The sequence below is a fragment of the Bellilinea caldifistulae genome, from assembly GCF_001306055.1.
Lineage (GTDB): Bacteria > Chloroflexota > Anaerolineae > Anaerolineales > Anaerolineaceae > Bellilinea > Bellilinea caldifistulae.
Window position 1 is genome coordinate 1 of the sequence record NZ_LGHJ01000005.1, and the last position, 40,507, is coordinate 40,507.

The following is a 40,507-nucleotide window of genomic DNA, read 5'->3' on the forward strand; positions in this document are numbered from 1 at the left end:
AGCAGATAAGGTTGACCCATCACATAAGGTTTGAAGACAGGAGCGGCAGGTTTTCTTTTCATGCCCCCATTGAATCACGTTTCTCCTAAAAAGAAAAGGGCTGTCCCTTACTTTTTGGACAGCCCCTTGTGCGCTGGGTGGGAGTTGAACCCACACGCCTTTCGGCACATGGCCCTCAACCATGCCTGTCTGCCAATTCCAGCACCAGCGCAATCGGCTTCGATATTATAATCTGCTCTGGTAGTATGTCAAGAAATCTGCTTGCCGAGACCCACCCAATCGGAGGATGCCATGACAATCATTTTGGACGCAATGGGTTCTGATCAATATCCAGACCCCGAAATTCAGGCAGCCGTAATCGCGGCAAAAGAATTTTCAGAAGAGATCATACTTGTTGGTGATGAGAATTTAGTAAAGCCCAAATTGAAGGCGCTCGATTCCCAAAACCTTCCCATCCATATTGAACATGCACCTGATCTGGTTGAGATGGGAGAGAAACCGGTTGAAGCCGCCAAGCGTAAACCGCGTAACTCAATGGCTGTTGGGCTTAACCTTGTCAAAGAAGGTCGTGGAGATGCCTTTGTTACTGCCGGAAACACTGGAGCCGCGATGTTCAACGCCTTACGCATATTAGGACGAATTAAAGGTGTTGCCCGGCCCGCTTTAACTGCTCTCTTCCCTGTGAGGGGCGGGCATTGCGTTGTTCTCGACATCGGCGCCAATGCAGATTGTCGGCCTGAATTTCTTCTTCAATTTGCTGTTTTAGGCAGCATTTATGCCGAAAAAGTCCTTAACAGGAAAAATCCGCGGGTCGGATTGTTGTCGAATGGAGAAGAAGCCGGCAAGGGTAACCAATTAATCAAGGACACATTTCCTATCCTGGAAAAATCTGGATTGAACTTCATTGGCAATGTTGAAGGCAAAGAACTCTTTGGTGGTGCAGCCGATGTGGTCGTAACCGATGGATTCACCGGAAACATTCTCCTTAAATCCAGCGAGGCGGTTGCCAAGTTGCTGACAGACACTTTGAAAGAAGAATTGACCGCCTCCACAATCACCAAGATAGGTGCATTGCTCGCCAGGCCTGCCTTTAATAAACTGAAAGCCATGATGGACCCTGCCGAAGTAGGGGCTGCACCGCTTCTGGGAATTGACGGTTTGGTTTTTGTGGGTCATGGTCGTTCCGACAACCGCGCCATGTATAATGCGATTCGCATTGCCCGTCAAGCCGTCAAAGCCGACTTATTACCGGCCTTGCGCTCAGCCATCGAAGAGCGGCTTGAAATGGTTGAAAATATTGCAAAAACCACTTTGAATCAGTCCTGAATTGAGGTTTCATCCCATGAAGATTGTTTCCAACACCAAACTGATCAAGCGCAATAAAAAAATTGGTCAAACACTCACCATTGGCGCTCTCATCGTGCTTGCCATTGGCTTGTATTACTCTTTCACCCAACCGGAACAAATCACCATCACATTTGGTGCTTTATTGTTCGGCTTTCTGATGACTCAGATAGGTATCTACTTCGGCAACCGATGGGGAAGGTCTCCACGACCTGATGAACTGCTCACATCAGGATTAAAGGGATTGGAGGATAAATACACCCTTTATCATTATGTGACGGATGTTCCACATGCTCTTATCGGCCCTGCCGGCATCATTGCACTGGTTCCAATTTCAGTTGGCGGAACAATTATTTACGATGAGAACAAAAATCGCTTTCGTCAAAAAGGCGGTAATCTGTACTTGAAAATTTTTGGGCAGGAAGGATTGGGAAGACCGGAACTGGATGCACAGTACACCACCAATGATCTAGAAAAATTCCTGAAGAAAAAATTCCCTGATCTGGAAACACCCGAGGTTCAAGCCATTTTGGTTTTTACCAATCCAAAAGCCCGCCTGGAAACTAACGGCTCTCCCATTCCGGCCTTGTCGTTAGAAAAATTAAAAGACTTCATTCGCAAACGGGGAAAAGAAAAACCGGTTGCTCTATCTCTTATTCAAGAAATTCAAAAAGGTTTACCGGAGGAAGACCTTGTCTGACTCTTTTTTTCCCTGTTGATTGGCGAAGATTTTGGAGACCCCTCTCTGCTAGAGGGGTTACTTTTTTGCTTAACCACCTCGCTGAGTGCTTTCACCTCTGCAGGGTTCAGGTATCTCCATTCACCCGGTTTCAGGCTGCCTAATTTCAAATTTCCAATCCGCAGTCTGATGATTCGATTCACTGGCAGCCCGATTGTTTTTCCAATCTCGCGTATCTGTCTTTTCTTACCTTCGCGCATAACCACTCGAAGCCATACCCCCTTCCCGGCGCTTCCTTCCACGACAACTTGAGCGGGCGCTGTGCGAGTCCCGTCGGGAAGCACCACACCCCGCCTCCAAATTGCCAGTTGTTCTTCATCTGGTTTGGTAAACAACAAGACCCGGTACTCTTTTTCGTGTCCGTAACGCGGATGGGTAAGCCGATTGGCTAATTCTCCATCGTTGGTAAGAAGTATTAAACCCTCGCTATCATAATCCAATCTCCCAACGACGAATAAATGCTCCGGCAAAGGAACAAGGTCAAATACTGTTTTACGCTCAGTTCCCTTCACATCATCCGAAAGTACGCCGCGGGGTTTGTGCAAAGCAATATAAATTTTCTTCCCGCTCGGTTTAGGAATGGGTTGACCATCTACCGTGATCTCATCCTTTTCCACATCTGCTTTTGCACCGAGTGAAATCAATTCCCCATTGACTCGAACCCTGCCATCCGCAATTAACAGCTCACAGGCTCGTCTTGATCCAAAACCTGCCCTTGAAAGAATTTTTTGTACCCGTTCCTCTCCCATTGATCAATCCTTTAATAACTTCTGTTCTTCTGGGCTGACCCCTTCTTGTTCAAGCAACTCGAAGGGCGGTAAATCATCCAGCGAATTTAAACCAAAGTGCTGCAAGAAATCCATGGTTGTTCCATACAAAATAGGACGACCGGGGCCTTCCGCCCTGCCGACCTCTTGAACCAACCCTTTTGACAGCAGACTTTTTAAGACCCCATCGCTGTTCACCCCTCGAACCGCATCAATACCCGGCCGGGTGATCGGCTGGCGGTAGGCAATAATTGCTAGTGTTTCTAAAGCCGCCCGGCTAAGACGACTGGTTGCCTCAAGACCCAAAAATCGCTCAATCAACAAAGCCAATTCAGCTGGAGTGGTCAATTGATACTTGCCTTGAAAATACTGAATTCTCAGTCCTCGACCCTGTTGAAAGATCAGGGACAATCTTCTTAAACCTTGTTCAACTTCATCTGTGTGGACTCCTAGCGCCTCCGCCAGTTGATGCGCACTTACTGGCGAAGGAGCAACAAACAATAAGGATTCCAATTTGGACTCCAAGGAAAACTGATCCTCAGGTAGGTTCGCTTCACTCATGCTATAATATGCCTGTTCAATTAATCTTGGCTGATTATACTTGAATCAGATAAAAACGAATAAGATTGCTGGTCTTGTGATCAATACTGAACATAAAAAAGGGCTGTATTCTTCGAGTTTCCACTTGTTTAAAGTGGCTATTCTCCTTTTCTTATTGTCGGGGTGTAATTCTCCTCAAGCGAATTCGACTTCAGCTCTTCCTGTTACAGTGGTGGATTCCAACGGTCAAATCGAGGTATTTGCCCCTTTTGGATCGTCAGTTCTGGATGTTCTCCAAATGGGCAACATTGAACTGGGTTCCTTGGATCGCACCGAACCCCCTTCCTTTACCATCATCACCGAACCAACCACGATAAAAATTACCCGGGTTGAAGAAGAATTTGAACAAGAAGAAATTGTTATTCCATTTGAAAGACAAACCGTAAAAAACGAAAACCTCACCGAAGGCGAATCCTTACTGGTTCAACCCGGAGAAAATGGCATTCAACAAATCACCTATCGTCGTTTAATTGAAAACGGCGTTGAAACTTCACGATCGATTTTCAAAATCGAAGTCATAAAAGAAGCCAAACCCGAAATCTTGATGATTGGAATTCAATCTCCCTTTGTTCCACTGGAAATTCCAGGCAAACTCGCCTATCTAACCGCTGGCAATGCCTGGCTTATAGAACGAGACACCCGTCAGCGCAAGCCGATTGTTACGACTGGCGATTTAGATGGACGGATTTTTAGCCTTTCACCCAACGGGGAATGGCTACTTTTTACACGCAAATCCAACGCAGAGGGTGAAATCAACACCCTATGGGTGGTCAGCCTGGATCAGGAAAACGCGCAACCCATTAATCTCAACGTAAAAAATATCATTCACTTCGCCGAATGGCTACCTAATCGTACGGCAACAATCCTGTATTCCACCGTCGAACCTCGCCCAACAGCTCCCGGTTGGCAAGCCAATAATGATTTGAGGCGGCTTGTATTTAATTCGAACGGAAGAGTCGTTCGTGATGAAAGCATCATCGAAACCAATGCGGGAGGAATTTACGGCTGGTGGGGAACCTCCTACCACATATCACCCTCGACCAATTCCATCGCTTTTTCCCGCCCAGACGCGGTTGGTCTCGTCAACGAGGATGATGGAACCTTGAATCCTCTCATGAATCTGTTACCCTTCCAAACACGATCCGATTGGGCATGGGTTCCGGGTATTGAGTGGAGTTTGGACGGTAAAGTACTGTATGTGGTGAATCACGCCCCGATGGCGGGTGTTAGTGACCCGGAGTCATCCCCGCTTTTTGATTTGAATGCTTTTATCTTACCTTCAGGTCCGCTGGTAAAATTAATTTCACAAACCGGCATGTTTGCATATCCAAGCATTTCCAAGGGGAAAACGGAAACTCAGGCATGGCTTGCTTACCTTGAGGCTATCTTTCCAGAACAGAGTGAAAATAGCCGTTACCGTCTGGTCGTAATGCAACCAGATGGCTCCAATCGTAAAGTAATTTTTCCGACAGAAGGGGGTACTGGACTTGACCCGCAGAAAGTTGTCTGGTCACCCGCGCAAAACGATACTACTCACAATTACCTTGGTTTTATTTACCAGGGAAATGTCTGGCTCATTTCAACCCAAGATTGGCAGCCCAGGCAGGTGACTGGCGACAGCCTGATTACACGAATTGACTGGAAATAATCTTATTTCGAAAGGTTTAAATCCCAATGAGAATTTTAGTAACCGGTGCCGCAGGATTTTTAGGTTCACACCTTTGCGAACGCTTGTTGAATGAAGGCCATTCAGTCGTTGGTATGGATAATTTCATCACGGGCAGCCCGGAGAATCTTGCTCATCTTACCAACAATCCAAGATTCGAGTTCATCCGCCACGATGTAGCTAATTTTATTTTTGTGCCTGGTAAAATTGACGCTGTTTTGCATTTTGCGTCCCCCGCCAGCCCTAATCCATCTTCTCCCTATGGATACACCAATTTACCCATTCAAACCATGAAAGCCGGTGCATTGGGTACTCATAACACCCTTGGGGTCGCTCGCGCTCATAATGCCCGCTATCTGCTGGCGTCAACTAGCGAAATTTACGGTGATCCGTTGGAACACCCCCAAAAAGAGACTTACTGGGGTCATGTTGACCCAATTGGTATCCGATCCGTTTATGATGAAGCCAAGCGCTTCGCTGAAGCGCTGACGATGGCCTATCACCGCTACCACGGAATCGATACACGCATCGTTCGCATCTTCAATACCTATGGGCCAAGAATGCGATTAGACGATGGTCGGGTAGTCCCAAACTTTATTCAGCAGGCTTTGCGCGGAGAACCGCTCACCGTTTATGGAGATGGATTACAAACCCGCAGTTTTTGTTATGTAGATGATCTGATTGAGGGAATTTATCGGTTATTACTGTCCGACGAACATTTTCCAGTCAACATCGGTAATCCTGCAGAAATCACCATTTTGGAGTTTGCAGAAACCATTAACCGATTGGTCGGCAATAAAGCCGGTATTATCATGAAAGAATTATCACGGTTAGGCGATGATCCTCAACGACGCCGACCGGACATTACCCGAGCAAAGGAAATTTTGAAATGGCAGCCAACGATCTCCTTAGAAGAAGGCATCAAAAAGACCATACCCTACTTCAAAATGAAATTGGGATTGGAATGATTTTGACAAACTCCCGCGAACGAACCCGTTTTATCCGCTTTGCGATTGTTGGAGCAATTGGAGCAGCCATTGACTTCGGCGTGTTCAACCTTCTTACCCATTTCGTTCCTTATTTTCGGGAAAACGCAGTTTTTGCTCAGGCAATCTCCTTTACACTTGCCGTCTTCAGCAATTTCACCTGGAACCGCCTGTGGACTTATCCCGATTCCCGCAGCAAATCCATTATGCGCCAGTGGGTTCAATTTGCGGTTGTGAGTGTCATTGGATTGGCTATTCGTACTCCGATCTTCCTATGGTTGGAGGGTTTATTGATACGCACCTTCTCCAGTTGGTTTCCCAAAGGTGCTGCGACTCCAATTGTCATTGCCCACAATGCTGCTTTGGCAATTGTCATCGGAACAGTCATGATCTGGAACTTCATCGCCAACCGATACTGGACTTACAACGATGTCACTTCTTGAGTAAAGATGATTGAAATACCGGCTGAAGATTCCCCCCTTCCACCGTCCAACATTCGCTCCCTTCGGGAATTAATTGACCTTGTCTCTGGCAGGAGCATAAAAGACCAGATTCCTCAGGAAGATGCTGGTTACGCTGAAGTTTTGCCCTTTCCGTTTCTGGCGTTGGTCGGTCAGAAAGAAATGAAGATCGCTCTATGCCTGAGCCTGATTAATCCCGAAATTGGCGGAGTTCTCCTGATTGGTCCACGCGGAACCGGGAAAACCACTGCCGTACGTTCCCTGATTGACTTACTCCCGCCAGTGGAACGGAGTGCTTGTTTTTACGGCTGCCTGCCGGAGGATATTGAAGCGTTTGGTATGGATGGTGTTTGTCCCGATTGTGCTAAAAAGTTTGCCGAAGGAAAACCCCTCACTATTCAAGATCGGGTGAAATTGGTGGAACTTCCGCTCAACGCAAAACTGGAAGATGTAATTGGCGGCATTGATGAACGAGCAGTTGTTCATGACCGCTTGCGGTTAAAAAGGGGCGTACTCGCTCATGCAGATTTGAACATTCTGTATGTTGATGAAGTAAATCTGCTTGCTGACGAGATAATTGACGCCATCCTGGATGCTTCCGCAAGCGGAAGTTATACGGTCAGACGCGGCCCTATCACCGCCACATACCGGGCAAGATTCACGTTAATTGGTTCCATGAACCCTGAAGAAGGTAATTTGCGTCCCCAAATCATGGATCGGTTCGGCCTGCGTGTCATTGTCAAAGGGTTGGATGAGCCGCAGGAGAGACTTGAAGCCTACCACCGCACACACCTGTACCGTCAGAATCCACGTAAAATGATAGCCCTTTATCAGGCCGAATCAAACATGGCCGCAGAAGAAATTGCCCACGCGAAAAGCATTCTGCCCAGTGTAGTATTGCCAGAAGATGTCGCCAAACAAGGCATTCAACTTATTCAAAAGATGCAAATTGATTCCCTTCGTGCCGAAATCACATTATTTGAAGCATCTCGAGCCTTTGCAGCTGCTGATAATCGAACCATTGTGACAAGGGAAGATCTACGTCAGGTTGCCCCGATGGCACTTCGTCTTCGCCGTTCTCGTTTTATGACTGAATATTTTTCAGGGAGAAAAGCAGAAGAACAAGAAATTCAAAAGAAGATTGACGAGGTATTAAGGATAAACGGCGTAAAGGAAGGTTAAAATGAGCGAATTATCTCACCGAAAAAGAATGGAAATTTGCCTTGCCGGAGAAATTGCCGACCGTCCGCCAGTTGCTTTGTGGCGGCACTTTCCTGTAGATGATCAATCCCCGGATGGTCTGGCAGCTGCAATTTCCAATTTCCAGCGCACCTTTGACTTTGATTTTATCAAAGTCACGCCGGCATCCTCTTACTGCATTAAAGATTGGGGTGTAAGCGACGTTTGGCGAGGCAACCCGGAAGGCACGCGTGATTACGATGAAACATTAATCAAAGACTTTTCTGATTGGGAAAAATTGAAAGTTCTCCATCCCCGTAAAGGCCACCTGGGCCAGATGCTGGAGTGTCTTGAACTGATTGTGAAAGAATTTTCAATGACTACTCCTGTGATTCACACGATTTTCAGTCCTCTTTCTCAGGCTAAAAACTTGGTGGGTAAAGAAAATTTGTTGGTTCACATGCGTGCCTGCCCGGATGCATTCAAGACCGGTCTAGAAATAATTACTCAATCAACCCTCAATTTTATAGAAGAACTTAAAAAAACCGGCATTGATGGCATCTTTTACGCGGTTCAACACGCTCAATTCAGCCACCTATCTATCTCGGAATTTCAAACCTTTGGGCGGTTTTATGATCTTCAGATACTTGAAGCTGCCAAATCCTTCTGGTTGAATGTGGGACATATTCACGGCGATCACATCATGTTCGATCAGGTCTGTGATTATCCCGTTCAGGTATTGAACTGGCATGATCAACAAACCTCTCCCACATTGAGCGAAGCTCAAGAACAATTCAAGGGTGTTGTTTGTGGTGGTTTAAGGCAGTGGGAAACGATGGTAATGGGAACACCTCAAGCAGTTTATCAGGAAGCGCAAAAAGCTATTGACCAAACCGTAGGGAGCCGTTTCATCCTGGGTACAGGTTGCGTGATTCCCATTACAGCTCCTTATGGTAACATTCTTGCTGCCCGTCACGCAGTAGAATCGCAAAAAGAATGAGCAACCCACGAATCATTTCCGGCAAAGCCAAAGGAATACGATTACAAGGTGTACCCGGCAATATCACTCGCCCAATAACAGACCGGGTTAAAGAGGCTTTGTTTAATATTATTGGGTCGGACATTGAAAACGCATCTCTACTGGATTTGTTTGCGGGCACTGGTAGTGTTGGAATTGAGGCTCTGAGCAGGGGAGCATCTTTTGTCCACTTCAACGACATTCATCGGCTGGCAATCGCAGCTATCCGCGCAAATCTTGAACGTGCCCGTTTGAAGGATAACGCAAAAATTACCCAACAGGACGCTTTTCTCCTTCTATCCACTCCCCCTCATCAATCTTTTGACTACATTTTTATTGCCCCGCCTCAGTATAAAAATCTTTGGAAAGAAATCTTGACTAAGCTCGACCAAAATATAAACTGGCTGGCTGATGATGGTTGGGCAATCGTTCAAATAGACCCCCTCGAATACGAAAAGCTGACCCTTGATCATCTGATCGAGGTTGAACAGCGGCGTTATGGCAGTACATTACTTGTGTTTTTCGAGAAAAATCAAAAATAATTGTTAGTTCGAAAAGTCAATTCTAAGGTGATCGTTTTCATCGTACCAGTATCGGGCATAAAAAAGCTCACCATTTCTTTTTGCACTGAGCACCTTTGGCAACAAAACTGGTAAATCCTCTACAAGGGGATATTCTCGCAATTTCTCTAGAGCAATCCATTCCAACGACCCCTCCGCTGAATTTTCTACAGGTTGTTGATCAGTTTCTCCGCGAAAAACAAACAAACCGATTCCAGTTTCTTCTCCGGCATCAATCATCACAATTCCACATAACCAGAGGTGGTCAATTTCCAACCCCGTTTCTTCTTTCAGCTCACGCCGGGCTGCTGAAAGTACATCTTCACCCCGTTCGATATGTCCCCCAATTCCATTATACAAATTCGCCCATATTCTCTTCTGGGGGTGCCCCTTAATCAGCAACAATCGGTTTCCCTGCGTGATAAATATCAAAGTACGCGGGATAATTTGAAACCGATTGTTGCTGACACCCTGATCTTTTTTGGGCATAAAAGACTCAGCTCAAAAACATGGGCACACCCATGAAATCACGAATCTTGGGTTTGTAATTTTCAATGTCGTAATAAGCCGGTACATCCACTCGTTTTCGACCCGCCAGAACCATCTCAATCGGCACGGTGGTGTATTTTCCACCATGTAAAGCGACCATTTTACCGGTCTCATTTCGACGGATTAGCTGAACCGCCATTGTGCCAAATGACATCGCCACCATTCGATCTAACGAATCGGGAGCGCCAGATCGCATCAAGTACGCCAGCTGTTGATACATGGTATGTTGACCGGTCAAGCGCTTGATTTCCTCGCAAACAATCTGACCAATTCCACCCAATTTCCGGTGGCCAAAGGGATCCGCTTCTCCACTTTCCACCACTTCACCACCTTCCATCACAGCGCCTTCGGATATGGTCATAATTGCATAGTTTGAGGGATTGCGGCGTTTATCTGCCATCAAAAAGTCAGCCAGTTTCTGCATATTGAACGGTACTTCGGAAATGATAGCCCGATCAACATAAGCCAGGTAAGCCGTGATCAGACTGGTTTCTCCAGAATTTCTTCCAAATAATTCAACCACCCCAATCCGTTCATGAGAACCAACGGAAGTGCGCATATTGGTGATAAACTCAACACTTCGGGTGACTGCCGTGGAAAAACCGATACAATAATCCGTACCAAAGATGTCATTGTCCATAGTTTTCGGACAGGCTACAATCGGGAATCCCTCTTTATGCAGTCTAACGGCGAAGGATAGTGTATCGTCCCCACCGATAGGTACCAATACATCAATACCTAAATTGGCTAAAACCTCAAGAACATAATCGGTGTAATCAATCTTTTCCTCACCGGCTACTTTCTTCCCATAATTGGAATTTTTTAGAAAATCTGGAGCATCTTTCAGTGATACCCGTTGAGGATTGGTTCGTGATGTATGTAGAACGGTTCCCCCTGTGCGGTCAATCGTACGAACATCTTCTTCGTGCAATTCACGAACATAGTAATCACGCGTAGATGGCTCATTCTGATTGTAATGCAATAAACCTGCCCAACCCCGACGTATACCGATGACCCGATACCCCTGCTCTAAAGCATTCATCACAACTGCCTTGATGCAGGGGTTCAATCCCGGTACATCTCCACCCCCGGTTAAAATACCGATTGTTTTTGTCATATTTACCTCCACCTTGAATAAAAGTTATGATGTCTCAGGTTGTTTCTTCATGTGAATAAGGAATTTGAAATGACACTACAGTTCCACTGCCACCGATGCGAGAATCGATGTTGAAGTAGCCACCCAGCATCTCAACCCGTTCTTTGATTAATTTCAAGCCCAAACCCTTGCCGGCCATTGCCTTGGAAGGATCAAAGCCCTTTCCATCATCTTTTACCTGCACTTTAATCAATTGAGAATCCATGATGATCGAAACCTCTATCTTTAATTTTTGGGAGAGGTCGTTATTGTGCCGGGCGGCATTCCCGATGATTTCCTGAAGTGAACGGAATATCAAGACCTCAATATAGGGTTCCAGTCGCCTTTCGGCGCCCATTATATCGAGCTTAATATCAACGCCACTTTCATTTTGGAAGTTTTCCACATATCGCTTGAGAGTGGGAAACAACCCCAAATCATCCAGCATCATCGGTCTCAGATCCGTGATGAACAAACGGACTTTTTGGAAGGTGTTCAAGGCGGCGGCCTTTAGATTCTCCAATTCCTGTTTTGCGCGAGTAGGGTCAACATCAAACAAACGACTGACAATTTCCATTTGAACCACAAAGTTCGATAATGCCTGAGCCGGGCCATCGTGCATTTGTCTGGAGAGGCGCTGGCGTTCCGCCTCTTGAGCATCAATCAATTTCTGCAACAATACGGTTCCGCGTTCTTCCCCCGCTCCACCCATCTCCTCTTCTAAAAATCGGTTGGTTTTTTCAATTAAGTCCAATAATTCTTCAAGATATTGTTTTTTGGTTTGTAATTTTTCTAATTGACTCCTTTTTTGAACCATTTGATTGAGGGATTCAATGGTTTCCTCATAAGTTCTGACAATATCCTGCCTTGGCAAACTGTCAATTTGAGCTTTAACAAAGTTCAATTGGGTAATTTTTTGCTTGTTAAGTTCGTTCAGCTTGGCGATTTGTGAATTTTGTAAATTGATCAAAGTATCATTGTCATCCAGATCTTTTGTGAATTGAGCCTTTTTTTCCCTTAAAAAGGTAAGATATTCTTCCCGTGTATCCTCATTCTTCAGATGATTGCTCATGGAGGCCCTCTCTTTTGTACAACTTGAAAATCATGCCAAGTATAGCACAACCTGTTGTTGCTGTTCTTATTTTTTAAACCAGGAAATCTCCCCCCACCCCCATTCCGCCTCCGGAAGCAACAAGAAGAAGTGAACTCCCTCGTGAGTCTCCAGCAAACGCACCCCACTCATATCGTGAGGGTTTGCGTACAGATTGGACAGGTTTTCCTGATTTTCTTCCAGAAGCAAGTAGGTCGCTCCGTATCTTTTCGCGGCTGCAAGGGCGTGACGGATATCCCCATCAGGGATGACAATACTGGGTCTTCTGGTAGCCCAATAAAAACCCGGCGGATTATTGACCATTGCAATAAATTGTTTGGAAATGTGGAGGTCATCAAGCCTTTCCCCAACTCTCTGATACCGCTCGATACTTTCATTCCACACAAGATGATTGGGGACTCTATATACGCGCTGGTAAAAAAACCATCCTGCAATGAATAGATTGATCAAGATTAAAAAGGTGCCAAACAACGTCATTGAAGTAGACATACCCCAACCGCGCGCCTTTTTCATCCAGATAATAAGCTGCTCCAGGCCAGCAACCGACATGCTCCAAAAGAATATCTGAATAGCTGCTCCCGAATGCAAAAACCCCCCACGTGAACCAGCAAACGGAAACACAATAGTCATCATTCCCAATATCAACAACCACATCATGGTTTCAAATTTTACTGCCGAATGATGTCTTTTGCTCCAGCACCCCACCAGGATAAGTGGTACCAGGATGATTGAACCCTGAACAACAAGAAAGTTCTGCAAATTCAAGCTGAGTGCATCCAGCCTTGCGTGGATAATGGCCGGCAATCCGGCTTTAAGCCAGTTTGTAAAGGTCAGGTGATCATTCGGATAAGCAAAAAGCTGGTTGTAGCTTGTCAGCCAAAGACTTTTTCCGTTGCCGGGTGGAAACATACTCCCAAAAACAACCCAATTTCGATAGTACCAACCCCCTGTCAGAATCAAATAACCGAGTAAAAGAGCCAACAACCCGTTTATGGCTACGCGCATTTTTTGGCGGGATTGCCATGGCCGGATTCTCCAAATGACAACCCCAAAAGCGGAAATCAACCAAATCAAACCATCCGCCCTGGTCAAATGCATCCAACCGGCTATAAAACCCAGCAGTAAAAATCTTTGAAAACTCTCTAATCCTCCAATCCACTGATTGTTTGCAAAAAATGCAATAATGACAAATAACCCTCCCCCTATCATATAAGGTATAAAGGTTTCAGGAATGGTCAGATAAAGGGCATAAACCCCCGGAAAAACTGCAAGGCCGCCGGCTATCCAGGCATAGGCGGGATTTGTTATCACTTTCCTGGTAAGATAAACGGTTAGTACCGGCAAAAATCCAGCCATCAAGAGAAACGGTAATTTTGCCCACACAAAATCTGGAGAACGACCAAGCCACATGCCCATAAACGCAAGCAGCGACGGTAGAGGCATCCAGTAAACAAATGCCGGAGCAGGCAATCCTTTTGGATTAGCGAGGTAATTCCAAATATATGGTTCTACAAAGCCATTTCCTTCAAAGAGTTGCAGACCTCCCACCGTGTAATATGCTGAATCCATATATCCCGGTCCCTTTTGAAATTGTGTTCCAATCAGGGCAAAGATTATTCCACTCAGGTACCAAAACCAATTTGATTGGGGGATTTTTCTTGCCATCTCCCATCCTTTCATGGCCGATTCCCGAATTCGTAAATATCTAAATCACCGATTTGTGTGTGACTTAATTGTATGTATTGGCTGGAAAGAGCCTCAAGAACCGGATGCTTAAAGCCCCTCTCTGAAAATTCCTGAACGGCTTTCCTGAAAACGACAAAGAAGAATCGTTCTTTTTCCCGAATTATTCGGGAGTAATCTTCTATCGGGTAAATCCCCATCGCTTGTTGGGAAACCAGCGCCAGTGTATCGTTGGGAGAGCCGGGTTCATCTGCGAGAAAAGCCGCATCGTGATTTTCATCATAAAAGCGCATCGGGAAGTAGCTGAGTTTATTGTCATGCAAAATGAACACATCCCGGTTTTGGGGTAAATTGAGATATTCCACAGCCTGACGGAAAGGCGAGCGAGGAAATTCAGCATAGGTATAAAAAGAAGGTAAAGATATTGCAGCTGTCACAAGAAAACCCCCTAAAAGAAATGCTCCTATTCCTCGTTTCCATCTCAAGACAATGATCCTTGCCGCTACAATGGAATACATAACACTGGAGAGAATGAAAACCCTTGTAACAAAAACCGGCTGCATGAAGTAGGAAATCACAAATAACAGAATGGGTAATCCGAACAGAATCAGGTTTAACAGCATTATGGCTGACCTGTCACTCCGATCTTTCCACAATTCCCAGAGTACAACAAAAAACAGCTGTGCGCTGAAAACGGCTGCTATTGGCAACAATGCACCTTTCAAGGGTAGATTGGCATGAAATAATATAACAGCCTGAAAAATCTCCACAATCCCAGGCCTGGGGGTCCAGAAAGCTCTCTGAACTTTGGCAATTTGACCAGGCAACAAGAAAGCCCATGGTAAATAAAACAATCCAATAACCAGCTGAGCTTTAATTATTTGTATCTGGTCCTCCCATCTTTTTTTCCAAAGAAGATAGACGTTTCCCCAAATTAAACCGAACCCCGCTAAGGCATGGCTATACATCGCCACGACACCGCTCAAGACTAACCCAACCCAAAAACCCGCCTTATCCTGTTTTTCTTCAAATATTCGGTAAAAAAACCAGTAATAACCTAGCTGCCCCGCCAGCATTAAAGCGTACATCCGTAAATCCTGGCTGTGATAAATTTGCAGCGGCGATATCGCCAGCAATATACCGGCGGTGATACCAGTGCGCCACCCAAACATCCGCCGGGCAAGGTCAACCGCGATAAACCAGCCGATTATGGACAAGCCAACACTGAACAACCTCAAGAAAACCAGATTATCATTCAATCCCTGCCAAAAATGAAGCAAAAAATAATACAAAGGCGGCATCGTGTCTGCTGCCGTTCCTTTGATAATATTCCCCAAATCCTGACGGGCAAGGAAAATACTGAAGGCATCATCATACTGGATTTCACGGCTTCTGATCCCCGTCAGCCGTAATCCAACGGCTAGCAGTAGAGCAAGTGTCAAGTAAGACCGCTCACTTCCTTTCGACATATCTACGAAGATGCCCTGGATTCGAGCGTTTCAAACCACAATCGCGGTGGTCTAACAGCCCACCAGCGATTCCAATACAGGACGAGGATCAAAAACAGGGGTAATGGCAGGAACATCACCGGGCTTTGAATGGGTTGGTAATCCATCTCTACTGTGGTTAGAAAAATCTCCCAGATTCCGACAAAAAGTAAAAACATGGTAGCCACGGAAAGAACTACTCCCCGATTCCGCCAACGCTCAACCCAAACAGCGAAAGTTAAAACAACCCCCGGATAAGCCACGATGAAATTACCAGGATCGGTTTGCAACCCGACCCAAAAGCTGACAGTTATAGTGAGACACGCGGTCCACAAAAAAGCTCGAAATTCACTCTTTCGATTGATGAACCATTCCACCATCAAAATCAACACCACCATCCCGGAAACCACTCGGCCAAGGCGCTCACCTCCCTGTGGGATAATTGCCCCTAATGCAGCCGGCAAAGTACCCGGAGGATTATAAGATGGATAGCGTAGAACTTCCCGTAAGTTTTGGATGATCCAATCCGGGATCAAAATTAACGCCAAACCAATTAGGAAGCCCATACCAATCAAAAACCAGATGATAATTTTCCAGCGGCGATGGCTGGCCGCCCAAAATAACACAAACACAATCAACAACAAAACAACCTGCGGTTTGATGGTGATTAAAGCCATGAGAATCCCGGCCAGCTCATCATTACCGGCGCGGACGGCAAGTAATATCCCCACTATGGCGAGGGCGATTAAAATGACCACATTCCCCAGAATCACTGGTCTTAAGGCATGATACCAGAAGACCGAAAACAATAAAAACAAGGCCAGAATGAGCGGTTTTGGCCGCCATCGTACCAACCCTAAAGACAAAAACGCCATAAGGATCAAACCGGATTCCAAAACCGCCATCCAAACCGCACGGGCAAGGTTGTAATCTGCTATCAGCGCAAACGGCAAAAAGACGAGAATCGAATAGAGAGGATAAGCAACCCGCAATTCATGTTCACCCGCCCTGGCTGGCCGGCCATACACCATATTTTGAATGCGAAGTGCCACCTCATCAGAATACGGGCTCAACCCATCTTCAAAAAAGGATTTCGTTCCCATCCAGTGAACTAAAAAATCATTGCCCCCTGGATTTTGAGCCGTATAACGATAATTCCCCCACACCAACAGACCAAACAAACCACTTCCGAGCACAAAAAGCACTATAATTGCCAATGAGGAATTTCGTGACATCGAGAACGCTTCTCCTTAAAGTACCGACCAACCCCTAATCAATTATAATTCAGCCCAGTATGAAGACAAAAATTTCACTTGCCCAATTTGAAGTTCAAATTGGAAAGCCTGAGCAAAATTTTAAAACAGCACTGCCCTATATTGAACAGGCTGCCCGCTCAGGCTCTTCAATCATTTTACTGCCCGAATTATGGAGCAGTGGTTACGATTTACAAAACGGTTCAACATATACCCAAATTAATCAGGAAATTATTGGCGAGTTAAAGTCACTTTCCGAACAATATCATCTTTCTATTGGGGGGTCTTATATCACTTGCGACGAAGTGGGCTGCCGCAACACTTTCTTGATCACCTTGCCGGATAAAAGTGTCACTCCTCCTTATCACAAAGTCCATTTATTCCGTCTACTAGATGAAGATCAGTTTTTTCAGCCGGGTGACCAATATCTCTCCGTTGATTTTAACTGGGCTAAAGCCGGTTTGGCCATCTGTTATGATCTTCGTTTTCCGGAATTGTTCCGTTTTTATTCAAGGCAAGGTGCATCTTGTGTTTTGATCGTTGCCCAATGGGGTGCCAAACGTGCCGAACACTGGCGCACATTTCTCAAAGCCAGAGCCATCGAAAATCAATTGTTTGTGGCGGGTGTCAATGCAATTGGAATGATTGGAAATACCCCACTGGCCGGGTACAGTGCAGTCGTATCTCCGTGGGGAGATGTACTGGCAGAAGGGTCTTCCAATCAAGAAGAATTAATCACCGTAGAAATGAACTTTGATTTAATTGATGAGGTAAAACAACACTTGAATTCAGGACAGGATCGCCGTGATGATTTGTATAAGGAATGGTATAACCGGTTTCCTTAATCCGACTGGTCCCCCTCTCGTGCAACGACAATACTGACCTCATCCTCGTAGAGTACTCTCCAACCCTTTTTGATTAATTTCTCTACTACGGGTTGTTGGGGCTCAATCAAAAACCAGCCGATTTTCCATTTTTCTACGGCTTCTTCCCACCCCTCACCGGTGTTGAGAATGTTCAGCCAATCCTTCAGAATTTCATCGCCAAATAGGTCGGTTCTCCCGTCAACAAAGACCGGTGTTTCAGGCATATTCCAGATCAAATAACCTCCCCAACCGTAACTATTCCATAATCTGCCGTCCGGAATTCCCTTCTCTTTCAAATACGCTACGGCTTTTTGAGGATAGAACCGAGCCTCATAGGCACTAACCACCACTGGATGAGTCACATAAAACCATTTTCCAATGGCAACCATTCCCAGTAATCCGATTATCGTCATATTGATGACCCGGCGAAAGTTGAATGGAAAAACAACCTGGTTTCGACTCATCCGATTACCATGTTGATTAAAGAAATTTTTCAAATTTTTTGTAATATCAACGAAGATCTCAGGCAAATGATTACCAACGGTCAGGGTAGCAAAAATCGCAAACGGTGCAAAATTGCGTTTTGCAACCAGGGCTAAATAAGTAAATCCCAAAAAGCCGACAATTTCAAAACCACTGACCGTCTTTTTTGAATATGCGAATGAAAAGATAACAATAAAAAGTAAAACAAGAAATGGCTGCATTGCCAGTTGATGAAAATCAGGTGACGCCCACTCATCAATCAAGGATTGCAAGGTTTGCACCCCTACGGTCTTAAAAGGAACAATCAGGGTATTTAAACCATTCGGATTGATTAAGACACCTGACAAAGCCACCAGTATCCAAATGAAATATTTTTTCAGCCTCCCAAATCGCTTCCCTTCATTCGAGGGTATCAAGAGAGAATCCAGGATCTCGCCCGCCAGCAGAAAAAGTAGAAGAAAAATTCCCAAACCATATCCACCGTGAAGATTGGACCAAAGAACAAACAAAGTAAAAAACCATATCGTACCCTGAAAACCGCCATGCTTCCGATATGTTCGAATCAGCCCCAATAAAATTACGAACATCAATAACGAAAATATTTGCGGGCGTGGTGACCAGACGAAAGAACAGATGATCGCAGCCAAAATCACAAACCACGCTTTAAATAAGGCTCCGCCCTCCATGATTTTATATAATATTCCCATACTGGCTACCGCTGTAATCGCTACACATAAACCCAACCCCCAAAAACCGGCATTTTCAAAAAACCAATAAAGAACAACCTCACCCAGCCAAGAATGATTAATCCAGTTCTCCCCTGCCCGGGTATAAGAAAACACATCCTTTAGCAGTGGACTTCCGTTCTGAATTGTCCATTGACCTGCCCTGAGATGCCACCACATGTCGCTGTCCAGCGGCACACGCACAGCCATGATAAACACCAGCAACAGGGTAATGCAAAACAGCAAATTATCGAGGTTTTTTTGATCTTTTTCCAAAAGGTTGATCATTGCGCGCTATCAGTTTGAATAAATAATTTTTCGAAATCAACTATCCGTATAGGATTTGACAGGTTGTAATAAATGACAAAGTCACCAATCTGTTTCTCGTTCCATAAAATTTTTCTCTCTTGGAGCAAACTACGCAGTTTTTGATCCAGGGCAGGATTTCGAGTGGTTATCAAAGCCACCTTGTCCGATTCCTCAACCATTTGTGTATAGAGCGGGTAACGATCATCGCGCCGCGTATATCTTAAATCTGGATGATACGGGAATCGGGGACTGAAAATGATCTCTTCGTGTGTAAGAAACGCCAGCGGATAAGCAACCCAGTAGTTCGTATAACCCCTCAATTCGCCATTTTCCCGCAGATATTGAATTACTTCCGGCATATCTCCCATATCCACCCGTGCAGGGGCGTAAAATTGGGTTGTCAAACCCGGTGGATTGGATGCTGTACATTGCAAATTTCCCCACAGGTTGAAAAGTGCAATCAACCCGGCCAGACTTAAATATGCAGGCTTCTTTTTACCCCATTCATCCAGAACTTTTCCCCCCATCAGACTTAATACCAGCCAAACGGGTAAAAAATATCTTCCACTTGGGTCAACACCAAACGAAGTAAACACAAAACCGAGAATGAAAGTAAAGATAACCCCTTCAATCACTTTGACTTGAAACGAACGAGGCGATCTGATCCAATCCCAAAAAATTTTCCCCCATAAAAGTAATGTGAATGGGATCAATGGCAATCCCAGCCAGAAAACATCCCACGGAGGACGCAACCCGATTGCAGCAGGCAAACCCAACACTACAAAGTAGACCATATGATTAATCGTTCTTAACCAAAAAGGCTCACGCTCCACTGCCACAGCCGCACCGAATAATTCGTGAATCAGTGAGCCTAAGCCATTTTGAAATGCAAAAAACCACCAGGGAAATGAGCCCACCAGTAATCCCACCAAAACCAGGGTTATCCTCCAGGTAATGATTCTTAAGTTTTTAATCCGGAAGGTACGAAGTAAAATTCCGATACCTGCCGGAACACTGTAAACCATAGTCAACCCATTCACCCATAATCCAAACCCACACAAAAAACCCCATAACAACCACAAAATAACGGAGTGGCTCCCTAGTCTAAATGTACGCATTCCTGATGCACGATTAACTTCTGTATCGGCTTCACCACCGCTTTTACTAACTCGAAAACTGATTTCTGAACTTGCTTCTGAATATTTCAACAAGTAAAATGTTGTTATCAAAATTAAATTCCCGATCAGCAAGGCTTCGCCATATCCCCCTAAACTGACCGTAGTATATAGCGTCGTATTGACCGGCGGTATTGCCAGTAATAAGGTAGCGATCAAACCGGCACGGAACGATCCAAAAAATTGATAACCGACCCAAAAACCTGTCAATATCGTTAAAAGATATAAAATTACCTGAACAAGCCTGATTCCAAAAACCGATTGACCAAAAGCCTTAAAAAAAAATGCTACAAGGAAGGCATCTAAACTGCCCATGTAGGCCTGTCCGTAGAAAAAGATGGGCTTTTCCCCCGCCAATATGTGGCGAGCCATTAACCCCACCACTGCTTCATCTGCATTGAAGGGAAAAACATTTAAAACAAGCAGGGAAACTTTCAGAGATAGCCCCAGTAAAATCACGAAGGCCAAAAGCAGGTATCGCTTCATAGTTGAATGGTAGTAAAACCTTTTTGCTTGAAAATACAGTAATATTATTGTATTCAGGATTGGAATTCACTACCAAACAATTTTATCGGGGCATTACCCAATGATTCAAAACCTGAAGAAAAAAGCCTTTCTTTTTGTTGTTATTTTTCTTTTCAGCCTTTTATATTTTATTGGAATTCGTGAAGTTCCCTTTCACCCAGATGAAAGCACCCAAATTTTCATGAGCCGGGATGTTGATTTTTTCTTCTCCCAACCTTCCTACCTTTCCTATAATCCAAACAATTCTGAAGATTTGCGTCAGCGATACCGATTGCTTGATCCACCTGTCAGCCGCTGGTTTATCGGCATGTTCGGCTTGATTTTTAAGGTCCCCCCGTTACCGGCCGATTGGGATTGGGGAAAATCGTGGGAAGAAAACGTACAATCGGGTGCTTTGCCTCCCCCATCCACCCTTTTGATTTCTCGATTAGCAGTCAGTTTCGTCTTTCCGTTGCTTCTTTACTTTGCTTATAAAACGGGCGAAGTGCTGGCCGATAAGAAAACTGCCTGGCTTAACCTTGTTTTTACAGCCTTGAATGCCTTAATCCTGCTCCATACTCGCCGGGCAATGGCAGAAAGTCTTTTAGCCTTTTTTTCTTGCCTTTCTCTTTATCTTCTGGTTTCAGGGAAAAAGCCCGTTTGGCTGCTGGCAGTTCCAATCGCATTGGCATTTAATGCCAAATACTCAACCGCTCCACTGGTTTTGGCTGGATGGATTAATTGCCTGATGAGTTCTTCAAATTCGCCTTTCCACCATCGTTTGAAACCGGTGCTGCTTTATTCAATTATTTTTATCCTGACTACATTTTTACTCAATCCGGTTTTATGGTCATCCCCACTGGATGCTTTGAAAGCTGCCGCCAAAGAAAGACAAAATTTATTAGCCGCTCAAACGACTGCAATTGGAGGTTTCAATCCCTCTCAAACACCCCAAACCGTTCCAGAACGTTTATTGGCACTAATCGCCCAGATTTATATCGCCCCACCAGCGGTTGCTGATGTTGGAAACTATCTTTCTGCTACAGAACTCCCCGCCCAAATTTACTTCTCCCGCCCATGGAATAATCTAACCAATGGATTTTTCAAGGGAGGCTTCTTTCTTTCCCTGACCATCATTGGCCTGTTCTGGATGATCCGCCGGCATTGGAGTTCAATATGGAAATTTTCAAATCCGGCCACTCTTTTTCTGCTGACTTTTATCGTTCAATTCGCTGGAATTATCGGTGGAATTCCACTCGCTTTTCAGAGGTACTATCTACCCCTTATGCCTTACATCACCTTCTTCATTGGATACGCCATAAGCCAGGGGATTGATCTTGGTAAAAACACAATCAAACGTTCGATTTAAGAAGGATTGGCATGGCGCCGGGATGTCAGAAGTCATGCCAATCCTTTAAGTCCCGCAAGCAACAAAATCAAATATGCTTGTAATATACTCGATGATTCTTATAGGGTATTCCCCCGACATTGATCAGATCTTTTCGCATTTGAACAGCCGTTTCTGCCACCTGGGTCAATTCAAAATGTTCAAATCCATATTCCTTGATGGTTTTATCCATTTCTGAATATAACAAGGCATTTCCACCTCGTCCCTGATATTCCGGTAGAATTCCCGCTCCATTTAAAGACACCCATTTCGTTCTCTTCATTTCCGCCAGTAAATCAATAATTGCCCAGGGCGTCAACCGGCCTTTTGCCCGTTGTAGTGCCGCCGAAACATCTGGAAAACCGAACAGGAATCCCACAATCTTATCCCCATAGAGAATGACTTTAATCAAACGCGGATCGGCAATCGTCAACAGGTTCTGCACCACAAAATCAATCTCCCGCTGCGTCAAGGGGTAATATTCCCAATTGTTCACAAAAGTCTTGTTATAGGCTTCTCCAATTTGAGGTGCGTAAGCCTTTAATTCCCGCTTGGTATTAAAGGTTACTACCCGAAAAGTGCCCTTTTCCTTGACCCGCTGGGCAACCAGATGAACTTTTTCTGGCATCTGAAATTTATCCCGATGAAGATAACACGAGACGAAGTCCACTTCTTTTTGAAATCCCAAATTTTCTACCAGCTTCACGTAATAGGGAGGGTTGTAATTCATCATCACCATCATTTGGCGGTGTTCAAATCCTTCAATTTGAATACCGTAACCATCAAACGGACTTAAGCCTTTGGGACCAACCACTTCATTCAATCCACGAGCATGCGCCCATTCAAACACCCGATTGAACAAAGCGTTAGCCACATCTTGATCGTCAACACATTCGAACAAATAAAACTGAGCCTGACGGGTGTCATGGTATTCGTTGAAAGGCTTATTCTCCAACGCTCCAATACGGCCAACCATTTCCCCATTCATGCGAGCCACAAAAAACTCCCCTTCGGAATGTTCATAAAAGGGATGTTTTTTCGGATTCAACATCAACTTGATATCACTCAGAATGGGCGGTACCCATTGAGGAATATTTCGATAAATTTTGAAGGGAAATTCAACAAATTCATTGACCGCTTTTTTATTGGATAAGTCAACCTTTTCAATTGTGATCATCTCTCACCTCACAAGGGATTAATGATGAAAATTACAAACTGATGATTGAGTATACTCCCTTTTGCATGACCCAAGCAAAAATTCTGGTTATATTTTGGAAAAAAATATCTGCAAACTTTTGGATAAATAAGGTAATATAAAGTATATATAGGTGTGACCATGCCCAATCGTTTAATCAAAGAAACCTCTCCATATCTTCTACAGCATGCCCACAACCCCGTGGACTGGTATCCATGGGGCGATGAAGCCTTGCAAAAAGCAAAACTGGAAAATAAGCCCATTTTTCTCTCCATCGGTTATGCTGCGTGTCATTGGTGCCATGTAATGGAAGAAGAATCTTTCAAAGACCCTCGCACCGCCAGTTACCTCAATCAATACTTTGTGCCCATCAAAGTGGATCGAGAAGAACGCCCCGATTTGGACAATCTATATATGAGCGCGGTCATTTCAATGACGGGTCAAGGTGGCTGGCCGATGAGCGTTTTTTTGACGCCTGACCTTAAACCTTTCTATGGGGGAACCTACTTTCCGCCGGTTCCACGCTATGGAATGCCCTCTTTTTTGGAAGTTTTAGAAGGCATTCAGCAGGTTTGGCAAACCAATCGGCAAAACATCGAATCGGTTGCCGAAAAAGTTTCAGAATACCTTCAGGAAACCAATCAGTGGCGTACTGTTACCGCATCTCAAATCAACCCGGAGCTGTTGGATCAAGCCGCAACAAACTTGATTCGGCATTACGACCGTCAAAATGGGGGCTGGGGCCGTGCGCCTAAATTTCCACAGCCCATGGTGATTGAGTTTCTTCTACACCGTCATTTCAGGGGCCAACCCGAATCGCTGGAGATTGCACGACACGCGCTCGATGTGATGCAAGGGGGTGGTCTATGGGATGTTGTTGGGGGTGGTTTTCACCGTTACAGCACCGATAGTCGCTGGCTGGTGCCCCACTTTGAAAAAATGCTTTATGATAACGCCCTGCTTGCCCAGACCTATCTTCATGCCTACCTGCTGACCGGTGACATTGAATATCGTTACACCTGCGAACGGACTTTGGATTTCATTTTACGAGAAATGACCCATTCCTCAGGTGGTTTTTATTCAAGCCTGGATGCCGACTCGGAAGGCGAAGAAGGCAGGTATTATCTTTGGAGCAAAACCGAAATTCTCACAGCCCTTCAAAATCTTCCGGAAAGAGAGATTTTTCTGGCGACTTACCCACTACCAGATGAGGGAAATTTTGAAGGCAAAATTATCTTACAGAGTCGCGCTCCTTTCAATATTCTTGCTGCCGACCAGGGCTTACCGGTGCAAGAATATCTGAAACAGCTGGATATTCCTATCCAGGCACTTCACAGAGCACGCAGTGAACGGATTCGTCCTCACACGGATGACAAAATCATTGTTTCTTGGAACGCTCTGGCATTGCGTGCCTTTGCCGAGGCCGGTCATTATTTACAACGGCAAGATTATTTACTGGCAGCCCAAAGAAATGCCGCGTTTATTCTTGAAAATTTGATAAGCGAAAACACTCTTTATCGCACATGGCGGCAAGGTATTTCTCGAACCCCGGCGTTTTTGGAAGATTATGCGGGTTTGGCGGTTGCCTTGCTTACCTTATATCAATTCGATGACAATTCCCGGTGGTATTTTGAAGCGCAGAGACTTGTGGAGTGGGTGATTGGTCGGTTCAAAGACCCTGAGGGCGGATTTTTCGATGCTGCCCAACAATCCTCAAATATACCCCTCCTCCCTAAATATCCACAGGACAACCCCATTCCATCGGGAAACGCCTTGGCTGCTCACGCCTTGATGCTTCTCTGGGCATTGGATGAACGCAGTTCCTATCAGGAAATCGCTCTTGAATTACTGGCAACTCTACAACAAACCGCCGCAGAATATCCAACCGCCTTTGCATATTGGCTGCAGATTCAGGATTTTGCCGCTGGCCCAATTCAACAAGTCGCGCTGGTATCTCCCTCCTCATCTTTCCAGCCCCATTTGCAATGGTTTAGTCCGGCGGTGACACCCTACCATCCGCGTCGTATTCGGGTATATGCTTCTCTGCCGCTTTCCGAACACGCCCCAAAAATTTTTGAGGAAAAATCCACAATACAAAATCAACCTACGGCTTATATCTGTCAAAACTTTTCCTGTAAACAGCCGTTGGTGGACTTTGAGCAATACGTTCGAACCATTTCGGAAGGGTTAGCATAAAAGCTGAGCATGACTTGATTAAATAACCCGGGCTGATCAATAGGTAAGGCATGACCACCGCCCTCGATGATCACATGACCGCCGTTAGGTAACAATTCAACTAACCTTTTTTGCAAGTACAATGGTATGGTTGTATCCTTTGCTCCGCTAACAACCAGCACCGGGTTTGTGATCCTTTTGGCCAATTCCCGCCCATCAAACCGGGTTAATGCCAGCATGGCCTGGCGATACACCTTTGGATCAGCCTGTTTAATGCTTTGAGTAAGCATTTCCCGAAAAAGTCTTTTGTCATCGCTTGGGAAAATTCTACTGGCAACCAATTCAGCCTGAGCTTGTGGAGAAAGGAAAAACGCCCGCACCCCTCTGCGAACAAAATACCGAAACTCACTCCATCTGCGGGGACGTAACACAGCAAAAGTGTTGACCAGCACCGACATCAGCACAAGATCAGGATATTCTGCTGCAAGTTTCAACCCGATAACTCCCCCCATTGAAATCCCCATTAATCCCATTTTTTTGATCCCCGCGGAACGCAGAATTTGGACCAACTCTTGGGTAACCCGATCAAAATTCCACTGATCACCCTCAAAAATGGATTTTCCAAAGCCCGGTAAATCCGGTGCAATTACCCGATAACCAGCATCCAAAAGCGCAGGTATTTGAAAATACCATGACTCGGCATTTGCCCCCAAACCATGAAGCAGGAGAATTGGAAAACCATCCTGTCGGCCTTCACTTATAATATTCATAGAAGTTCTCCCTTTGAGGAAAATTTCACAATTTTGTTCATGAATTTTTCTTATAAGTTTATAATACTATCAACACCTCAGGAGGAACAAATGGAAAAATTTATTATAGAAGGCGGACATCCTCTGCATGGAGAGGTAACCCCAGCAGGCAATAAAAATGCAGCACTTCCATTGCTGGCAGCCTGTTTATTAACCGATGAACCGGTAATCCTGAGAAACGTTCCAGATATTCTGGACGTTCGTACAATGCGAGCCTTACTCGAAAGTCTTGGTGTTGAAATTAAACCACTGGATACCCACACATGGCAGGTTCAAGCCAAAGTCATCCGTCCTGCCGACCTGGATCCCGATTTGACTCGTAAAATTCGTGCTTCTATTCTTCTGGCAGGACCGATGACCGCCCGTATGGGTGAATTGCGGCTGCCTCCGCCGGGAGGAGATGTCATTGGCCGTCGAAGAGTGGATACCCATATCCTCGCATTGACCAAACTTGGCGCCAGGGTAACTTACGACCGTTATTTTTACTTTTCTGCAAGCGGTTTAACCGGTGCGGATATTCTGCTGGACGAAGCCAGTGTAACGGCAACTGAAAACGCAATTATGGCTTGTGTAACCGCCAGAGGTAAAAGCGTAATCCGTAATGCTGCTTCCGAACCACATATTCAGGAATTGTGCCACTTTTTGAATACCCTGGGTGCAAAAATTGAAAATATCGGCTCTAATACCTTACATATCACCGGGGTCGAGAAACTTCATGGGGGTGAATTTACTATTGGTCCAGATTACTTAGAGGTAGTCAGTTTCATTGGGGCTGCCGCGGTGACGAAAGGTGAAATTTGGATCCGCAACGCTGGTAATCAGTATCTGGATATGATACGTTTGGTATTTGGACGATTAGGAGTTCACTGGGAAACCCATGGAGATGATATTTTCGTCCCTTCAAAGCAGAAACTGGAGATTGAACCTGATCTGGGAAACGCAATTCCAGAAATCAGCGTGATGCCCTGGCCCTCTTTTCCAACCGATTTGATGAGCATCGCCCTTGTCGTCGCTACCCAATCAAAGGGGACAGTTCTCTTTCATGACTGGATGTACCCAAGTCGCATGTTTTTCACCGATAAGCTGGTGGGAATGGGTGCCCAAATCGTACTTTGTGACCCACACCGCTGCATCGTGCAAGGCCCCACGGAATTGTATGGTGAAAAAATGGAAAGTCCGGATATCCGCGCCGGAATGGCTCTGGTACTCGCCGCTCTTTCTGCCAAAGGCACTTCGGTGATCCGTAACATTGGTCAAATTGACCGTGGTTACGAAAAAGTAGATCAGAAACTCGCAGCCCTTGGGGCCAAAATTCAGCGAGCGATCGAATAACCATCAAAAAAAATCCCGGTGAGCCCGGGATTTTTTTTGAAAGTTTGTATTTTTTTTTCAATTGTTCTTGGCGGAAGCGCTTTGAACAACTTCCAAAAATTGATCCAGAATCTCACGCAGCATTCCCTCGGGCAAAGCACCCACCTGACGATGTACCACCTTTCCGTTGGCAACAAATAACATCGTAGGAATACCCTGAACGCCATAACGCATTGCCCATTCGGGGTTCTCGTCCGTATTAACTTTTGCGACAATTAATTTTCCAGCATACTCCGCAGCAATTTTATCGAGAATTGGAGCAACCATTCGGCAAGGACCACACCATGGCGCCCAAAAATCAACAATCACCGGCAGATTTGACTGAAGAACCGTTTTTTCAAATGCCGCATCGGTTACATGCACTGGTTCTTTAATCATTCCTCTCTCCTCTCAATGAGTTTAGTATAGTATACCATTTGATAAAAATTCATGTAGAATTTGATGCATTTTCACCACAAAAGTTGCACAAAAAACTCAGACCTCTCATTAAGGTGTGAAGTTGCCGGGAGAGGTCTGAGACAATTTCTCTCGTCTTCCTGATCACCGGTGATAATCACTTAACTTTTACCGAGATCGTCTTGGGACGAACCTCCTCCACCTTGGGCAATATCAGCGTAAGTATACCATTTTCATACTCGGCTTTGGCTTTGTCCACATTGACAGTCACCGGCAACTGGACAGAACGGGTGATCATGCCGCTCCGACGTTCGCGGATATGATAGATGGCATCTTCATTGACCTTTTCTTCTTTAACTTCACCACGAATAGTGAGCACTCCATTTGCAACCGAAATATGGATATCTTCCGGTTTTACACCCGGCAGAACAGCTTTGACGACCACCTCATCATTGGTCTGATACATATCCAGCGCCATCCACTCATATCCGCGCCAGCCTTCTAATTGGCGAGTTAACATGTTGTCGAAAACTTGATCCATCATTGAACGCAGTGTTGCCATTTCGCGGAAGGGATCAAAAACGGTCAGGTTTGCCATAATCCACCTCCTTCAGAATCAATAAATTCTTATGCTCTTATTTAACATCGAAGAACATAAGAATACTGCATAAAAATTATTAATGTTTTGTTGAAAAAATGCAGACTAATCGGATGATTTCTTGGACGCCTCTCGCGAGAAGTCCACGAAGCGATAGCCCACCCCTCTTTCAGTGAGAATATACTTGGGGTTTGCCGGATCTTTCTCCAATTTTTGACGGAGATAGTTGATATACAATCTCACATAATGTGGCTCATCTCGATATTCGTAGCCCCACACCTTTGAAAGCAATTGGTCATACGTCATGACCCACCCTGCATTTTGAACCAGATGATACAGCAGCCGATATTCTGTCGGACGTAATTTGACCAATTTGCCATCCACCCACACTTCTCGTCTGCCAAAATCAATTTTCAAACGATCGTCAATCTCATAGACTTCCTTGGAACCAAAACCGCTGGCTTCTGTTCGACGCAAAACAGCCCGAACCCGGCTAACCAGTTCCCTCGGACTGAAAGGTTTGGTTACATAGTCATCCGCACCCAATTCCAATCCACGCACCCGGTCATCCTCTTCCCCCTTCGCCGTCAACATGATCACCGGCACATTACTGATCTCCCGAATCATTTTCAAAACTTCAAAGCCATCCAGATCCGGCATCATAACATCCAAAATTACGACATCCGGCATGGCATCTCTGAGTTGATGAATTGCTTCGAGTCCACGGTGCGCTTCCACCACCCTGAATCCATCATGTTCCAGATTCAAACGGATGAAGCGTGCCATTCGTTCTTCGTCGTCCACAACGAGAATGACGCGATTCTTAAAATCTTCATCTTGAGACATGGGTTTATTCCCTTACGAAGGTTATAATCTCTTCTTCCTCACTGGTCGGTAGAATTTCAATGAAGGTAATTCGACTCATCGGCCAAATCACCGTCGTAACATTCGGTTCAAGATAGTGTAAATCCTTGCCATCCCTTTTTCTGGGATTTTTGAGGATAACTAAATTATCGGCGGGTGACGGTAAAGTGTCAACCTCACCAACGACGGGATCTTCATTTACAATGTGGAGGATTAAGGTTGGCATTGCACCGTTCCGTTTATTTGTGAATAATCAATTGAAATTTTAACTTTCCCAACGCAATGACATCCCCATGCTTGACCGGATAATCAACATGGGGCACAATTTTCTGTCCATTGACCCGGGTACCGTTAGCCGATCCCAAATCCATGATGGCTACCCGCTGCGATCCAATTTTGATTGCTGCGTGAAGTCGGGAAACCCCTTGCGTGTACGCTTCAAATTCAGATAAATCAACGTCCGGTAAAATGGGCTGCCCTTCGGCAATTCGCCCCAACGAAAACTCTGTCCTTCCGCTCAGGTGTATGGTTCTCCCCGAATCAATCATATGCAGAGATACAACCGGCTCCGATCCTTCGGCTACTGCTGTTTCAATTTTCACCTCTGGTATCGGCGCGCTGGAAAAAACTGCGCTTCCATTCAAAATATCCGAATTGACTTTTTCGAGATTTTGAGTGGTCAGCGTATCAACAGAAGTTAACTGGGCTCCACATTCACTACAAAACAAAGCACCCGGCAACTCCTGGTGCTGACAATTAGGGCATCGAATCATGACTCCCTCCTTGCCGGACTGGGCAATAAAAACAACGCTCGTGTGCCATACTTAATCTTCTTATCCCCTTCTTTACTGAATGAATGGGTTCTCTGAATATGATCCGCCTCAACAAGAACCGTTTTCGCCAGTTCACGATCTCCCTGTGCAAGCAAATGCGTCGCCAAATGCTGCAAATGGCGCGTTGCTTTCCCAATATCTCCTGCCAATACTTCCAGCCGGGCCTTTTCCTGCAACCGATAGAGGGTAATCTTTGACATTGCTTGAAGGATGGAAGTAGGGGGTTTCTCCGTCTGCCAATTCTCTCTGGTCTGTCGGGTAAGATGGATCGGATAACGGCCAAACGGATTCGCCAGGGATGGAACCTGCATTTGAATATGCCCTCTTAATAATTCAACCTCAATTTGGGTGCTGGAGAGAGGAGGTAGTTTGAATTCTAATATGATACTGGTTTTTTTTCCATACTCAATTGTACCCAAAGGTATGGGCGATTCATTGCCAAGTGGCGTTATATCCGGATGAATGCGAAATACATAGCGGAGCTCGATACCTTCAGCCAAATTAAAAAACCATTCGATTTTTCTCGCGTAACTGACGGAAATTGATTTGATTTTATTTTCAATAAATTGGGTTAAGTCCTCATTACGGCTAACATAAATCGCATTTCCTCCGCTTAAAGCCGCAATCCGATCCAGGAAAATATCGTTCCATTCGTCCCCTATTCCCAGGGCATTGATGGGCACACCTTCCTCTCTGGCCTGAGCGGCCAGATCAATGCAATTTTGTTCATCTCCGTAGGTATGCCCATCCGTAATTAAAATCAGCTGTTTAATCATTCCTTCCCGGCTAAACCGTTGAATGAGGTCATAGCCGGTAGAAAGACCCTGGAAGATTTCTGTCGCCCCTCCAACCTGCAATTTACTGATCACACCATCCACTGCCGCCGGATCTTCCAGCTCTTTCGGGGGCAAAATCACCTCAGCCCGATCACTGAATGCCACGATGGACAACCGATCCTTTGTTCTCAACTTCCTTGCCAGGTAGATGATATTTTGCCGCACCATGTCAATACGATCACCTCGCATAGAGTTAGACCGATCTACAACCAGGCAAACATGAATGGGTGGCAGGTCTTTGGGATCAGGTTGTTTGGGTGTGTCCAATTCCATCAGGACGTAAAAGAGTTGAGGCTCTTCCAACAATGGAATTTGTGACCGCCCGTAGGTGATCGAAATATTAACCGCCGGCAATTCTTTTAACTCCGCCGGGAGTTGTTCATCATAGGCTGTGCGTTTTTTAGGATTAGAAAGTACCTCGTAGGCTTCCTGGATTTGTAAAAACTTTTGTTTGGCAAATGGATCGGGATTAACATCCGGATGAAAACGTCGAGCAGCCTCGAAGTACGCCGTCCGGATTTCTTCCGCACTGGCATTGAAAGGCAATTCGAGGACTTGATAAAAAGTCGTTTTCATTCTTTAACTTCTAGAAATACTGAACTAGAACCACACTGATATTGTCTGGACCTCCAGCAAGATTAGCGGCATCCACAAGATTTTTACAGGCAACGGAGGGATTGCGGGCACTGGCAATGATTTGGAATATCTCAGCTTCCGGCACCACTCCCCATAAGCCATCGCTACAAATCATCAAATACCCTGGATGAGGCATTGGTAAGGATTGAATATCTGGACGGAACGGCTCGGCCTGACCGAGGGCACGATAAAGTACATTTCGATTGGGATGGACGGAAGCCTCCTGTTCGGTGATTTGACCCAATTCAACCAGGCGGCGCACCAGCGAATGATCCTGGGTTATCAACTGCATTCTACCATCCGGAAATATAAAATAGGCTCTGCTATCTCCCACATGAGTAATTGTTACCTGTTCGCCAATTACCAGCGCAGCGGTCAGAGTCGTTCCGCCGCCCGGAGCGCGGCGAGTGACAGATTGTTGGGCTTTTGCAACCGCAATCTCCATGACCTCTTGTAGGCTTTCGCCACTTGATTCTCCATCCACACTGATGTGAGGAAGGTAAATTTTGCTCAGGATGGTTTCTACCACAGCTTTTGCAGCCACACTGCTGGCAACTTCACCATATTCATACCCTCCCATTCCATCCGCAACAACGAATAACCCGAAAGGTATTTCATTATTCCCGTCAGCAAGGACGGCAGAAAGGGAAAATAAAGCATCTTCATTATGTTCCCGCTGCCTGCCAACCGATTGACCACAACCCACCAGAAAGTGAGGAGGGGACATGGAAACCGTCGGGATAGAAACAACCTGTAATTGCTCCTCAGTTAATGGAGCAGTTTGAATATTCTCCACCAAGGGGCGGGTTTGAATACTATCTTTTTTTTCACGACCAAAGAGATTCTTTATAAACTTAAGCACTATTCCTCCAAAAATTCCCGCCATTCATACCAAAATGGCGTAGAAAATGTGGTCTGCTGAACCAAAATAGACCGTATCGTTGAAGATCAATGGGGTACTTGTAATCGGACCTTCTGTTGCAAATTTCCAACGCAAGCGCCCGGTCTTCAACTCCAGACAATACAAATTTCCATCCGCCGAACCACAAAAAACCATCTCTTTATGCACAATCGGCGAACCACTCACCTGATGATTAGTCTGGTATTTCCAGATTTCACGGGAATTATTGGCATCAATGCAATAAATGTTGCCATCGGCTGAGCCGAAGAGCAAATAATGATCCATCCGGTACGGCGAAGATACCGAGCCTTTCATCATGCGATAGCGCCAAATCACCCAGCCACTTTTTGCATCCAGCGCATAAACCGATCCGTCCAGAGAAGTGAAATAGACAATTCCCTGGGCAACCAGCGGCGAAGAAGTGATCGCTCTTTTAGCGCGAAACCGCCATTTTAGCTGACCTCGAAAATCAACACACAAAAAATCTCCACCTTCATTTCCAAAATAAATCAGGTCATTGACGACCGCCGGTGAAGAGCGAATCGCCATCCCGGCATCTACTTTCATCACTCGCCGCATGGATAAAATGTTGACGCCGTACAGGAAGCCATCATCACATCCAAAAAATACATGCCCCTCAACGATTTTCGGAGAACTACGGATAGGGCTTTCCAACGGCAGGGTCCACGCCATTTTACCGGTCTTTGGTAGAATGGCATATAAATTCCCATCCTCAGACCCAACAAAAATCAAATCGTTGGTAATAGCCGGACGGGTGACGATTCCCCCATTGGTTGGAAATTTCCATTTGAATTCACCGTTGGTCGCATCCAGGGCGTATAAATTGTGATCGTAAGAGCCAACATAGATGATCCCATTGTCATAGGAAGCCGAGCCCCGAATTTCATCCTCACAGCGGAAAATCCAAATCGGTTTGACAACCTGTTCAGAAACTACCGCGGGCAGACTGATTCGAGATAAGGCACCGGTCTTCTTGGCTGCATTTAATAAGGCTTCTTTCATCGCTGCGGCAGATTGAAACCGCTCTTGCGGCGAATATTTCAAGGCTGTTTGGATGACGGTTTCCAGTTCGATACTCACGGCTGGATTGATTTGTCGAATCGGACGTTCCGCAAAGGAGAAAGGCGGTTCCATGCGAGGATCCCGTTTTGTAAGTAAATGATGCAGGGTTGCTCCTAATGCATAAATATCCGCCAGCGGCGAAGCTTCCCCTCGATACTGCTCTGGTGGGGAATACCCCTCCGTACCGATCATGGTTCCTTTTTGACCTTCACGGAACATTTTTGCAATCCCGAAATCAACCAGAACTACATGTCCTTGCTGGTTGATCATCACATTCGAAGGTTTCATATCCCGAAAGATAATCGGTTCCGGCTTGTGATTATGTAAGTACTCCAGCACATCACAAATCTCAATCGCCCAACTAATGACTTTATCCTCAGGAATTGGCCCTTCACTTTCGTTGAGGATCGCCTCTAAATCCTTCCCATTAATGTATTCCAACACCAGATAGGAGCGTTCTTCGTGAGAAAAGTAATCAAAGATTTTTGGAATGGATGGATGATTGAGTGTAACCAGAATATTGGCTTCACGTTCGAAGTTTTGCACCACCGTTTGACGCACCAGCGGATCGCGTGCCTGATTGATCATCTCCTTGACTGCAACAAGTTTTATCACATTGGGAAAATGCAGATCGCGAGCCCGATAAACCGAGCCCATGCCTCCAACCCCGATTACATCTTGTATTAAGTACCGATCAACCAGAACAAAACCTGTCTGCAATTGTTTGACAGGTCCTTGTCCTCCGCTAAAACTTTGAGTGATACGATGAGTATCCAGTTTAACCTCCCGGGACCGGAATCACCTTTCCCCCGAAAACACAATGTTATTAATCAAAGCCAAATAAGAAATCTTTTGAAATGCAAATGAAGAAGGGGTAGGATCAAACCTTTCGTATTGTTAAAATTATATCTACAAAACATCATTTTGCAACCAAAATACTCCTTTCATTCTCCAAACAAGTTTTCATTACCTTTCTTTACAAACTGGACGACGCCTCGGTTTTTGACTACAATCAAACTAATCTATGATATCAACCCTTCCAGACAAATGACTTTTTCTCAAGGATTGCCCCTTGAGGGAAAGTCGTTTTTTGTTCAACAGTCCTTACAATAATCAGGAGAGGGAAATGTTCACCAATTTTGATCAGGCTCAGGCTTTGGTAAAACAAAACGCAATTCGAATGATTGATTTAAAATTCAGTGATTTGTGGGGGCGCTGGCATCATGTAACAATTTCAGCCTCAGAATTTACTCCCTCGCTCATGGAGAATGGCGTGGGATTTGATGGTTCCAGCGTAGGCTTTAAATCTGTACGAGCCGGCGATATGGTTCTTGTCCCGGATTTAACTACCGGCTTCATGGATCCATTTTGGGAAATACCCACTCTCAGTTTTATATGCGATACGATGGAAGCAGACACCAAAGAACTTTTCTCGGCTGATCCTCGCGAGACTGCACGCCGGGCAGAGAAATACTTGATCGAGTCGGGAATTGCCGATAAATCCATTTGGGGACCGGAATTTGAATTTTATGTTTTCAACAGAGTGACTTTTGAAAACGGGGTGAATGTTGCCGCTTATCGGGTTGATTCGATCGAGTCAAACTGGAATAGCGCTCAGGGTGGACATGGTCATTTTATTCCCCTTCACGGAGGTTATCATGCCATTCCCCCGCGCGATCAGCTGTTTAACCTCCGTTCGGAAATTGTCAATACGCTTGAAGATATCGGATTAAAGATTAAGTATCATCATCATGAAGTGGGCGGCCCCGGTCAATGTGAAATTGAAACGCCTTTGTTAGAGATCATCTCAGCCGGTAATGCTTCAATGCTGATAAAATATGTTACAAAAATGGTCGCTTTGAAACATGGGCAAACAGCTACTTTCTTGCCCAAACCTCTTTTTGGGGAAGCGGGCAATGGCATGCACTTTCATCAACTCCTTCAAAAAGACGGTGTCAACATCTTTTATGACCCGGACGGCCCTCACCTTCTCAGTAAAACCGCCCTGTACTATATTGGAGGGTTACTGACCCACGCTCCCGCCATCTTAGGAATTACAAATCCCAGCACCAACTCCTACCGCAGACTGGTTCCCGGATTCGAAGCTCCTATCAATTGTTTCTTTTCCAGCGGTAACCGCAGTGCGGCCATTCGAGTGCCCCAATACGCCACCACACCAGATAAAGTGCGTTTTGAATTTCGTCCTCCGGATGCCACTTGCAATCCTTATCTGGCGATGGCAACGATGTTGATGGCGGGTATTGATGGAATTAAGAAACAAATTGACCCAAAAGATGCCGGGTTTGGGCCAATAAATGAGGACATTTTCTCCTGGCCACCAGAAAAACGGGCAACCATACTCAGTCTTCCAACATCCCTCGAAATGGCGTTACACGCCCTTGAAGAGGATCATCAGTTTTTACTGGAAGGAAGTGTATTCAGTGAGGAAATGTTGACGGAATGGATCCGAGTAAAGCGATGTGAAGAAAACCAAATCCGTACCCGTCCCCACCCTTATGAAATCGAGTTGTATTTTGATCTGTGACCGTCATTTTGAAGGGCGACAAATTTCACAAGGGCACAATTTTCGCAGGTAATGCCAGTTAAATATCCCAAAATGATGACCATCTTCCCATTCGATGGTGATGGCATAGCTCCCAACTGCTTCCAGCTTTTTCATTCGTGTTGCTGGAGATTCAGGAAGATTAACTTCAAAAACCTCTTCGTCCGGTTCTGAACGCATATATTCATGTCCGCCGCGGCAGGAAGCACACGGGCAGGCTGCCCGTAACAATCCAAAGGGATATTGGGAAACGTGTCCATCATCCCATTCTATCGTCAAAATCCGATTGGTGCGGTTGGCAGAAATTTTCGTCGGAAAATGATCCATGAAAAATACACCCTCAAGGTTGAGATTCGTTGTTCAAGTCAATCACCCTCAAAAAGCGAGAAGCAGCCCAGCCGCTTCTTTTATCGTCATACGGAGCCGTAAGATACCACCACACAAAACCATCTGCTTCTTTGGGACCATCTTCCACCTTAAACACTTCCGACTCATAACCGAGGAATAAGACATCTGCATTGGTTCCGGCATCTCGCCGGAGTCGCAACCCATCCCCACCTGTTCCCGAAATTTGGACAAATTTACCAACAGTAATCCCATCTATTGTAATCGAAAGAGCCGGTTGAGTAGCGGTGGGAGTGGAAAAAAGAGACATTTGACCAACAGAAGTGGTGGTTGGGGCTGCTACAATCGTTAATACCGCCGTTGCTTTCTGCCCCGATTCAACTTGTGCAGGCCGTAACAACAAGATTGCCGCAATGATGGCAGTAACCATCAGTATGGAAATCAAAACCGAGAGAAAAATCATCCTGAAGCCCAACCTTGGCAAACTTCTCATGGTTACCCCCCGGTCGGTAGCAGAAAAAAGCCTATCCCGAGGATTATGTAAACTCCAAGCAAGGCTGCTCCCTCCAACCAGTTTGACTCTCCGTCAAAAGCTACCATTGCGGCTATCACAACCCCGCCTCCTAACGCAAGCAATTCAAATCGGTTGAAAATTAAGGTTAGAGGATTACCAATCAACAAACTGATGAAAACCAGTATGGGAGCAACAAACAACGCAATTTGTAAACTGGATGATACCGCTATTTCCAAGGAAAGGTCCATATTATTCCGAACCGCCATTGTCACCGACACCAAATGTTCTGCAATATTTCCGATGAGTGGGATAAGAATCACCCCCAGAAAGAATTCCGACACACCAAGCGACACCACCACTTCTTCCACAGAACCAATCAGAAACTCGCTCATGATCACCACTCCCAGGGTGGATAATGCCAGTATGGAAATAGCACGCGAAGGCTTCCAACGCCGGTTGGCTTCGCTCTCCAATTCAACCCCAGCAACCGCAATCGGACTTCTGGCTACTTTCAGGGTGTAAATCAAACCCACAACATACAAAGCAATCATTACCCCCGCTACCCCAAGACTCAACAATTCAACTCCCCAACTCCCCTCGGCACCAATTGAATGGCTGAAAAAGGAGGGAATTATCAATGCAACAATCACCACGACCAGCATCACAGCATGGTTCGAAGATTGCTGACGATCAAAACTTTGAATCCCGTTTTTTAATCCTCCCAGGAGCATAGAAAGGCCCATCACCAGCAATAAATTTCCGATGATAGACCCGGTGATGGAGGCTTTTACCAGATCCAGCAACCCCTGGCGAATCGCTATAATCGTAATGATTAATTCCGCGGCGTTTCCAAGGGTGGCATTCAGCAATCCCCCAATTTTTGGACCGGTGTATGCAGCCAACGCCTCGGTTGACTCCCCAATTAATGATGCCAGAGGGATCACCGCAATCGCCGAAAAAACAAAAATCCAGATTGGCCTCCAATGGAAAATCTCAGAAACCACACTGAGTGGGATAGCCAGCAATAAAATGTGCAGGGGGTGTTTGCGGAAGTAAGAGATCAATGAATTCATGAACAATACCCACGATGAGAATACCTAGATTATAACTCCGATGCACCATTAGAAATTCGACTTTAGAGGGTGTGATATAATTCAGCCAATAATATCTCGGATATGGAAGATTCGAAAACTGTTGTACCCATTTTAGGCAACCGCTACCAACTGCTCCAAACAATAGGAACGGGTGGTATGGCAGTTGTCTATTTAGGCCGTGACACCATGCTCGAACGGCCAGTTGCCATCAAAATCCTGCGCGAGGACTATTCTAAAAACGAAGCCTTCCGAGAAAGATTTCGCTTAGAAGCCAAAGCGGCTGCAAACCTCTCCCATCCCAATATCGTAACGGTACATGACTTTGGCTTTGATTCCGATCGTCTGTTCCTCGTCATGGAATATTTACCGGGTACAGATCTAAAAACAATTTTGCGCGAGAGAACCCGTTTGCCGATTGAAGAAGCAGTCAACATTATTGTACAAGCCGCAGCCGGAATTGGCTACGCACATCGGGCAGGGTTAATCCACTGTGATGTCAAGCCTCACAATATCCTCGTTACTCCCGATCAGCGCATCAAGGTAACCGATTTTGGCATCGCCCGCGCAATGGCGAGTATTCATCCCGAAGAAAAATCGGATGTGGTTTGGGGTTCGCCGCTGTATTTCTCACCCGAACAGGCTGCTGGTGAACCTCCTTCACCCGCATCGGATGTGTATTCCTTGGGGGTGGTTTTATACGAAATGGTAACGGGAAGACTGCCCTTTCAAAGCAGCGACCCCGTTGAATTAGCCCGGATGCACCGGGAAGTACTACCACCGCCTCCTCGTCGCTTTAATCCTGAAATTCCACCCACCCTTGAGCAAATCATCCTGAAAGTGTTATCCAAAGAACCAGCAGCTCGCTATCGCACCGCCGATCAGTTTGCTAGGGTGTTATCTACCTTTTTACAAAATAATCCAGAAGCACCTGTTCCAACGCACCAAAACCCCAGCGAGGCAGATACTCAACCTCAATTAATTCCTGTACAACCGGCTTCCTCTTCATCGCTTCCCCAAACCTCCCAAGTGAGCGATGATGCCACCTTGAACATTGATTGGTTAACCATATTTCTTGCTTTGTTGGCCATTTTAGCGGTTGGCGGTTTGATCCCCTTCTGGTTGTATATCTGGTTTTCTTTCAATCCACCCATTTAAAAGGGATTACTGGCTTGTATTACCTGTCAGCTTCTATTCTTTCTGCAGATTTTGCTAACCTCGCGGATCAAATACGCCAGGCGGAGGATGCAGGTGTTGACTGGATTCACATTGATGTGATGGATGGCCATTTTGTACCCAACATTACCATGGGTCCATTCATCGTTGAAACCTGCCGGAGAATTACATCTCTCCCACTCGATGTCCATCTAATGATTGAAAAACCGGAAAATCACATCCAATCCTTCATTAACGCTGGTGCCAACTGGGTCAGCATTCATATTGAAGGCAATTCTAATGTCCATCGAACCCTTCAAGTCATCCAATCCCAAGACGCCAAAGCAGGCATTGTTCTGAACCCGGGAACCCCCGCTCAGGCTATCGAAGCGGTTTTACCTTTCACTGACCTGGTTTTAGTCATGACTGTTAACCCCGGCTTTTCAGGTCAATCCTTTATACCCCAAATGGTGGAAAAAATCAGTTCCATCAAGAAGATGATGAGGAAAACAAATCCAGACGCCATTCTTCAGGTAGATGGAGGAATTAACCCGCAAAACATCTCCGCTGTTGCTCAAGCCGGCGCCAATTGCTTCGTTGCCGCCACTGCCATTTTTAAGCATCCACAAGGAATTGCAGAGGGCGTAAATTCACTCCGAAAGCAATTACAACAAAAAATGCGGCTTTCGCCGCAAATTCAAGAAAGCGATTGATACCGCATCTCTCGAAAGGATTGAACTACTTGGTCTTAACCAATGTCCGAATGCATTTTGCACATAATACACGCCGAACTTTCCGACCGCTTTCCATCACCATTACCCGCTGCAAGTTGGGTTTATAGGAGCGGTTTGTGGCACGCATGGAGAAACTTCGGTTATGACCAAAAGTGGTTGTTTTACCGCACCGTTCGCATTTAGCCATGATCATCAAATCCTTTCCAGCAACAAAGCTTTCTTCCAGCCGCATAATGACCGGACGCAAGATGGTATTTTACCACACAGCGCATCTTTTTTCAATACGAATTGTTTGAGAGAGTTGAAAAATCAAGCGTAATACGCCGAGCAGGCTGTTTGAGGGGTGGAAAAGCCGCACCCGATGGGGTATCCACCCTAAAATAAAGGGGCTGTGTATCTTGATTTGACCTCTTCACCTCCA

At 45.5% G+C, this 40,507-nt stretch carries 39 protein-coding genes and 1 tRNA gene; 15 read left to right on the forward strand and 25 right to left on the reverse strand.

All coding sequences use genetic code 11. The features are described 5' to 3' along the window. Positions 1-129 precede the first annotated feature (129 nt). Positions 130-211: transfer RNA gene (locus tag AC812_RS01095), tRNA-Leu, on the reverse strand. An 80-nt stretch (positions 212-291) separates the two neighbouring features. Here AC812_RS01095 and plsX point away from each other — a divergent pair. Together plsX and AC812_RS01105 are read left to right on the forward strand one after the other, a co-directional pair. Then, positions 292-1,326: a phosphate acyltransferase PlsX gene (plsX, locus tag AC812_RS01100; protein WP_061916380.1), complete on the forward strand. Its 1,035-nt coding sequence runs from the start codon at positions 292-294 to the stop codon at positions 1,324-1,326. Between the two features lie 16 nt (positions 1,327-1,342). Next, complete coding sequence (locus tag AC812_RS01105) at positions 1,343-2,044, forward strand: hypothetical protein (protein WP_061916378.1); 702 nt, start codon at positions 1,343-1,345, stop codon at positions 2,042-2,044. Here AC812_RS01105 and AC812_RS01110 read toward each other — a convergent pair. Continuing rightward, entirely contained in the window at positions 2,011-2,832 is an 822-nt protein-coding gene (locus AC812_RS01110) for a pseudouridine synthase (RefSeq protein ID WP_061916375.1), read from the reverse strand. The two genes, AC812_RS01105 and AC812_RS01110, sit on opposite strands and share 34 nt — an antisense overlap. Before the next feature lie 3 nt (positions 2,833-2,835). Then, positions 2,836-3,411, reverse strand: a complete 576-nt coding sequence (scpB, locus tag AC812_RS01115) for an SMC-Scp complex subunit ScpB (protein WP_061916372.1) — start codon at positions 3,409-3,411, stop codon at positions 2,836-2,838. Positions 3,412-3,451: 40 nt separating this feature from the next. On the opposite strand from scpB, the gene AC812_RS01120 reads away from it, so the two are divergent. From AC812_RS01120 to rsmD, 6 genes are read left to right on the forward strand one after another with little or no spacing between them, the layout of a single operon-like run. Next, entirely contained in the window at positions 3,452-5,098 is a 1,647-nt protein-coding gene (locus AC812_RS01120) for a resuscitation-promoting factor (RefSeq protein ID WP_145962556.1), read from the forward strand. Between the two features lie 26 nt (positions 5,099-5,124). Beyond that, complete coding sequence (locus AC812_RS01125) at positions 5,125-6,084, forward strand: UDP-glucuronic acid decarboxylase family protein (RefSeq protein WP_061916366.1); 960 nt, start codon at positions 5,125-5,127, stop codon at positions 6,082-6,084. Positions 6,085-6,086: 2 nt separating this feature from the next. After that, entirely contained in the window at positions 6,087-6,545 is a 459-nt protein-coding gene (locus tag AC812_RS01130) for a GtrA family protein (protein ID WP_169787242.1), read from the forward strand. A gap of 6 nt (positions 6,546-6,551) precedes the next feature. Then, positions 6,552-7,745 (forward strand): magnesium chelatase ATPase subunit I, encoded by a 1,194-nt coding sequence (locus AC812_RS01135; protein ID WP_061916360.1) that lies wholly within the window; start codon positions 6,552-6,554, stop codon positions 7,743-7,745. Position 7,746: 1 nt separating this feature from the next. Continuing rightward, on the forward strand, positions 7,747-8,742 hold the full coding sequence (locus AC812_RS01140) for a uroporphyrinogen decarboxylase family protein (RefSeq protein WP_061916357.1): 996 nt from the start codon (positions 7,747-7,749) through the stop codon (positions 8,740-8,742). Then, positions 8,739-9,302 carry a 16S rRNA (guanine(966)-N(2))-methyltransferase RsmD gene (gene rsmD / locus AC812_RS01145; protein ID WP_061916355.1) on the forward strand — a complete coding sequence of 188 codons (564 nt, stop codon included), beginning with the start codon at positions 8,739-8,741 and terminating at the stop codon, positions 9,300-9,302. The genes AC812_RS01140 and rsmD overlap by 4 nt, the downstream gene beginning before the upstream one ends. 3 nt (positions 9,303-9,305) lie before the next feature. Here the strand turns inward: rsmD and AC812_RS01150 are convergent, their stop codons facing one another. The 6 genes from AC812_RS01150 to AC812_RS01175 all read right to left on the reverse strand — a co-directional run bounded on the left by AC812_RS01150 (position 9,306) and on the right by AC812_RS01175 (position 16,520). Next, positions 9,306-9,809 carry an NUDIX hydrolase gene (locus tag AC812_RS01150; RefSeq protein ID WP_061916352.1) on the reverse strand — a complete coding sequence of 168 codons (504 nt, stop codon included), beginning with the start codon at positions 9,807-9,809 and terminating at the stop codon, positions 9,306-9,308. 7 nt (positions 9,810-9,816) lie between these two features. Continuing rightward, positions 9,817-10,986: a 6-phosphofructokinase gene (locus AC812_RS01155; RefSeq protein ID WP_061916349.1), complete on the reverse strand. Its 1,170-nt coding sequence runs from the start codon at positions 10,984-10,986 to the stop codon at positions 9,817-9,819. A 34-nt stretch (positions 10,987-11,020) separates the two neighbouring features. Further along, positions 11,021-12,076, reverse strand: coding sequence for a sensor histidine kinase (locus tag AC812_RS01160; protein ID WP_061916345.1), 1,056 nt, complete (start codon positions 12,074-12,076; stop codon positions 11,021-11,023). A 66-nt stretch (positions 12,077-12,142) separates the two neighbouring features. Beyond that, on the reverse strand, positions 12,143-13,780 hold the full coding sequence (locus AC812_RS01165; RefSeq protein WP_145962555.1) for a hypothetical protein: 1,638 nt from the start codon (positions 13,778-13,780) through the stop codon (positions 12,143-12,145). Between the two features lie 11 nt (positions 13,781-13,791). After that, positions 13,792-15,267: a glycosyltransferase family 39 protein gene (locus tag AC812_RS01170; protein ID WP_082149066.1), complete on the reverse strand. Its 1,476-nt coding sequence runs from the start codon at positions 15,265-15,267 to the stop codon at positions 13,792-13,794. 2 nt (positions 15,268-15,269) lie between these two features. Continuing rightward, positions 15,270-16,520, reverse strand: a complete 1,251-nt coding sequence (locus AC812_RS01175) for a glycosyltransferase family 87 protein (protein ID WP_061916336.1) — start codon at positions 16,518-16,520, stop codon at positions 15,270-15,272. Positions 16,521-16,579: 59 nt separating this feature from the next. Between AC812_RS01175 and AC812_RS01180 the strand changes: the two genes are divergently transcribed. Beyond that, positions 16,580-17,383 (forward strand): nitrilase-related carbon-nitrogen hydrolase, encoded by an 804-nt coding sequence (locus AC812_RS01180; protein WP_061916332.1) that lies wholly within the window; start codon positions 16,580-16,582, stop codon positions 17,381-17,383. On the opposite strand, the gene AC812_RS01185 is transcribed toward AC812_RS01180, so the two are convergent. Further along, positions 17,380-18,900 carry a hypothetical protein gene (locus AC812_RS01185; protein WP_061916329.1) on the reverse strand — a complete coding sequence of 507 codons (1,521 nt, stop codon included), beginning with the start codon at positions 18,898-18,900 and terminating at the stop codon, positions 17,380-17,382. The two genes, AC812_RS01180 and AC812_RS01185, sit on opposite strands and share 4 nt — an antisense overlap. Then, positions 18,897-20,582: a hypothetical protein gene (locus AC812_RS01190; RefSeq protein ID WP_061916326.1), complete on the reverse strand. Its 1,686-nt coding sequence runs from the start codon at positions 20,580-20,582 to the stop codon at positions 18,897-18,899. The genes AC812_RS01185 and AC812_RS01190 overlap by 4 nt, the downstream gene beginning before the upstream one ends. Positions 20,583-20,802: 220 nt before the next feature. Between AC812_RS01190 and AC812_RS01195 the strand changes: the two genes are divergently transcribed. Continuing rightward, the gene (locus tag AC812_RS01195; RefSeq protein WP_145962554.1) at positions 20,803-21,969 is read left to right on the forward strand and encodes a hypothetical protein; all 1,167 of its coding nucleotides are present in this window, start codon (positions 20,803-20,805) and stop codon (positions 21,967-21,969) included. A gap of 67 nt (positions 21,970-22,036) precedes the next feature. Here AC812_RS01195 and AC812_RS01200 read toward each other — a convergent pair whose 3' ends face one another. Further along, a complete protein-coding gene (locus tag AC812_RS01200; RefSeq protein WP_061916320.1) occupies positions 22,037-23,164 on the reverse strand; it encodes a hypothetical protein in 1,128 nt (375 codons plus the stop codon). A gap of 159 nt (positions 23,165-23,323) precedes the next feature. On the opposite strand from AC812_RS01200, the gene AC812_RS01205 reads away from it, so the two are divergent. Beyond that, positions 23,324-25,378: a thioredoxin domain-containing protein gene (locus AC812_RS01205; protein WP_061916316.1), complete on the forward strand. Its 2,055-nt coding sequence runs from the start codon at positions 23,324-23,326 to the stop codon at positions 25,376-25,378. Here the strand turns inward: AC812_RS01205 and AC812_RS01210 are convergent. After that, the gene (locus AC812_RS01210; protein WP_061916314.1) at positions 25,303-26,127 is read right to left on the reverse strand and encodes an alpha/beta fold hydrolase; all 825 of its coding nucleotides are present in this window, start codon (positions 26,125-26,127) and stop codon (positions 25,303-25,305) included. The genes AC812_RS01205 and AC812_RS01210 overlap by 76 nt on opposite strands. Positions 26,128-26,217: 90 nt before the next feature. Here AC812_RS01210 and murA point away from each other — a divergent pair, with 90 nt between their 5' ends. Beyond that, entirely contained in the window at positions 26,218-27,498 is a 1,281-nt protein-coding gene (gene murA / locus AC812_RS01215; protein WP_061916310.1) for a UDP-N-acetylglucosamine 1-carboxyvinyltransferase, read from the forward strand. Positions 27,499-27,555: 57 nt separating this feature from the next. Here murA and trxA read toward each other — a convergent pair whose 3' ends face one another. The 8 genes from trxA to AC812_RS01255 form a co-directional block, all read right to left on the reverse strand. Further along, positions 27,556-27,915: a thioredoxin gene (gene trxA / locus AC812_RS01220; protein WP_061916307.1), complete on the reverse strand. Its 360-nt coding sequence runs from the start codon at positions 27,913-27,915 to the stop codon at positions 27,556-27,558. A gap of 175 nt (positions 27,916-28,090) precedes the next feature. Further along, complete coding sequence (locus AC812_RS01225) at positions 28,091-28,531, reverse strand: Hsp20/alpha crystallin family protein (protein WP_061916304.1); 441 nt, start codon at positions 28,529-28,531, stop codon at positions 28,091-28,093. A gap of 105 nt (positions 28,532-28,636) precedes the next feature. After that, positions 28,637-29,377: a response regulator transcription factor gene (locus tag AC812_RS01230; protein WP_061916301.1), complete on the reverse strand. Its 741-nt coding sequence runs from the start codon at positions 29,375-29,377 to the stop codon at positions 28,637-28,639. A gap of 4 nt (positions 29,378-29,381) precedes the next feature. After that, a complete protein-coding gene (locus AC812_RS01235) occupies positions 29,382-29,621 on the reverse strand; it encodes a hypothetical protein (protein ID WP_061916297.1) in 240 nt (79 codons plus the stop codon). Between the two features lie 13 nt (positions 29,622-29,634). Next, positions 29,635-30,168, reverse strand: coding sequence for a double zinc ribbon and FHA domain-containing protein (locus tag AC812_RS01240; RefSeq protein WP_061916295.1), 534 nt, complete (start codon positions 30,166-30,168; stop codon positions 29,635-29,637). Then, the gene (locus AC812_RS01245; RefSeq protein WP_061916292.1) at positions 30,165-31,640 is read right to left on the reverse strand and encodes a VWA domain-containing protein; all 1,476 of its coding nucleotides are present in this window, start codon (positions 31,638-31,640) and stop codon (positions 30,165-30,167) included. The genes AC812_RS01240 and AC812_RS01245 overlap by 4 nt, the downstream gene beginning before the upstream one ends. A gap of 10 nt (positions 31,641-31,650) precedes the next feature. Beyond that, the gene (locus AC812_RS01250; protein WP_061916289.1) at positions 31,651-32,562 is read right to left on the reverse strand and encodes a PP2C family protein-serine/threonine phosphatase; all 912 of its coding nucleotides are present in this window, start codon (positions 32,560-32,562) and stop codon (positions 31,651-31,653) included. Positions 32,563-32,586: 24 nt separating this feature from the next. Next, a complete protein-coding gene (locus tag AC812_RS01255; protein ID WP_061916286.1) occupies positions 32,587-34,461 on the reverse strand; it encodes an outer membrane protein assembly factor BamB family protein in 1,875 nt (624 codons plus the stop codon). Between the two features lie 349 nt (positions 34,462-34,810). Here AC812_RS01255 and glnA point away from each other — a divergent pair, with 349 nt between their 5' ends. Next, positions 34,811-36,229, forward strand: a complete 1,419-nt coding sequence (gene glnA / locus AC812_RS01260) for a type I glutamate--ammonia ligase (RefSeq protein WP_061916283.1) — start codon at positions 34,811-34,813, stop codon at positions 36,227-36,229. 3 nt (positions 36,230-36,232) lie between these two features. On the opposite strand, the gene AC812_RS01265 is transcribed toward glnA, so the two are convergent. From AC812_RS01265 to cax, 3 genes are read right to left on the reverse strand one after another with little or no spacing between them, the layout of a single operon-like run. Next, positions 36,233-36,574, reverse strand: coding sequence for a gamma-butyrobetaine hydroxylase family protein (locus AC812_RS01265; RefSeq protein ID WP_061916280.1), 342 nt, complete (start codon positions 36,572-36,574; stop codon positions 36,233-36,235). A 13-nt stretch (positions 36,575-36,587) separates the two neighbouring features. After that, a complete protein-coding gene (locus AC812_RS01270) occupies positions 36,588-37,055 on the reverse strand; it encodes a hypothetical protein (RefSeq protein ID WP_061916277.1) in 468 nt (155 codons plus the stop codon). Positions 37,056-37,087: 32 nt separating this feature from the next. Then, positions 37,088-38,179, reverse strand: coding sequence for a calcium/proton exchanger (cax, locus tag AC812_RS01275; RefSeq protein ID WP_061916274.1), 1,092 nt, complete (start codon positions 38,177-38,179; stop codon positions 37,088-37,090). A 102-nt stretch (positions 38,180-38,281) separates the two neighbouring features. On the opposite strand from cax, the gene AC812_RS01280 reads away from it, so the two are divergent. Continuing rightward, a complete protein-coding gene (locus tag AC812_RS01280; protein ID WP_061916271.1) occupies positions 38,282-39,355 on the forward strand; it encodes a protein kinase domain-containing protein in 1,074 nt (357 codons plus the stop codon). A 14-nt stretch (positions 39,356-39,369) separates the two neighbouring features. Further along, positions 39,370-40,065: a ribulose-phosphate 3-epimerase gene (gene rpe, locus AC812_RS01285; protein ID WP_061916268.1), complete on the forward strand. Its 696-nt coding sequence runs from the start codon at positions 39,370-39,372 to the stop codon at positions 40,063-40,065. A 25-nt stretch (positions 40,066-40,090) separates the two neighbouring features. Here the strand turns inward: rpe and rpmB are convergent, their stop codons facing one another. Then, positions 40,091-40,318 (reverse strand): 50S ribosomal protein L28, encoded by a 228-nt coding sequence (rpmB, locus tag AC812_RS01290; RefSeq protein WP_346265122.1) that lies wholly within the window; start codon positions 40,316-40,318, stop codon positions 40,091-40,093. Positions 40,319-40,507 lie beyond the last annotated feature (189 nt).

Coding starts and splice junctions, on each gene's coding strand:
- trxA (WP_061916307.1), bottom strand. CDS start 27,915: ATGATTAAAGAACCAGTGCATGTAACCGATGCGGCATTTGAAAAAACG.
- AC812_RS01240 (WP_061916295.1), bottom strand. CDS start 30,168: ATGATTCGATGCCCTAATTGTCAGCACCAGGAGTTGCCGGGTGCTTTG.
- scpB (WP_061916372.1), bottom strand. CDS start 3,411: ATGAGTGAAGCGAACCTACCTGAGGATCAGTTTTCCTTGGAGTCCAAA.
- AC812_RS01210 (WP_061916314.1), bottom strand. CDS start 26,127: ATGAATATTATAAGTGAAGGCCGACAGGATGGTTTTCCAATTCTCCTG.
- AC812_RS01230 (WP_061916301.1), bottom strand. CDS start 29,377: ATGTCTCAAGATGAAGATTTTAAGAATCGCGTCATTCTCGTTGTGGAC.
- rsmD (WP_061916355.1), top strand. CDS start 8,739: ATGAGCAACCCACGAATCATTTCCGGCAAAGCCAAAGGAATACGATTA.
- plsX (WP_061916380.1), top strand. CDS start 292: ATGACAATCATTTTGGACGCAATGGGTTCTGATCAATATCCAGACCCC.
- AC812_RS01165 (WP_145962555.1), bottom strand. CDS start 13,780: ATGGCAAGAAAAATCCCCCAATCAAATTGGTTTTGGTACCTGAGTGGA.
- rpmB (WP_346265122.1), bottom strand. CDS start 40,318: ATGCGGCTGGAAGAAAGCTTTGTTGCTGGAAAGGATTTGATGATCATG.
- AC812_RS01150 (WP_061916352.1), bottom strand. CDS start 9,809: ATGCCCAAAAAAGATCAGGGTGTCAGCAACAATCGGTTTCAAATTATC.
- AC812_RS01135 (WP_061916360.1), top strand. CDS start 6,552: ATGATTGAAATACCGGCTGAAGATTCCCCCCTTCCACCGTCCAACATT.
- AC812_RS01125 (WP_061916366.1), top strand. CDS start 5,125: ATGAGAATTTTAGTAACCGGTGCCGCAGGATTTTTAGGTTCACACCTT.
- AC812_RS01195 (WP_145962554.1), top strand. CDS start 20,803: ATGAGCCGGGATGTTGATTTTTTCTTCTCCCAACCTTCCTACCTTTCC.
- AC812_RS01245 (WP_061916292.1), bottom strand. CDS start 31,640: ATGAAAACGACTTTTTATCAAGTCCTCGAATTGCCTTTCAATGCCAGT.
- AC812_RS01160 (WP_061916345.1), bottom strand. CDS start 12,076: ATGAGCAATCATCTGAAGAATGAGGATACACGGGAAGAATATCTTACC.
- glnA (WP_061916283.1), top strand. CDS start 34,811: ATGTTCACCAATTTTGATCAGGCTCAGGCTTTGGTAAAACAAAACGCA.
- AC812_RS01225 (WP_061916304.1), bottom strand. CDS start 28,531: ATGGCAAACCTGACCGTTTTTGATCCCTTCCGCGAAATGGCAACACTG.
- AC812_RS01175 (WP_061916336.1), bottom strand. CDS start 16,520: ATGTCACGAAATTCCTCATTGGCAATTATAGTGCTTTTTGTGCTCGGA.
- AC812_RS01110 (WP_061916375.1), bottom strand. CDS start 2,832: ATGGGAGAGGAACGGGTACAAAAAATTCTTTCAAGGGCAGGTTTTGGA.
- AC812_RS01200 (WP_061916320.1), bottom strand. CDS start 23,164: ATGATCACAATTGAAAAGGTTGACTTATCCAATAAAAAAGCGGTCAAT.
- cax (WP_061916274.1), bottom strand. CDS start 38,179: ATGAATTCATTGATCTCTTACTTCCGCAAACACCCCCTGCACATTTTA.
- AC812_RS01140 (WP_061916357.1), top strand. CDS start 7,747: ATGAGCGAATTATCTCACCGAAAAAGAATGGAAATTTGCCTTGCCGGA.
- murA (WP_061916310.1), top strand. CDS start 26,218: ATGGAAAAATTTATTATAGAAGGCGGACATCCTCTGCATGGAGAGGTA.
- AC812_RS01265 (WP_061916280.1), bottom strand. CDS start 36,574: ATGGATCATTTTCCGACGAAAATTTCTGCCAACCGCACCAATCGGATT.
- AC812_RS01180 (WP_061916332.1), top strand. CDS start 16,580: ATGAAGACAAAAATTTCACTTGCCCAATTTGAAGTTCAAATTGGAAAG.
- AC812_RS01205 (WP_061916316.1), top strand. CDS start 23,324: ATGCCCAATCGTTTAATCAAAGAAACCTCTCCATATCTTCTACAGCAT.
- AC812_RS01155 (WP_061916349.1), bottom strand. CDS start 10,986: ATGACAAAAACAATCGGTATTTTAACCGGGGGTGGAGATGTACCGGGA.
- AC812_RS01105 (WP_061916378.1), top strand. CDS start 1,343: ATGAAGATTGTTTCCAACACCAAACTGATCAAGCGCAATAAAAAAATT.
- AC812_RS01235 (WP_061916297.1), bottom strand. CDS start 29,621: ATGCCAACCTTAATCCTCCACATTGTAAATGAAGATCCCGTCGTTGGT.
- AC812_RS01185 (WP_061916329.1), bottom strand. CDS start 18,900: ATGATCAACCTTTTGGAAAAAGATCAAAAAAACCTCGATAATTTGCTG.
- AC812_RS01280 (WP_061916271.1), top strand. CDS start 38,282: ATGGAAGATTCGAAAACTGTTGTACCCATTTTAGGCAACCGCTACCAA.
- AC812_RS01270 (WP_061916277.1), bottom strand. CDS start 37,055: ATGATTTTTCTCTCGGTTTTGATTTCCATACTGATGGTTACTGCCATC.
- AC812_RS01190 (WP_061916326.1), bottom strand. CDS start 20,582: ATGAAGCGATACCTGCTTTTGGCCTTCGTGATTTTACTGGGGCTATCT.
- AC812_RS01170 (WP_082149066.1), bottom strand. CDS start 15,267: ATGTCGAAAGGAAGTGAGCGGTCTTACTTGACACTTGCTCTACTGCTA.